Annotated in this window: 54 protein-coding genes and 3 pseudogenes; 25 read left to right on the plus strand and 32 right to left on the minus strand. The window is 68.6% G+C overall.

Features of this window, described 5'->3' with window-relative positions; translation table 11 throughout:
- Window positions 1-486: 486 nt before the first annotated feature.
- Window positions 487-684, plus strand: coding sequence for a hypothetical protein (locus K1T34_RS54045; RefSeq protein ID WP_255637976.1), 198 nt, complete (start codon window positions 487-489; stop codon window positions 682-684).
- A gap of 1,544 nt (window positions 685-2,228) precedes the next feature.
- Here K1T34_RS54045 and K1T34_RS42415 read toward each other — a convergent pair.
- Complete coding sequence (locus K1T34_RS42415; RefSeq protein WP_220240278.1) at window positions 2,229-2,576, minus strand: hypothetical protein; 348 nt, start codon at window positions 2,574-2,576, stop codon at window positions 2,229-2,231.
- A 1,047-nt stretch (window positions 2,577-3,623) separates the two neighbouring features.
- Between K1T34_RS42415 and K1T34_RS42420 the strand changes: the two genes are divergently transcribed.
- Window positions 3,624-4,139: a hypothetical protein gene (locus K1T34_RS42420; protein WP_220240279.1), complete on the plus strand. Its 516-nt coding sequence runs from the start codon at window positions 3,624-3,626 to the stop codon at window positions 4,137-4,139.
- Window positions 4,140-4,149: 10 nt separating this feature from the next.
- On the opposite strand, the gene K1T34_RS42425 is transcribed toward K1T34_RS42420, so the two are convergent.
- From K1T34_RS42425 to pxpA, 5 genes are read right to left on the minus strand one after another with little or no spacing between them, the layout of a single operon-like run.
- The gene (locus K1T34_RS42425; RefSeq protein ID WP_220240280.1) at window positions 4,150-5,130 is read right to left on the minus strand and encodes a biotin-dependent carboxyltransferase family protein; all 981 of its coding nucleotides are present in this window, start codon (window positions 5,128-5,130) and stop codon (window positions 4,150-4,152) included.
- Window positions 5,120-6,025 carry an allophanate hydrolase subunit 1 gene (locus tag K1T34_RS42430; RefSeq protein ID WP_255637978.1) on the minus strand — a complete coding sequence of 302 codons (906 nt, stop codon included), beginning with the start codon at window positions 6,023-6,025 and terminating at the stop codon, window positions 5,120-5,122. The genes K1T34_RS42425 and K1T34_RS42430 overlap by 11 nt, the downstream gene beginning before the upstream one ends.
- The gene (locus K1T34_RS42435; RefSeq protein ID WP_220240281.1) at window positions 6,022-7,371 is read right to left on the minus strand and encodes an acetyl/propionyl/methylcrotonyl-CoA carboxylase subunit alpha; all 1,350 of its coding nucleotides are present in this window, start codon (window positions 7,369-7,371) and stop codon (window positions 6,022-6,024) included. The genes K1T34_RS42430 and K1T34_RS42435 overlap by 4 nt, the downstream gene beginning before the upstream one ends.
- Before the next feature lie 3 nt (window positions 7,372-7,374).
- Window positions 7,375-7,611, minus strand: a complete 237-nt coding sequence (locus K1T34_RS42440) for an acetyl-CoA carboxylase (protein ID WP_220240282.1) — start codon at window positions 7,609-7,611, stop codon at window positions 7,375-7,377.
- Between the two features lie 11 nt (window positions 7,612-7,622).
- On the minus strand, window positions 7,623-8,345 hold the full coding sequence (pxpA, locus tag K1T34_RS42445; protein WP_220240283.1) for a 5-oxoprolinase subunit PxpA: 723 nt from the start codon (window positions 8,343-8,345) through the stop codon (window positions 7,623-7,625).
- 96 nt (window positions 8,346-8,441) lie between these two features.
- Here pxpA and K1T34_RS42450 point away from each other — a divergent pair, with 96 nt between their 5' ends.
- On the plus strand, window positions 8,442-9,872 hold the full coding sequence (locus K1T34_RS42450) for a PucR family transcriptional regulator (RefSeq protein WP_220240284.1): 1,431 nt from the start codon (window positions 8,442-8,444) through the stop codon (window positions 9,870-9,872).
- A gap of 42 nt (window positions 9,873-9,914) precedes the next feature.
- Here K1T34_RS42450 and K1T34_RS42455 read toward each other — a convergent pair whose 3' ends face one another.
- Entirely contained in the window at window positions 9,915-10,082 is a 168-nt protein-coding gene (locus K1T34_RS42455; RefSeq protein ID WP_220240285.1) for a hypothetical protein, read from the minus strand.
- Between the two features lie 46 nt (window positions 10,083-10,128).
- On the opposite strand from K1T34_RS42455, the gene K1T34_RS42460 reads away from it, so the two are divergent.
- The gene (locus tag K1T34_RS42460) at window positions 10,129-10,557 is read left to right on the plus strand and encodes a hypothetical protein (protein WP_220240286.1); all 429 of its coding nucleotides are present in this window, start codon (window positions 10,129-10,131) and stop codon (window positions 10,555-10,557) included.
- Between the two features lie 96 nt (window positions 10,558-10,653).
- Here the strand turns inward: K1T34_RS42460 and K1T34_RS42465 are convergent, their stop codons facing one another.
- The 3 genes from K1T34_RS42465 to K1T34_RS42475 form a co-directional block, all read right to left on the minus strand.
- Window positions 10,654-11,142, minus strand: coding sequence for a hypothetical protein (locus K1T34_RS42465; protein WP_220240287.1), 489 nt, complete (start codon window positions 11,140-11,142; stop codon window positions 10,654-10,656).
- A gap of 71 nt (window positions 11,143-11,213) precedes the next feature.
- Window positions 11,214-11,891: a hypothetical protein gene (locus K1T34_RS42470; protein ID WP_220240288.1), complete on the minus strand. Its 678-nt coding sequence runs from the start codon at window positions 11,889-11,891 to the stop codon at window positions 11,214-11,216.
- 168 nt (window positions 11,892-12,059) lie between these two features.
- Window positions 12,060-12,920 (minus strand): SDR family oxidoreductase, encoded by an 861-nt coding sequence (locus K1T34_RS42475; protein ID WP_220240289.1) that lies wholly within the window; start codon window positions 12,918-12,920, stop codon window positions 12,060-12,062.
- A gap of 88 nt (window positions 12,921-13,008) precedes the next feature.
- Here K1T34_RS42475 and K1T34_RS42480 point away from each other — a divergent pair, with 88 nt between their 5' ends.
- Entirely contained in the window at window positions 13,009-13,737 is a 729-nt protein-coding gene (locus K1T34_RS42480; protein WP_220240290.1) for a TetR/AcrR family transcriptional regulator, read from the plus strand.
- Between the two features lie 149 nt (window positions 13,738-13,886).
- Here K1T34_RS42480 and K1T34_RS54055 read toward each other — a convergent pair whose 3' ends face one another.
- On the minus strand, window positions 13,887-14,087 hold the full coding sequence (locus K1T34_RS54055; RefSeq protein ID WP_255637979.1) for an ANTAR domain-containing protein: 201 nt from the start codon (window positions 14,085-14,087) through the stop codon (window positions 13,887-13,889).
- Window positions 14,088-14,289: 202 nt separating this feature from the next.
- On the opposite strand from K1T34_RS54055, the gene K1T34_RS42490 reads away from it, so the two are divergent.
- Window positions 14,290-14,655, plus strand: coding sequence for a hypothetical protein (locus K1T34_RS42490; RefSeq protein WP_220247887.1), 366 nt, complete (start codon window positions 14,290-14,292; stop codon window positions 14,653-14,655).
- Between the two features lie 99 nt (window positions 14,656-14,754).
- Here the strand turns inward: K1T34_RS42490 and ligD are convergent, their stop codons facing one another.
- Window positions 14,755-16,749, minus strand: a complete 1,995-nt coding sequence (gene ligD, locus K1T34_RS42495; protein ID WP_220240291.1) for a DNA ligase D — start codon at window positions 16,747-16,749, stop codon at window positions 14,755-14,757.
- 210 nt (window positions 16,750-16,959) lie between these two features.
- Here ligD and K1T34_RS42500 point away from each other — a divergent pair, with 210 nt between their 5' ends.
- From K1T34_RS42500 to K1T34_RS42520, 5 genes are all read left to right on the plus strand, one after another.
- Window positions 16,960-17,763 carry an alpha/beta fold hydrolase gene (locus tag K1T34_RS42500; RefSeq protein ID WP_220240292.1) on the plus strand — a complete coding sequence of 268 codons (804 nt, stop codon included), beginning with the start codon at window positions 16,960-16,962 and terminating at the stop codon, window positions 17,761-17,763.
- Window positions 17,763-19,010 carry a SpoIIE family protein phosphatase gene (locus tag K1T34_RS42505; RefSeq protein WP_255637980.1) on the plus strand — a complete coding sequence of 416 codons (1,248 nt, stop codon included), beginning with the start codon at window positions 17,763-17,765 and terminating at the stop codon, window positions 19,008-19,010. Before K1T34_RS42500 ends, K1T34_RS42505 begins: the two co-directional genes overlap by 1 nt.
- Window positions 19,007-19,372 carry an STAS domain-containing protein gene (locus K1T34_RS42510; protein ID WP_220240293.1) on the plus strand — a complete coding sequence of 122 codons (366 nt, stop codon included), beginning with the start codon at window positions 19,007-19,009 and terminating at the stop codon, window positions 19,370-19,372. The genes K1T34_RS42505 and K1T34_RS42510 overlap by 4 nt, the downstream gene beginning before the upstream one ends.
- 82 nt (window positions 19,373-19,454) lie before the next feature.
- A complete protein-coding gene (locus tag K1T34_RS42515) occupies window positions 19,455-19,841 on the plus strand; it encodes an STAS domain-containing protein (RefSeq protein WP_220240294.1) in 387 nt (128 codons plus the stop codon).
- A gap of 11 nt (window positions 19,842-19,852) precedes the next feature.
- The gene (locus tag K1T34_RS42520) at window positions 19,853-20,359 is read left to right on the plus strand and encodes an ATP-binding protein (protein ID WP_255637981.1); all 507 of its coding nucleotides are present in this window, start codon (window positions 19,853-19,855) and stop codon (window positions 20,357-20,359) included.
- Between the two features lie 330 nt (window positions 20,360-20,689).
- Here K1T34_RS42520 and K1T34_RS54060 read toward each other — a convergent pair.
- The 3 genes and pseudogenes from K1T34_RS54060 to K1T34_RS42535 all read right to left on the minus strand — a co-directional run.
- Window positions 20,690-20,954 (minus strand): annotated as a pseudogene (locus tag K1T34_RS54060) (cation-transporting P-type ATPase); the annotation flags it as partial.
- A gap of 32 nt (window positions 20,955-20,986) precedes the next feature.
- A complete protein-coding gene (locus K1T34_RS42530; protein WP_220240296.1) occupies window positions 20,987-21,745 on the minus strand; it encodes an SDR family NAD(P)-dependent oxidoreductase in 759 nt (252 codons plus the stop codon).
- Between the two features lie 234 nt (window positions 21,746-21,979).
- Window positions 21,980-22,387, minus strand: coding sequence for a helix-turn-helix domain-containing protein (locus tag K1T34_RS42535; protein WP_220240297.1), 408 nt, complete (start codon window positions 22,385-22,387; stop codon window positions 21,980-21,982).
- Window positions 22,388-22,502: 115 nt separating this feature from the next.
- Here K1T34_RS42535 and K1T34_RS42540 point away from each other — a divergent pair, with 115 nt between their 5' ends.
- Window positions 22,503-23,534: an LLM class flavin-dependent oxidoreductase gene (locus tag K1T34_RS42540; RefSeq protein ID WP_220240298.1), complete on the plus strand. Its 1,032-nt coding sequence runs from the start codon at window positions 22,503-22,505 to the stop codon at window positions 23,532-23,534.
- 121 nt (window positions 23,535-23,655) lie between these two features.
- Here the strand turns inward: K1T34_RS42540 and K1T34_RS42545 are convergent, their stop codons facing one another.
- Window positions 23,656-24,342, minus strand: a complete 687-nt coding sequence (locus K1T34_RS42545) for a hypothetical protein (protein ID WP_220240299.1) — start codon at window positions 24,340-24,342, stop codon at window positions 23,656-23,658.
- Window positions 24,343-24,367: 25 nt separating this feature from the next.
- Between K1T34_RS42545 and K1T34_RS42550 the strand changes: the two genes are divergently transcribed.
- Both K1T34_RS42550 and K1T34_RS42555 read left to right on the plus strand, forming a co-directional pair.
- Window positions 24,368-24,604, plus strand: a complete 237-nt coding sequence (locus K1T34_RS42550; protein ID WP_220240300.1) for a hypothetical protein — start codon at window positions 24,368-24,370, stop codon at window positions 24,602-24,604.
- 117 nt (window positions 24,605-24,721) lie between these two features.
- A complete protein-coding gene (locus tag K1T34_RS42555) occupies window positions 24,722-25,039 on the plus strand; it encodes a hypothetical protein (protein ID WP_220240301.1) in 318 nt (105 codons plus the stop codon).
- Here the strand turns inward: K1T34_RS42555 and K1T34_RS42560 are convergent.
- On the minus strand, window positions 25,018-25,623 hold the full coding sequence (locus K1T34_RS42560) for an SAVMC3_10250 family protein (protein WP_255638840.1): 606 nt from the start codon (window positions 25,621-25,623) through the stop codon (window positions 25,018-25,020). The genes K1T34_RS42555 and K1T34_RS42560 overlap by 22 nt on opposite strands.
- Window positions 25,624-25,773: 150 nt before the next feature.
- Here K1T34_RS42560 and K1T34_RS42565 point away from each other — a divergent pair, with 150 nt between their 5' ends.
- Both K1T34_RS42565 and K1T34_RS42570 read left to right on the plus strand, forming a co-directional pair.
- The gene (locus K1T34_RS42565) at window positions 25,774-29,259 is read left to right on the plus strand and encodes a WD40 repeat domain-containing serine/threonine protein kinase (protein ID WP_255638841.1); all 3,486 of its coding nucleotides are present in this window, start codon (window positions 25,774-25,776) and stop codon (window positions 29,257-29,259) included.
- Window positions 29,260-29,684: 425 nt separating this feature from the next.
- Window positions 29,685-30,488 (plus strand): hydrolase, encoded by an 804-nt coding sequence (locus K1T34_RS42570; RefSeq protein WP_220247687.1) that lies wholly within the window; start codon window positions 29,685-29,687, stop codon window positions 30,486-30,488.
- A 433-nt stretch (window positions 30,489-30,921) separates the two neighbouring features.
- Here K1T34_RS42570 and K1T34_RS42575 read toward each other — a convergent pair whose 3' ends face one another.
- The 3 genes from K1T34_RS42575 to K1T34_RS42585 all read right to left on the minus strand — a co-directional run bounded on the left by K1T34_RS42575 (window position 30,922) and on the right by K1T34_RS42585 (window position 32,513).
- Window positions 30,922-31,389 (minus strand): peroxiredoxin, encoded by a 468-nt coding sequence (locus K1T34_RS42575; protein ID WP_220240304.1) that lies wholly within the window; start codon window positions 31,387-31,389, stop codon window positions 30,922-30,924.
- Between the two features lie 47 nt (window positions 31,390-31,436).
- Complete coding sequence (locus K1T34_RS42580) at window positions 31,437-32,039, minus strand: RNA polymerase sigma factor (protein ID WP_220240305.1); 603 nt, start codon at window positions 32,037-32,039, stop codon at window positions 31,437-31,439.
- Window positions 32,040-32,231: 192 nt separating this feature from the next.
- Window positions 32,232-32,513 carry a helix-turn-helix transcriptional regulator gene (locus tag K1T34_RS42585; protein ID WP_220240306.1) on the minus strand — a complete coding sequence of 94 codons (282 nt, stop codon included), beginning with the start codon at window positions 32,511-32,513 and terminating at the stop codon, window positions 32,232-32,234.
- 344 nt (window positions 32,514-32,857) lie between these two features.
- Between K1T34_RS42585 and K1T34_RS54065 the strand changes: the two are divergent.
- A pseudogene (locus tag K1T34_RS54065) lies at window positions 32,858-33,217 on the plus strand (twin-arginine translocase TatA/TatE family subunit); the annotation flags it as partial.
- A 290-nt stretch (window positions 33,218-33,507) separates the two neighbouring features.
- Here K1T34_RS54065 and K1T34_RS42595 read toward each other — a convergent pair.
- From K1T34_RS42595 to K1T34_RS42620, 6 genes are read right to left on the minus strand one after another with little or no spacing between them, the layout of a single operon-like run.
- On the minus strand, window positions 33,508-34,056 hold the full coding sequence (locus K1T34_RS42595) for a DUF2231 domain-containing protein (RefSeq protein WP_220240308.1): 549 nt from the start codon (window positions 34,054-34,056) through the stop codon (window positions 33,508-33,510).
- A gap of 25 nt (window positions 34,057-34,081) precedes the next feature.
- Complete coding sequence (locus tag K1T34_RS42600; RefSeq protein WP_255637983.1) at window positions 34,082-34,816, minus strand: FAD:protein FMN transferase; 735 nt, start codon at window positions 34,814-34,816, stop codon at window positions 34,082-34,084.
- A complete protein-coding gene (locus K1T34_RS42605) occupies window positions 34,813-35,259 on the minus strand; it encodes an FMN-binding protein (protein ID WP_220240309.1) in 447 nt (148 codons plus the stop codon). The genes K1T34_RS42600 and K1T34_RS42605 overlap by 4 nt, the downstream gene beginning before the upstream one ends.
- An 11-nt stretch (window positions 35,260-35,270) precedes the next feature.
- Window positions 35,271-36,680 carry a ferric reductase-like transmembrane domain-containing protein gene (locus tag K1T34_RS42610; RefSeq protein ID WP_220240310.1) on the minus strand — a complete coding sequence of 470 codons (1,410 nt, stop codon included), beginning with the start codon at window positions 36,678-36,680 and terminating at the stop codon, window positions 35,271-35,273.
- Window positions 36,681-36,729: 49 nt separating this feature from the next.
- Complete coding sequence (locus K1T34_RS42615) at window positions 36,730-38,118, minus strand: HAMP domain-containing sensor histidine kinase (protein ID WP_220240311.1); 1,389 nt, start codon at window positions 38,116-38,118, stop codon at window positions 36,730-36,732.
- Window positions 38,115-38,798 carry a response regulator transcription factor gene (locus tag K1T34_RS42620; protein ID WP_220240312.1) on the minus strand — a complete coding sequence of 228 codons (684 nt, stop codon included), beginning with the start codon at window positions 38,796-38,798 and terminating at the stop codon, window positions 38,115-38,117. The genes K1T34_RS42615 and K1T34_RS42620 overlap by 4 nt, the downstream gene beginning before the upstream one ends.
- A gap of 505 nt (window positions 38,799-39,303) precedes the next feature.
- On the opposite strand from K1T34_RS42620, the pseudogene K1T34_RS54940 reads away from it, so the two are divergent.
- Window positions 39,304-39,441 (plus strand): annotated as a pseudogene (locus K1T34_RS54940) (hypothetical protein); the annotation flags it as partial.
- A gap of 31 nt (window positions 39,442-39,472) precedes the next feature.
- Here K1T34_RS54940 and K1T34_RS54070 read toward each other — a convergent pair.
- The 4 genes from K1T34_RS54070 to K1T34_RS42635 all read right to left on the minus strand — a co-directional run bounded on the left by K1T34_RS54070 (window position 39,473) and on the right by K1T34_RS42635 (window position 43,665).
- Complete coding sequence (locus K1T34_RS54070; protein WP_255637984.1) at window positions 39,473-39,889, minus strand: N,N-dimethylformamidase beta subunit family domain-containing protein; 417 nt, start codon at window positions 39,887-39,889, stop codon at window positions 39,473-39,475.
- The gene (locus K1T34_RS42625; protein WP_255637985.1) at window positions 39,886-40,776 is read right to left on the minus strand and encodes a N,N-dimethylformamidase beta subunit family domain-containing protein; all 891 of its coding nucleotides are present in this window, start codon (window positions 40,774-40,776) and stop codon (window positions 39,886-39,888) included. Before K1T34_RS42625 ends, K1T34_RS54070 begins: the two co-directional genes overlap by 4 nt.
- A gap of 53 nt (window positions 40,777-40,829) precedes the next feature.
- Window positions 40,830-41,009: a hypothetical protein gene (locus K1T34_RS42630; RefSeq protein ID WP_220240313.1), complete on the minus strand. Its 180-nt coding sequence runs from the start codon at window positions 41,007-41,009 to the stop codon at window positions 40,830-40,832.
- Window positions 41,010-41,634: 625 nt separating this feature from the next.
- Entirely contained in the window at window positions 41,635-43,665 is a 2,031-nt protein-coding gene (locus K1T34_RS42635) for an APC family permease (RefSeq protein ID WP_220240314.1), read from the minus strand.
- Between the two features lie 683 nt (window positions 43,666-44,348).
- Between K1T34_RS42635 and K1T34_RS42640 the strand changes: the two genes are divergently transcribed.
- The 3 genes from K1T34_RS42640 to K1T34_RS42645 are packed head-to-tail and all read left to right on the plus strand — an operon-like array spanning window position 44,349 to window position 51,136.
- Window positions 44,349-45,527 (plus strand): hypothetical protein, encoded by a 1,179-nt coding sequence (locus K1T34_RS42640; protein WP_255637986.1) that lies wholly within the window; start codon window positions 44,349-44,351, stop codon window positions 45,525-45,527.
- Window positions 45,458-46,015 carry a hypothetical protein gene (locus K1T34_RS54075; RefSeq protein ID WP_255637987.1) on the plus strand — a complete coding sequence of 186 codons (558 nt, stop codon included), beginning with the start codon at window positions 45,458-45,460 and terminating at the stop codon, window positions 46,013-46,015. The genes K1T34_RS42640 and K1T34_RS54075 overlap by 70 nt, the downstream gene beginning before the upstream one ends.
- Window positions 46,016-46,075: 60 nt before the next feature.
- Window positions 46,076-51,136: an AAA family ATPase gene (locus tag K1T34_RS42645; protein WP_220240315.1), complete on the plus strand. Its 5,061-nt coding sequence runs from the start codon at window positions 46,076-46,078 to the stop codon at window positions 51,134-51,136.
- A 353-nt stretch (window positions 51,137-51,489) separates the two neighbouring features.
- On the opposite strand, the gene K1T34_RS42650 is transcribed toward K1T34_RS42645, so the two are convergent.
- Window positions 51,490-51,708 (minus strand): hypothetical protein, encoded by a 219-nt coding sequence (locus tag K1T34_RS42650; protein WP_220240316.1) that lies wholly within the window; start codon window positions 51,706-51,708, stop codon window positions 51,490-51,492.
- A 167-nt stretch (window positions 51,709-51,875) separates the two neighbouring features.
- The gene (locus tag K1T34_RS42655; protein ID WP_220240317.1) at window positions 51,876-52,928 is read right to left on the minus strand and encodes a hypothetical protein; all 1,053 of its coding nucleotides are present in this window, start codon (window positions 52,926-52,928) and stop codon (window positions 51,876-51,878) included.
- A 710-nt stretch (window positions 52,929-53,638) separates the two neighbouring features.
- On the opposite strand from K1T34_RS42655, the gene K1T34_RS42660 reads away from it, so the two are divergent.
- The 4 genes from K1T34_RS42660 to K1T34_RS42675 all read left to right on the plus strand — a co-directional run bounded on the left by K1T34_RS42660 (window position 53,639) and on the right by K1T34_RS42675 (window position 55,979).
- The gene (locus K1T34_RS42660; protein ID WP_220240318.1) at window positions 53,639-54,421 is read left to right on the plus strand and encodes a hypothetical protein; all 783 of its coding nucleotides are present in this window, start codon (window positions 53,639-53,641) and stop codon (window positions 54,419-54,421) included.
- Between the two features lie 140 nt (window positions 54,422-54,561).
- On the plus strand, window positions 54,562-54,822 hold the full coding sequence (locus tag K1T34_RS42665; RefSeq protein WP_220240319.1) for a hypothetical protein: 261 nt from the start codon (window positions 54,562-54,564) through the stop codon (window positions 54,820-54,822).
- A 10-nt stretch (window positions 54,823-54,832) separates the two neighbouring features.
- On the plus strand, window positions 54,833-55,099 hold the full coding sequence (locus tag K1T34_RS42670) for a hypothetical protein (protein WP_220240320.1): 267 nt from the start codon (window positions 54,833-54,835) through the stop codon (window positions 55,097-55,099).
- Between the two features lie 136 nt (window positions 55,100-55,235).
- Window positions 55,236-55,979 carry a hypothetical protein gene (locus tag K1T34_RS42675; RefSeq protein WP_220240321.1) on the plus strand — a complete coding sequence of 248 codons (744 nt, stop codon included), beginning with the start codon at window positions 55,236-55,238 and terminating at the stop codon, window positions 55,977-55,979.
- The last annotated feature ends 488 nt before the right edge of the window (window positions 55,980-56,467 follow it).

Below are 56,467 nucleotides of genomic sequence, written 5' to 3' on the forward strand. Positions count from 1 at the left end.
TGACGGGGCAAGCTAACTGGCCATGGGAGTATGCGCACGGATATTAACTTGGAGCCGGGAATGCGGGCATTGAGGATTTCTGGAGTTCGAGGTCCGGCCGGCCGCGGACGATCTGGACGACGATCTCACCGTCCGGGATGCCGGCCTGGCCGCCGAGGGGCGGTGGCGAACACGTCGGCCAACTCACTGAACTCGCCGGTTATATCGAGGTCGTTGCGGCTGGTCAGCGCTGTGATCCCGTTCGGTGCGACGCGCGGGCGGTGAGGCATGGAATCGGTTGAACTGCTGGCTGTAGGGCGAGGATCCTCAGCCATTCCAGTCTCATTCGAGATCCTTGATAGGGAAGGGTTGGGCTTGAGAATGAAGCTCTCAGGTCGAGACTGGCAGTCCTTCACTGAGTCGAATCTGTTCAAGTGTCTCCTGAGCGCTCGAACCGCCCTAGGGAAGGAAGATCTCCTGCTTTGCTGCCAGGGAGCGCGACCGGACGTGTTTCCCTCCGGAATGCAGCAACAGATGGATAGTGGCCGCTTTGCCGCAGTCCTCTCCCGGTCTTACGAAGAGAAAGAGATTGTCGACATCTTCGCTGCGGCTGAACCATCGCAGGTGACTTCTGTGGAAGCCCAGCGAGTAGCCGTATATCAGTTCTTCAACCTGCCGATTTCTGATGCAGGCGGAGACGCGTAGAAGGACCTGGATCGGCGTGTGACGGCAACGCTGACGGCAACAGGGCCGAACGTCGGTGCCCCCCACGAGGTCTCGTGGGGGGCACCGACGTTCATAGAGGGCTTGGCGCTGGAGGCGGAGCCTCACGTGGGCGTAGACGTCGGCGGCTACGCCGATGTGGGCGTGGCCGAGGAGCTCCTTGATCACGACGAGGTCGACGCCCTGTTCCAGGAGGTGGGTGGCGGTCGAGTGGCGTTCAGCTGAGGCACAACCGCCGCGATCTCGTCCACCCGCGCCTGGACTCGCTGCTGCTCGGCGTCGGTCACATCCCTGGCGCGAACATCTGCACCAATGCGCTTGTCCCGTCTTCCCGCGCGGGCGTGAATCCGGCTAAATGCGCGCTCTGCCTGGGTTCTTGTTAAAACGTCCGTACTTCAATGGTGCTTAGGTCAATTCCGTAGTGGCTGTAGACCTTGGTTGTATTTTCGCTTGTCAGTTGGTCCTCGGGGTAGCCGAGAATGCCGGCCGTCCGGACGACGTCCGTTGCCGGGCCGGCCTCGATCTCCAGATACGGCGGGATCTGTGGCCACTCGTCGATTTCGAGCTGTACGCCGTCGAGGTTCGGAAAACGGACGGCCCTACTTGCCGGTACGCACCGGCAGCAGATCCTCGATCAACGCCCACTGCTCATCCGACAGCAACTGAAACCGCGACACGACCGGCAGCATCCCAGCCACTACCCACAACGTTTGTCAGACACGCCCTAGCCGGCCCTGGTCTCCGGTTGGGCTCCGTTGCTCACGGAGCGCCCGATACGGTGCGACACCGGCCGACACAAACGCTCATGAAAAATGCGCCTTGACCTGCGCTAATCAACCCTGGGCGCACTATGTAACACTCGTTGACATCACTAACCGGGGGATTAAAAGCCCGCGGGTTCGACCGTGGTGATTTTGAAACGGTCGTCGATTACATGGCCTCTACCTGCGGTTATGTCAGCATAGCAATCGTGTTGCTGTTGCGAACGGCCGTTCTGGGCTCCGTTAGGTCTCCGTTCTTCCTGCTGTGCTCAAGGGGTCAAATCATAGGTCCTGACCTGGTGTTTTGCCTCTTGGTGGCGAGCATCGTCCGGCGGCTGTCCGGGCTGCACGAGATTCGACGTCTCGTGTAGGGCCATTCGGGTGACGGCTAGGGTCGCCGAGCTAGTCTGCTCGAAACCTGTCCTGCGATTGCTAGCGCCAGAGGGATTTCCGAATCCTGTAGCGCCCTCCTCGCATGGTGGGTGTTTGGCTTTGGTGGTCCTTTGGCTCGACCGGTGCCAGATGCGGAGCCCGTGACGGCGGTGACTGTCTAGGCTGGTGGGGATGGCGCCAACGGGATCGGACGCGATCCGCCTGGCGACTGTGCGCGGCACCTCGGGCTCGGGTAAGAGTCCCGTTGCGCCGGTGGTCCGTTCATACCTGGGGCGGGCTTGTGCGGTGGCGGCTTTTTCCGGCCGCAGTCGGAACTTTCACGGTCCCGACCTGTGCCGTCACATGGCATGGATGCGCGGGGTGCTGAGCGGATCAAGTCCGAGTGCGCGTGGCCGCTGAGGCTTCCGGATCCGGGAAGAACTTGCCAGGGTGTTGAATCCGCCCGCCGGCGCACGCCCGTTCTTCAAAAGGCGGGGTTCTGGTCAGTTTGCCGAAGTCGCTGGGCGAACCGGCGAGCGTCCTGTTCTGCTGCGCTGCGGGTGTCCGATGTTCGCCCAGCGAGTCCCTTCGCGTGCCTGGGTCGCAAGCCGAGCCTTCCCAGTCACCGATGTCCAGCCGCTGCACGCCTTCGCCGGTCCGGATCATCGTGTCGCCGTAGACGGTCAGGTGCACTGTGGACCCGCGGATCTGGCTGGCGTCGCCCGGCGCGAGCGGTTCCATGTTGTTGACGCTGCGATGTCGGTCTGGGTTGGGACAGTGCGTTCGGCGAGCTGTGCAAAACTCCGACCAACGCCGAATTCGGTTCTGAACGTCGCCTTGGATACGGTAATGCTGGCTGCCCGCCCGAGTACCCCAACGCCGCCGGTGCTTGGTCTACGTTGCGCAACATGATCGCAGGGCAGGACCGGTCGTTCGAGATTGGTTCCGAAGGGGGCGGTGCGGCAGCACCGCCCCCTTCGGGAGCGTCAGGGAGTTGTGACCACGGTCGAGACCGTGTTGGTTACCGGTGGTACTGGATGGAGATCGCTATCGCGTTTGCACGCGGCAGTGCTGAGCGCGATGACGGTGACGAGGGCCGCCGCCATCGACCGGACACGTGATCTTACTGGTGCCGACACTTTTCGACGCGGGCTCATGGGTCAAGTGTAGGCGGCTTAGCAAACATTGATCTGGCAGACAAACTGGGCATCAGAGAAGACGACATGGTTGCCCGGTTCGGGATTGTTTCGTCTCCGACGTTGCCCGCACTGATCACGCCGAGAACGACGAGTCCACCCGTGGTGTCGTGCACCTCGACAGGGCCGCCACTGTCACCATGCTGAACCATCCGGCTTCCATCGGACGAATAGCCGGTATCTACTCCGCACACCGTTTTGCACGGACGGATCCTTTACCGGCGAAAACTGTCGCGGCATTGTCGACCTCGTCCAAGGCTGCGCGCCCGTTGACAACTTCACAGACTTCCGGTGCGACGTAACCGCGAGGAGTTGAAGCGCTCGGATCTATGAACCTCGGCATCTGTTTCATTGTTTCCCTCAGGAGCGCGCGGTCACTGCGCCCATATTTCCCGTGGTATAGAACGTGCTGCCACTGACGTATCCTTGCATCACTGTGAAGTTTTGTTCGAAACAACTGAGCTGACCGATGATGCACGCGCGTTCGCGCTCACGTGGCTGGCGACCGAACCCGGCGACCCGTGGCACAGGGACAGCGAGTCGGCTAAGTTCCGGAGAGACGTGCGGGTCGCGGAACCACTCGCGCAGGTCGATGACGAGGCCGGCTTCGGGCGGTAGTCCGTGCCCGAAGCCGAACGAAACGACGCGCAACTGCGGGTGGTCGGCGTGGTCGTGGGTGCTGGTCGTCGTCTCCTCGATGAACCGCGGCGGCCTGGCCGGATCCGTGTTCGAAATGGACGACCGCATGACCGGCTACGACGTGCGCGGCACCATCGACGCCGGGTTCGAAGCCGCGAAGATGCTGGCGCGCGTCGACGTCGGCGACCCCGCGACCGTCGCCACGCTCGAGACCTGCGGCCGTGCCGTCACCGAGCTCAACCGCGCCGGGGTCGTCGCGATACTGGAGCCAATCCTCACCCGCCGAGTCGAGGGCCGCGCGGTCAACGACCTCTCGCCCTACGAATCCTGGCGCGCCGCTCTCGCGCAGCCCGGCGTCCGCGGCCTGATCGTCGGCCGGTCCCTGCTCTACCCGCCGGATGACGACGTGGCCGCAGCGGTCGACACGGCCGTGTCGCTGGTCCGCCCAGAACGGCGGGTCCGCTCGTGACCCGAGGCGCTCAGCCGAGCGAGCTGATCGCCGCCGCGAGGCGCTGCGCGCGGTCCTTGCGGGCGACCAGCGCGGTGTCGAGGTCGACGGGGACGAAGCGGGTTTTCGTGCCCGGCGCGGCGCGGGCCACGACGTCCATGTCGGCGCTGATCACCGTGGCCACCATCGCGTAGCCGCCACCGGAGACGGCGTCGCGGTGCAGGATGATGGGTTGCGTGCCGCCGGGGATCTGGATGGAGCCCACAGCGTAACCGGCGTCGACGATGTTCGACGGGTCGGAGCCGGCGCCGAAGGGCTGCACGCGTTCGCGCCACTCGACGCCGGGGCCGTCGTAGCGCAGGCCGGCGCGGTCGGCGACCGGGGTGAGCGTCCACTCCTGCTCGGTCAGGTTGGCGAGGCCGCGTTCGGTGAGGCGGTGGTCGTAGAGCCCCAACATCACGCGGACCTGTTGCTGCGGGCCGAAAACCGGCCGGTGTTCCTCGGCGACGGTGTCGCCGGGCGGCGGGTTCGCCGGCGCGCCGATCGGCACCACGTCCCCCGGCTCTAGCTTCCGCCCTCGGAACCCGCCGAGGGCGCCGAGCAGGTACGTCGAGCGGCTGCCCAGCACCGCGGGCACGTCGATGCCACCGGAGAACGCGAGGAAGTAGCGGGAGCCGCCGCCGATGTAACCGAAGGACAGCTCGTCGCCGTCGGCCAGTGCCAGGCGGGTCCACTGAGGACGTTCCTCGCCGTTGACCTTCACCGGCACCGGCGCGCCGGTCACCGCGACCTCCAGCGAGCCGTGGGCGCGCAGGACCGGGCCGAGGTAGGTGCACTCGAGCAGCGCTTCGCCGTCGCGGTTGCCCACCAACGCGTTGGCCAGCTCGGCCGAGTACTGGTCGAGCGCCCCGCCCTGCGGGATGCCCAGGTCGTAGTAGCGGATGCGGCCGCGGTCCTGGACGGTCGTCGCCAGTCCGGGCTGGCTGATCTCGATCGCGCGCTCACTTGCCACGGAGCACCTCCAGCAGGGTGGCGTTGTAGGCCTCTGGGTCGGCGACGGCCCGCTCGGTGTCGAACTCGACGGGCACGATCCGGTAGCGGAACGTGCCTGCTGCCACTTCGGCTTCGATCGCGCGGTACTCCTCTTCGGACACCGGCGTGAACTTCACGACGTCGCCGGGCCGGAAGAACACCATGGAATCGGCGAAGTCGGCCAGCTTCTGCGCCGGGTCGAAGATCGGCGCCGCCGCGATGCCGAACATCTGGTAACCGCCCGCGCCGCGCACGGAGTAGATGCAGGCGAAGCACCCGCCGTGACCCACGGTCAGCTTCGGGGTGTCCGTGCGCGGGCTTAGGTACTTTGGCACCTCCAGCTGTTTGTCGCGGCCGACCAGCTGGAACAGGAACGGCAGGCCGGCGACGAACCCGACCATCGAGACGATCCACGGGTTCGTGTGGTGGCGCTGGATGAACTCGGCCGCGCCGTCGAGGTCGTTGATCCGCGCCGCGTAGTCGAGGTCATTGCCACTCGGGTCCTGGTGGTACCCCTCGCGAAACCGCGCGCCGACCTCGCGGGTGTACGGATCGTCGTACCACACGGGGACTTCGATGATCCGGGTCGACAGCACGGTGCTGCTTTGCCGCTGCGTCGCGGTTTCCAGCTCCCGGACGGTGGTCTCGAGGTCGGCCGGCGCCACCACGTCGGGGTCGAAGCGGATGAGCAGCGACGCGTTGGCCGGGCAGATGTCGACCACGCCGTCGAGGGACTTCGCGGCCAGCGCGCGTGCGATGCCCATGGCCCGCAGGTTCCCCGGCAGGCTCATCTCCTCCGCGATCTCGACGAACAGGAACTCGTCGCCGCCCCACGTGTAGCGGGCCTGGGCGGGCAGGGTCTGCGGTGCGCTCACGCCGTCTCCTTCAGCAGTCCGGGAGCCGTTTCGATGAACTTCGTGTGGTGCTCGACCGCGGCGAACTCGGGCCGCGCGAACAGGGTCAGGTGCAGGCCGATCGTCGTCGCGATCCCGGTGATCTCGACGCCGCGCAGCGCCTCGGTCATCTGCGCCATCGCTGCGGCGCGGTCGGGGCCGTGCACGATCAGCTTGGCGATCATCGAGTCGTAGTACGGCGCCACCGCGTCACCCGCCTCGACCCCGCTGTCCACCCGCGCGCCGGACGGCCACGTCAGGGTTTCGACCGTGCCGGGGCTCGGCATGAACCCGCGGTCGGGGTCTTCGGCGTTGATGCGCGATTCGAAGGCGTGCCCGGTGAACGTGACGTCGTCCTGGGCCAGGCCGAGCGGTTCGCCGCGGGCGATCCGCAGCTGCTGCTCGACGAGGTCGATGCCCGTCACGAGCTCGGTCACGGGGTGCTCGACCTGCAGGCGCGTGTTCATCTCGATGAATGCCGCTTCACGGCGCACCGGGTCGTACAGGAACTCGACCGTGCCGACCCCGCGGTATTGGCAGGCCTGCGCGAGATCGATCGACGAGTGGCGGATCCGTTCGCGGACCTCGTCGGGCAGGTCGGGCGCGGGGGCCTCCTCGAGCACCTTCTGCGAGCGGCGCTGCATCGAGCAATCGCGGTCGCCGAGGTGGATCACGCGTTCGCCGTCGCCGAGCACCTGCACCTCGACGTGGCGCGCGCGTTCGACGAACCGCTCCAGGTACATCGTGTCGTCGCCGAAGCTCGCCCGCGCCTCGGACCGCGTGAGGTCGAGCGCGGAGAGGAAGTCGGTCGGATCGGTGACGAGCCGGATGCCCCGGCCGCCGCCACCCGCGGACGCCTTGAGCACCAACGGGAAACCGACCTCGCGGGCGACCGCGAGCGGGTCGGCGTCGGGGTCGAGCGGTCCGCCGGAACCGGCCAGCACCGGCACCCCCGCCTTGCGAGCGGCTTCGCGGGCGGCGACCTTGTCGCCCATGAGCCGGATCGCGTCGGGCGCTGGGCCGACCCACGTGAACCCGGCGTCGAGCACGGCCTGCGCGAAAGCGGCGTTCTCGGACAGGAAACCGAAACCGGGGTGCACGGCGTCGGCGCCGGTGTCGCGCGCCGCCTTCAGAACGGCGTCCTGGTCGAGGTAGCTGTCGCGGGCCGGCGGCGGGCCGATCACCACGGCTTCGTCGGCGGTCCGCGCCGCAAGCGAATCGCGATCCGCTTCACTGCACACGGCGACGGTGGTGAGGCCCAGCTCGCGGGCGGTGCGCATGATCCGGACGGCGATCTCGCCGCGGTTGGCGATGAGGAGCTTGCGCACGCGTCAGTCCTCCACCACGACGAGGACCTCGCCGGGTGTCACCGTGCCCCCGTCCACGACGTTGATCGACTTGACCGTGCCCGCCGTCTCCGCGCGGATCTCGGTGAACTGCTTCATCACCTCGACGATGCCGACGGCGGCGCCGGCCTCGATGCGGTCGCCGGGCTGCACGAACGGCTCCTTGTCGGGCCCGGGACGCGTGTAGAAGATGCCGGGAAGCGGAGAGAGGATGTCGGACACGGACCTGCCTTTCACTGGTTCTCGTCGAGCACGGCGCGCACGGCCGCGGCGACCTCGGGGGAGTTGGGGGCGTCGGAGTGCACGCAGACGCTGTCGAAGCGGATGTCCAGCTCCGCGCCGCCGACCGACAGCACGGGCCGGCCCTTCAGCGCGCGGCCGACGCGCTCGGCCGCAGCGGCCGGGTCGGTGCGCCCGGGACGGCGGAGGATGATCAGGTTGCCCTCGTCGTCGTAGTTCAGGTCGACGTAGAGCTCGGCCACGAACGGCACGCCGAGCTCGGCGCACACCGTCTCGTGCGCGGTGCCGGCGATGCCGAAGAACGGTACGCCGAAGACCTTCGCCGCGCGGGCCGCACCGGCCATGAGCTCGGGATCGCTGGCGAGCATGCCGTAGAGCGCGCCGTGGGGTTTGACGTGGTTGAGCGGGGCGCCGTGCTTGGTCAGGAACGCCGTGAGCGCCCCCACCTGGTACAGCACGATCGACTCGACCTCTTCGGAAGTCAGGACCATGCGGCGCCGGCCGAAGCCGGTCAGGTCGGGCAGCCCGGGGTGCGCGCCGATGCGGACGTCGTGCGCGACGGCGGCGGCGACGGTCGCGTTCATGACGTCGGGATCGCCCGCGTGGAAGCCGCAGGCCAGGTTGATCACGTCGACGAGGTCGAGGAGCGCTTCGTCGTTGCCGAAGCTGTGCAGGCCGAGTCCTTCGCCCATGTCGGAATTCAGGGTCGCGGTCATGGTGGGTAACAGTAGGCAGGATGTGGTGGCGGGCACATTGGTCAGAGTGACCTAATCGTCTGGGCTGGGTTGTGCTGAGTGCTCTACGCTGCCCGGGTGCGTGTTGCCGATATGCTCGAAGATCCCGAGCGCCGCATCGACATCCGCGTCGAAGGCCCGCCCGGCGCCCTGGCGAGGCCGATCACGTGGTGCGCGCCGACGGAGTCGATCGACCCGTCGCCGTTCCTCACCCCGGGCGCGCTGATGCTGACGTCCGGGATGGCCTTGAACGTCACGGACGTCCGGATCTGGGACGCCTACGTGGAACGGCTCGCGAACGTGCCCATCGCGGCGCTTGCGTTCGGGCTCGGGCCGGCGCACGCGGCGCTGCCGGAAGGGCTCGTGGTCGCGTGCGAGAACCGCGGGGTGCCACTGCTGGTGATCCCGGACCAGGTGCCGTTCGTGCTCGTCCAGCGCGACGTGCAGGACCGCCTTTCGGCCGAGCGCTACGAAGCCCTGCGCCGTGGTTCGGAGCTGGCCGACGACTGCACGCGCATCGCGGCGGATCAGGGCACGATGCAGGACGTGTTGCACCGCATCAGCGAGGTCGTCGGCGCTCGGGTGTCCATTCAGGACTCGACCGGCGCGACATTACTCGCGGCGGGTGGCGAGGGCGCGCTCGCGGCGCGTACGGAGTTCACGCTGCCGGGCAGCAACCGCGACCGCTTCCGGCTGGTCGTCGAGGAAACCGATGCGCAGACCACGATCCGGACGCTGCTCGCGCCCGTCGCCGCCGTCGTGTCGATGCAGCTCAGCACCACACTCGGTTCCGCGGGCGTCGCGCACTCGCGCAACGCGGGCCGGCTGACCGAAGCCGTCTACGGCAACGATGCCGTGCCGACGGCCGATCTGATCGCGCTGGCCCGCGACGCCGAGCTGGAGCCGTACCAGCGCACGGGCGTTGTCGTGCTGCAAGCCGAAGCGGGGATGTCCACGACGTACCTGCGGTCGGTGTCGTGGCGTGCCCGCGTGATCCTGGCGGGGGAGTTCTCGGCGATGCGGTTCGTCGAGGAGCCGGACCTCTCGACGATCCTGCTGCAGAGCGAGTCGCTGGAGCCCGCCCAGTTGCTGTCGGCGGCGCGCGCGGCGCTCGGGCAGGCGCGGTCGGTGTCTGCGGTGGTCGCGACCGCGGAGAACGCCGCGGAACTCGGCCTCGTGCTGCGGATGTGCCGGCGCGCGCTGGGTCCGTCCGGCGTGCGCGCCGCGCCGCAGCTGGACTTCGACGCGGTGGTCGACACGCTGCGCCACCCCGGCGCGATCAGCCTGGCCCAGCGGCTCGTCGCGCCGCTCGCGCGATCGGAGGAGCTGCTGACCACGCTCGAGGCGTACCTGCGCCACAGCGGCGCGACACCGGCGATCTGCGCCGAGCTGTTCATCCACCGCAACACGCTCGCGTACCGGCTGAAGCGGATCCGGGAGCTGCTCGTGCTCGACCTGCAGGACGGGCACGTCCGTGCGACGCTGTTGATGGCCCTGCGGCTGGCGTGAGCTTGTGCTGAGTGCACAGCCGCGCTTGTCCGGTTTAGGCACTCAGCTGCGCGCGGCCACTTCCCGCGCGGCTTCGATGAACGCGTGGCAGACCGGGTCGGTCTCGTCGGCGTGCCACGCCAGCGCGGCGCGACTCGGCGGAAGCCCGGTGAGGGACACGTACGCGACGCCGGACCGCGGGAAGTGGCTCGGCGCCGCCGCGGTGGTCAAGGTGCCCGCCCTGGCAGCTCTTCGTCCACGTCCCCGACCTCCACGAGTGCGGCGCCGGGTGGTCCTCGCGCAGGTCGCCACCAGAACTCGGCCCACACCGGGTCGGCGGTGCGTCGATCGCGAGGGGTTCGTCGAGCAGTCCCGTGACGTCCACGCTCTCGCGGTCGGCCGGCGGGTGACCGGCCGCGCGCTGCTCGGTGCGGAGTACGAGCCGCCGCAGCTTGTCCGACCGGAACGGCGGCCCCACGAACGCCAGCGGCACCGCCCGCTCGGGCAACCCCGACTGCAAGACGACAACGTCAGGCTGCTGCTGGTGTTCGCACCGTCGATGGCGCTGTCCCTCGGCTGGGAAGCGCCGCTGAGCGCCTCCGTCTTCGCTGCGGCCGCCGCCCTGCTGATGGCAGTCTCGCCCAAGGCTCCGTCCGCTTCTACGACGACGACCACCTGGCGTTCACGCACACCGTTGCGAACCTAGGGCACGACTCGCTCGTCGAGGTGAACTCCACCGACGTCTTGCGCCGCGGCTGCCGATTTCCCGGTCGCGGTGCAGGCAGGCGCTCGGATGGCGGCGTCACGGACCCGGCTGCACCGGCGGGGTGAACGTCGGCGGAGTGGCCGCTGGATTGGGCAACGGCGTCGGCGTCGTCACCGGTTCGTCGGACGGGCCGGTGTCTTTGGTCTTCGTGCCGTTCTGCGGAACGATGCCCGGGCCTGTCACCTGTCCCTGCGGCCGCGCGTTGAGCGGCTGCTGGTAGACGCGATCCCGGACCCGATCCGACGGCGCCTCGTCGCTCGCGGGCGCCTGGGCCACCGCGTGCGACTTGGTCACCGGCGCGGCGGCGACGTGGACGGCGGGCGCGGCGCTCGACGAACTCGCGCCGGGCTGCACCGCCGGCACCACCGGACTCGGCACCACGACCGGCGGCGTCGGCTTCGCCACCACAACGGGCGCGACCGGCTGCGGCGCCACCGATCCGCCGCTGAATCCCATTACCACCGCGACAACCGCTCCACCCGCCACGGCCGCGACCCCCGCGATGACCGGCTCTCTTCGACGCATGATCGGGAATCAAACAGGCCGACTCAGTGCTGGGTCAACGGTTGTGCGCAACCGTGACCACGCCCCGTCCGCTATGCCCCGATTTCGACCGCTAGGCCTGCGGCAGCGCCGCTCCGAAGATCAGGCGGCGGCACAACGGCGAAATTCCAGGCCTGTCGGAAGGCGCTGACCGTCAGCCAGGCCAGCCGGGCGTTGACGGGAAACAGCTGCCGCACCGAGGTGAGAGTGTCGAACGACGCGTCGCCTTCGGTTTTCCCTCGTTCGAGGTCGGCCGGGGAGAAGTCGGGCCCGAACACCTCCAGCACGGTGCCCAGGAAGTAGAGGTGACCGAGCGTTTCCACTTGCGGCCGATGCAACGGCGCGGTGTCGGCTGTCGCGACGGTCGTGATCGGAGGGTGCGCCGCGGCGTGCACCAGTGCCGACTGGTCGGCGATCGCGTGTGCGTCGATGTGGCGAACGAGGTCGCTCACGAGGACGTCGTCGTACGTCCGGCGGGCCACCACCGTGCGCAGGGCTCCGCGCTTGTCGCGCACCTCCTCGTCGAGCAGTCGGCGCGCGATGTCCGCGAGCGAGCCCGAAGCGGTGACCATCTGGCGCGCCACGCGGACGAGTTCTCGGGGCAGGCCGACGAACAGGTAGTGGCACAGGCACCCGAACGCGTCGGGGAGCTGCAGCACGCGGCCTTGCAGTACTCGCCGCGAGTCCGGCAGTTTCAAGTACTCCAGCCGGAAGATAGTTGTCAGGTTCAATCGAGCCGAATCCGGTATTCACGGGGCGGAACGCGTTGTAGCGACGCGGCGTGTGTTCCAACGGGTGATCGGCGATGCCGTTGATCTGCGCCCGGTCGAGCAGGCGGGATGTGCGGGGTAGAGGCCCCGAGGGGGGCGCGCAGGGCAGCGGGTGCGCGCCCACCGGCTCTATTCGGCCCAGGCGCGCTCCAGCAGTGTGCGAAAGGTGGCGGGCTGTCGGCCGATCAGTTCGGCCAGAGTCGCGTTGACGGCGGCGAACTCGTCGTTCCGTGCCGCTGCGAAGATGCTCAGCATGAGGTCGGCGATCGGGGCGGGGGCGCCGTGGGCCAAGGCCTGCTCACGAAAGGCGTCGTCGGGGACGACGGTGCGGGTGAAGGCTCGTCCGGTCGCCTGGGCCGCGATCTCGGCGCTGGCGTCGAAATCGAGCGCAGCCGGGCCGGTGAGCGGTGGGGTGGGCCCCTCGAAGCGGCCATCGTCGGTGAGGATCGCTGCCGTGGCCTCGGCGAGGTCGTCGTGGCCGGTCCAGGCGACGGGGCCGTCGGCGGGGAGGGCGACGTCGCCGGTGTGGCGGGCAGACTCCAGGAACTGCAGGGCGCTGGCCGCGTAGAAGCCGTTTCGCAGCGCGGTCCAGGGCAGGCCGGTGGCGTGCAACAGGTCCTCGGTTTCGGCGTGGTCGCGACATGCCTGGAAGAGAGATTTGTGGGCGGCGCCCATCTGGCTGGTGTAGACGATGCGGCCGACGCCGGCCTGCACGGCGGCGTCGATGGCGGTGCGGTGGCCGGTGACGCACTCCTCGCCTGTGCGGTCGAGGGACACGAGGAGCAGTTGCTCGGCGCCCTCAAAGGCGTGCGCGAGGGACGCGGGGTCGTCGAAGCTGCCCTGCCGGACGCGGACGCCACGGTCGGCGAGATCTTGGGCCTTGAGGGGGTCGCGGACGCTGACGCCGACCCGCTCGGCGGGAACGCGCTTCAGGAGGTGTTCGACGGTCAGACGGCCGAGCTTTCCGTTGGCTCCGGTGACGATGATCATGGGTTCTCCCAATGCTGTTTCCAGTGGAATCACTGTAACAGTAACATCGAAACTAACAGTGGAAGCAAGTATCCGATATCATCGATTCATGACTGCCCGAGACGCCACCGACAGCCCTCGCCATCGCATCGTTGGGGCGGCCATCGAGCTGCTGGAGAGTGGCGGGCCGGACGCGGTGAGTACCCGCGCAGTCGCTGCCGCGGCCGGGATGCAGCCACCGGCGATCTACCGCCACTTCGGCGACAAGGAGGGGCTGTTGGAAGCAGTCGCCGAGCAGGGCTACGCGCAGTTCCTGGAGAGCAAGCGCGTACCGCTCGACCCTGCGCCAGAGGACCCGGTGGAGGAGCTGCGTCGCGGCTGGGACATGGTGGTGGAGTTCGGAGTCTCGCGCCCCGAGTTGTTCGCCGTGATGAACAGGGCCACTGGCCGCATGTCGGACGTGGCGCACCGTGCTGGCCTCGAGATCCTCCGTGACCGGGTGCGCAGACTGGCGGCCGGGGGATGGCTCCGGGTTGACGAGGACCTGGCCGCTCAGATCATCCAGGCCACCGGCCAAGGCGCGGTCATCACCTGGAACTCGACTCCAGCAGAGCGCCGCAATCCGACATTGCTGACCGTGCTCCGCGAGTCCATGGTCGCGGCCGTCACCCGCGCCGAACCGACGATCTCCGCCGGTGAGCCCGGCCCCGCCCCGGCGGCTCGCGCGCTGCGCGCCGCCCTTCCCGACGACGCCGACGTCCTGAGTGACGCCGAGCAGCGTCTGCTGCTCGAGTGGCTTGCCCGTCTAGCGGTGGACCGCAGCGCGCCGCAGGCGTGAGCTCGCCTCCGTCGCTCTTGAAGGTGGCCGCCTGCGGCCGCGCGAGCAGCTGGTCACAGCGAGCGCCGACGGAGGGGCTTCACCGCCGGCATGCTCGCGATCGTTGGTTCGGCGGCGTCGATCTACAGCTCGGGGCGGTGCTCGACGAGCTATGCGGCGATCTGGTGGAGCTTCATGTTGGTCTGCGACGTCTCGACGAGAAGGCGGAAAGCCTCGGTGGCTCCGATGTCGTGGCGCTGCGTCAGGATGCCCTTGGCCATGCCGATGACGTCGCGGTTTTCGAGGGTTGCGTGCAGATTGGCCTCGGTGTGCGCGCCGGCCGGCGCGATCGCGGCGTGCGTGGCGAACACACGCCCGTCCTCCTGCGTCGAATGCGTCGATCTGCGAGGAGTAGAGGTTAAGCGCCGTGCTGGGCGATCGCGTCCAGACACGGACCCTGGCCTGTGCGGTGCTGGAACCCGTCGACCATGGCCGCGATCTCTGCGGTGGCGGCCACGGGCGAACCCTGCCACCCTCCACGAGGAAGATCCCGGCGTTCTCGGTGCCGGTCACATGCTCCACAGCGGCATCCACGATGGCCCTGAGCGTCGCATCGACACACGAGAGGTCTGGGTCCAAGCCGTCGACCTCGACAACGGCGGCAGCTTCAACGACTTCCCGCCCGAACTGCTCGATGCACTCCTCGATGACGTCCTCGCGGGCTGGGATCGCCGGTGGAAGGCCGGCGAGTCCATCGCCGGCTTCGTGCTCGTCCCGTCCGACCGGACGAGAACGTTCACCGTCGGGCCGCAGGAGGCGCCGCTCATCACCCTCCAGGGAACCGCGGCCCAACTGGCAGCGTGGGCGATGGGGCGGCCGCACCGCAGCGTATCGACGATCGAGCGGGGGAACGTGCCGCTTCCACGGACGTGGATCTGAGCTGCCTGTGAGCTAAACGGAGTTCGGCAAGGCTCGTCCCGTTTGCCGGTGGTCGGCCTCGGCCGACGTGTGTCCGAGCTTCGCGGCCCACACCCGTGCCTAGCGCTTGGGCACTGGCGCGGTGGTGTTGGGTAGAGGTTGCAGGAGATCGCCGACCTCGTTGACTCGATCCAGCACGTCATCAGCGGTGAACACGAGCTGGTGGGCCTGACGGCAAGCGGAAACTTCGTCCCACGTGATCGGAGTTGAGACAGTCGGCTGGTCGCGACCTCGCAGCGAGTATGCGGTGATCGTGGTTTTGGTAGGGCTATTTTGGCTCCAGTCAATGAAAACCTTTCCGTTTCGCTGAGCTTTGGCCATCACGGCGGTGACGGTCTCAGGTGTCTCCTCAACGAGTTGCTGCGCCAGCTCTTTCGCATATGCGGCCGGAGCGACTGCGTGATCGGTAAAGATTCCGCAGTACAGCTGCATTCCCTTCGAGCCTGACGTTTTGGCGAAGGGGGTGAGTCCGTCCGCGGTCAGGATGGCGCGCAGTCGCTCGGCGACCCGGCAGCATTCGACGATGGTGGTGCCGGGTCCGGGGTCGAGGTCGAACACGAGCCGGTCCGGCAGTTGCCGTTGTCCGTCGGCATCGACGGTCCATTGTGGAGTGTGGAGTTCCAGGGCGGCCATGGTGGCTGCCCACACCAGGCCCGGCAGATCGTCGATCAGCGGGTAGCTGATCGTGCCGGGGCCGCGGCCGCTGCGCGAACCGGTGCTCGGCAGCTGGACAGTGTGCAGCCATGATGGAGCCCCGCGGGGGAGGTTCTTCTCGAACCAGCTTTCGCCCTCGACGCCGTCGGGGTAGCGGATGAAGGTGACCGGACGTCCGGCAAGCTGCGGGAGCAATAGCGGTGCGATCCGGGCGTAGTAGTTGATCACCTCGCCTTTGGTGAAGCCGTCGTGCGGGTAGAGGACCTTGTCCAAGTTGGACAGCTTGAGCCGCCGATCGCCCACTTGTACCAGCTGCTCGGTGGCGGAAGGGGACGGTGCCGGCGATGGCTCGTCGTGGTGGCTCGGTCTGGGCGCGAGGACGTCGGCGGGCTTCTTGTCCTGGCGCAGGCCGCGCCAGGCGGTGTGGCGCACACGGCCGCCGCGGGTGAACTGGCGGTAGACGATCTCGCCGACCAGGCGGGGTTCGACCCACCGGGCACGCGTGGTGTCCTCCCGCGGTGGTGTCGCGGCGAACGGGTGGGTGCGGCGTTCGAGGGGCTGCAACTGGGCCATGAGGTCGGTGCGGGCGGCTTGGGAGAAGCCGGTGCCGACGTCGCCGAGGTAGACGAGGTCGCCGGTGTCGGGGTCGTGGGCGCCGAGTAGCAGGCCGCCGAGGGTGCCGGAGAAGCTGCGTTGGCCGGGGCGCCAGCCGCAGATGATGACTTCCTGGGTCTGGATGAATGGGTGCTTGAGCCACGAGTCCGGACGGCGCCCAGGGATGTAGGTGGAGTTGCGCAGCTTCGCGACGAGGCCTTCGTAGCCGGCGTGCGCGGCGTCGGCGAGGAAGTGGGCGGGGGTGCGGTGGTCGGCGTCGAGCTCGTCGAACGTGACCGCGGGCACGACAGCGACCCGGCGTCGGTCGGGCATCGGCAAGCCGGTCAGGAGCCGGCGGCGTTCGTCATAGGGCTCGGTCAATAGACTGCGCCCGTCGAGGTGGAGCAGGTCGAAGGCGAGGAACCGGACGGGCAGGTCGTCGAACGGTTCGTCGTGGCGGAGGGATCCGGCGTGTTTGGTGTAGCGGCCGCGGCGTTCCTGCATGAGCTCGAAGTCGATCCGGCCGTCCTCGTCGTAGACGACCACCTCGCCGTCCAGTACGGCGGAGCGTCCGTCCAAGGCGGAGCCGAGCACGGTCGCGAGGTCGGCGAACTCGGCGGTGAAGTCGATGTTGTTGCGGCTGGTCAGCACGGTGGTGCTATCCGGCGCGATCCGCATCGCCGCGCGGTAGCCGTCCAGCTTGTACTCGTAGGTCCATTCCGGACCGCTGCGGAGCCGGCCACCATCCGTTTTGGCCAGCATCGGCTCGACCCAGGCCGGGACGCGAGACCGATCGCGAGCAGCCATGCCGACCCTCCATCCGCACGCAGCGATCTCCTGACGGTAACCCGTTCGACCCGGCTTTACTGTGTTTGTGCTGGTCAACGGCTGGGTTGGCGAAGGCTGGCCAAGAAGAAGGCGGCGCTCCTCGCGGAACTCGCCGACGTGCTGTGACTCCCGCGCGGCTTGCCGTGGCCGGACGAGCCGCGCGGGGGGATCTGGTGACAGGATGAGGCGGTGGACGTGCGCAGCAGGAACCACGTGACCGTGACCGGCCGGGACGACGGGCCCACGGTGCTGCTTGCGCACGGGTTCGGGTGTGACCAGAACCTCTGGCGCCTGGTGGTGCCGGCTCTGGCGGAGCGGTTCCGGGTGGTCTTGTTCGACTACGTCGGTTCCGGCGGGTCGGATCTCTCGGCGTGGTCGGAGCCGCGCTATTCCCGGCTGGAGGGGTACGCGCAGGACGTGCTGGACGTCTGCGCGGAGCTGGAGCTGCGGGACGTGGCGCTGGTCGGGCACTCGGTGAGCGCGATGGTCGCGGTGCTGGCCGCCAACCGCGAGCCGGCGCGGTTCGCGAAGCTGGTGCTGCTGACGCCGTCGCCGTGTTATCTCGACGACGGTGACTACCGCGGCGGGTTCAGCCGCGCCGACATCGACGAGCTGCTCGACTCGCTGGACGCGAACTACCTCGGCTGGTCGGGCGCGATGGCGCCGGTGATCATGGGCAACCCGGAGCGACCGGAGCTCGGGGAAGAGCTCAAGGACAGCTTCTGCCGCACCGACCCGGCGATCGCGCGGGTCTTCGCGCAGGCCACGTTCCTGTCCGACAATCGCGCGGACCTGCCGAAGGTCGCCGTGCCCACGGCGGTTCTGCAGTGCACCCAGGACGCCATCGCGCCGCCCGAGGTCGGGCGCTACGTCCAAGAACACATCGAGGGCAGCGTGCTGGTGACCCTCGACGCCACGGGGCACTGCCCGCAGCTGAGCGCGCCCGAGGCGACCGCCGCCGCGATCACGGCCTTCGTCGGTGAAGCCGGTTGATGATGTGCGAGACCGGCGACGTCGCCGGTGGGGCAGAGGGGGAGCACGTCGGCGGTGTGAGCGCGTCGTTCTCCGCCCTGCTGGAGGACAGTGCCGAGGACCTCTACGAGCACGCGCCGTGCGGCTACCTGTCGACGCTGATGGACGGCACGATCGCCAAGATCAACACCACGCTGCTGGGCTGGCTGGGCTACCGGCGCGAGGAGCTGGTGGGGCGGCGCCGGTTCGCCGACCTGCTGACCGTCGGTGGGCGGCTGTACCACGAGACGCACTTCGCGCCGCTGCTGAGCATGCACGGCGAGGTCGGCGGGATCGCCCTGGAACTCAAGGGCGCCGACGGGACCCGGTTGCCGGTGTTGGTCACCTCGGTGGTGAAATTCGGCTCCGACGGGCAAGCCCAGCTCATCCGCACGACCGTGTTCGACGCGAGCGACCGCCGCGCCTACGAGCAGGAGCTGCTGCGGGCCCGCCAGCAGGCCGAGCGCGAACGTGACCGCGTGCAGCGCCTGGCCACGACGTTGCAGCGCACCCTGCTGCCGCCGGTGCTGCCGGTCGTGCCGGGCCTCGACGTCGCCGCGTACTACCACCCCGCGTCGGCCGATGAGGTCGGCGGCGACTTCTACGACCTGTTCCCGCTGACCGGCGGCACCTGGGGATTTTTCCTGGGTGATGTGTCCGGCAAAGGCGCCGAGGCCGCCGCAGTGACCTCGCTGGCCCGCTACACCCTGCGCGCGGCAGCGGTCTACGACCCGGATCCCGTCACGGTGCTGGGCAACCTCAACACCGTGCTCAACCACGAGTACCACGGCACCGACCCGCGGTACTGCACCGTCATCCACGGACTGCTCGTGCCCGACGCCGGCGGCGCGACCGTCATCCTCGCCGGGGGCGGGCACCCGCCCGCACTGCTGATCCGCCACGACGGCGCCGCCGAGCTGCTCGACACGCCCGGTGGTCAGCTGGTCGGCGCGCTGCCCGACGCGCGGTTCGCCGCCGTCGAGCGCCACCTCGGGCCCGGGGACACCCTCCTGCTCTACTCCGACGGCCTGACCGAAGCCCGCACCCGCGCTCGCGTCCGCTATAGCGAGGAGCAGCTGCGCGACTTTGCCGCGACCCTCGCCCCGGCCACCGCGACGACGGTGGTGGCCGCGATCACCGACCTGCTCGCCGGGTTCGCCGACGGCGTTGACGACGACACCGCCCTACTCGCCCTGAGCATCCCGCGCACCGGAGACGAGGAGCCGTGACCATCGAGTTCGCCGTCACCACCCGCGACACCGCGTCGGGCCCCGTGCTCGAGCTCAGCGGAGAGCTCGACGCCGCCACCGCTCCCGACGCCCTCGAAGCCGTCCGGCTCCTCGCCCCGTCGGCCGCTCAGCAACTGCTCATCGACCTGAGCGGCCTGCAGTTCTGCGATTCCAGCGGGATCTCGGTGCTGATCGCGGCTCGCAATGTGGCTGTCGCTGCGGGCGCGGAGATCGCGTTGGCCGCGGTGCCCGGCTACCTCGCCCGCACGCTCGGAATGATCGGGCTGGCCGAGCTTTTCACGACCTATCCCACCACCGAGGACGCTCGGAAGGCGTGGGCCACAAGCGCTTCCGGCCAGTGACCGAGCAGTGGCCGCTTCCCCGGTCGTCGGCCACGCCCGTCGTGGCTGTGCGCGCTGCCGCCGGCCGGACGAGGATCAGGAGATGCAGGCATCAGATTCGAACCCAGGACAAGACCCCGCCTCACTCGCGGGCGCGACGAACATCAGCCTGGGCCGCTCCGGTCCCGCCGTGGTGCTGACCGCACAGGGCGAATTCGACACGGTGACCACCCCGCAGCTGCGGACCACGATCCGCCAAGCGGTCGACGACGCACCCGAGGTGCTGGTGATCGACCTCACCGCCGTGGAGTTCTTCGGCTCGGGCGCGATCGCAGCCTTGGTCGACGCGCACCTGAGAGCCGCGGACCAGACCAGCCTGCGCATCGCCGTCGAGCCCTACCTCGACCGCATGCTGAAACTGGTCGGCCTCGACCAGCAGCTCGCGACGTACTCGTCGCTGGAGGCCGCCCTGGCTGCCCGAGGAAGGTGACAATCCGGCGCTTGAGCACGCCGTGCGCGGGTATCCCGACCCATGACCTGCAGGCCAACCCTCGACCAGGAAAACGCGAGGTGGCACTCATGGCTCCGGCCGATAATCTCGGCGCGACCGTAACCCCCGAGCTCAGGATGACGTCGCCCGCCCGAACCGGCGACGTCACCAAGCTGCGGCACAAGCTCACCGCCTGGATCGCGGCGCACCACCCGCCGACCGACCTGGTCGGCGACATCGCGCTGGCCGCCTACGAGGCGCTGATCAACTCCGCCGAGCATGCCTACCCCGCCGGTGCGGCCGGCGACGTTCGGCTGCACGCCCAGCACCAGGCAGGCCTGATTCGCGTCACAGTCACCGACTTCGGCCTCTGGAAGCGCCCGCCGGCCGTGTCCGATCCGTTGCACGGCCGTGGTTTGACCCTCATCCGGGTCCTGACCGACGACGCCACCATCGTCTCCACCGACGCGGGCACCACCGTGACCATGACTTGGCACCTGCCCGCCGACGGCAGGTAGGTCGCGCAGGCCACCGGTGGTGGTCTGCACGGTAACGAGCCCGGTGTGGCCTGTGGGCAAGCATGCCGGGCTCGTCGTCCGGAGGGGCCGCGTGGGACCTCGGGGTCAGTTCTTGTTGGTGCCCGGGGTGTGGACCTTGTCGAGAGCTCTATCTCGACGACGCCACGCCGGCGGAATGGCGTGCGGTGATCACCGACGACTTCGGATAGCGGATCCAGATGAGCGTCGAACAGCTGGACGTGCTGGTCGCCGACGTCAAGTCCGGTGCCCTGGACGCCGTCCTCGCCGGTTGACCGAAGCCGTGGGGTCGGACCGTTTCGTGGTCCGGTCCTACCGATTCAGCATCGATGTTCGAAGTAGGCGCAGGCTTTTCGACACGACCAGCGCCGACGACAGCGACATGGCCGCACCCGCGATCACCGGGTTGAGCAAGCCGAGCGCGGCCAGCGGCAGTGCCGCGATGTTGTAGCCGAACGCCCACAGCCGGTTTCCGCGGGATGACCCGCAGCGTGCCGGTGGAGAGCCGCATGGCATCCGGGATCACGCGCAGGTCCTCGCGCGCGATGTCGGCCGAGCGCAGCGCGATGTCATTGCCGTCCCGGCGGAGCCGGAAACCCACCGCCTGCCTCAGCGTCCCTGGCCGCCGGATGCTTCGATGATCTGTCCAGTGACCCACGCGACCGAGTCATCCAGCAGCGCTGCGATCACCTTGCCGAGGTCAGCGGACTCACCGATGCGCCCGAACGGCACACCAGCGGCCACCTGCGGGACGAGCTCCGGCATACGCTCGAAGATGTCGTCCACGATCCGAGTGCGGGTCGATCCCGGCGCCACCGCGTTGACGCGGATCTTCCGCGGCGCGAGCTCCTTCGCCCAGCAGCGCGTCAGCGCGTGCATCGCGCCCTTCTGGCTGGCGTAGCTGGAGTACCCGGCCTCGATGCCGGTCACCAGCGCGGAGGTGCTGCCAGTGTTCACGATCGCGCCACCATTCTCGATCAGAGGCAGCAGTCGCTGGGTGAGGAAGTACGGGCCGCGGAAGAGCACCCGATGGAAGTTGTCGAACATCTCCTCGGTGACGTCTTCGAACGGCACGCCCCCGCCGATGCCGGCGTTGCTGACCAGGTACTGAAATTGCCGCGTGCCCCACTTGGCCTGCAATATGTCCTCGAAGGCCTGCCGGAAGGCCGGGAAAGAACTCGTGTCGGCGACGTCGAGCGGCAACTCTCCGGCGCTGCCGCCATCGGCCTCGATCTCCGCCACCGTCTCCTTGGCCTCGCCCTCGTGGCGGTGATAAGTGATGACCACTCCGATGCCGCGCCGGGCGGCTTCGATCGCTGCGGCCTGGCCGATGCCCGCGCTGCCGCCTGTAATCAGAGCGACCTGCATATTCTGCTCTCACTTTCTAGAAGTCGATTTAGGCTTCACTAGTAAAGTGGCCGCAGCTGGCCCTTCTTAGATCATTCATGTCGTCCGATTGCACAATACTCGCAAGGTCGGCAGCCAGGGACTCTTGCTGGGCCCGGGGCGCAGCCCACCCGAACCCGCGTCGCCGGTGGCCGGGGTGACGCGACAGAGTTTCGTCCTTCCAAGAGCTGTCTGCGATGGTGACCGTAAACGAAGCTATGGGCCCGGGCGAACCCTGCTGTCGAACTCTGCTCGTGCTTTGTCGATCGTTACGATGTTCTCCAGGCTCCAGCGGACGACAGGCCGTGTCGCTATGAGGAGAGTTCGCCCCATGTCCGTGAGTTCGTAGGTGACGTTCGGTGGCATCACGGCGCAGACCGTGCGCGTGAGGATCCCGTCGCGCTCGAGTTCGCGCAACGTTGTGGTGAGCATCTTCTGGCTGATGCCAGCGATGGTGCGTTTCAGCTCACTGAACCTCTTGGGGCCTGAGCCGAGGGTGTCGACGACCCCGAGTGACCATTTGTTGGCTACGAGGTCGAGGATTTCGCGTGCGCGACAATTCCGCCCGGCGGCGAGCTCGAGGGACGGTTCGGTTGGGTGCGAATCCGAGGTGCTGCCGGCCATGGTTACCTCCGGGAAACCCGGTCACGGGAAGGTGCCTGATTGACCCGGGTCACCGGGTAATTGCAAGGTACCAGTGATCGGGTACTGGTTGCCCGGATGGCGGAAGGGGCTCTGGGTGAAGTTCGAATTGGGTGTGTACAGCTTCGGTGTCGCGGGGCGTGATTCGGAAGGCCGCGACGTGACCACGGCGCAGGCGGTACGCAACGTGCTCGAGCAGATCCGACTTGCCGAAGACGTCGGCCTCGACTTCTTCGGTGTCGGCGAACACCACCACGAGCAGGTCCCGGTGTCCTCGCCGATCTCGGTGCTGAGCGCCGCCTCCGCGGTGACGTCGTCGATCACTTTGTCGACAGCGGTGAGCGTGCTGTCCACTGACGACCCCATCCGGCTCTACCAGCAGGCAGCTACCGCGGCGATCGTGAGTGGAGACCGGGTTGAACTTGTCGTCGGCCGTGGCTCATCGACCGACTCGTTTCCCTTGTTCGGCTATGATTTGGACGATTACGATCGGCTCTACGCCGACAAGCTCGGCCTTCTCATGGCGGTCAATGAACAGGAGCGAGTCAGTTGGCACAGTCCGCTCCGGCCACCGCTGGAGAACGCGCTCGTCGTGCCCCGGCCTGACAAGCCCCTGAAGATTTGGCTCGGAAGTGGCGGTAGCCCCGGTTCGTCGATCCGGGCGGGAATTGCGGGGCTTCCCATTTCCTACGGCATCCTCAGCGGCACGCCCGAGTATTGGGGCGAAGTGGGCGAACTGTACCGTCGGAGCGCGCGAGAGAATGGTGTCGATCCGTCACGCCTGGAGATCTCTGTGGCCAGTCATGGGTTCGTCGGCCGAGGTGGCCTCGCGACGAAAAAGCACTTCCACCAGCACGAGGTCGCATCGTTCGCCCTCGCCGGCAGGGCACTTCCCACGCGGTGGGAGCAGGTCGAGGCGAACTACGCACCCGGCGGCATGGTGTTCGCCGGCGAGCCCAGCGAAATCGCCGAACGCATCATCGACTTGCACCGGCACCTCGGCCACAAGCGGCAGTTCCTCCAGATGGACATCGGTGGTATGCCTCATCGCGACGTGCTCAGTTCCATTGAGCTACTCGGCACCGACGTCGCGCCGCTGGTGCGCGCCGAGCTCAACGCGGACAACTGAGCGCGGCTCCATGCGTTTGTCCGGCGGAAACTGCGACTTTGCACGTGTTCCCACCACTTCTCTTCCACCGGGTGCGGCCGTGTCCTGGGCCATGACCGATTGGCTTGGTGCCGCTCGCGGCCTATTTCTTCAGAATGAAACTCAAGATCCCGATGATCAGCGTGACGAAGATGGCCGCCAGGCCGATCATCGTCGAGCGCCATGCGTGGCTTGCCTGAGTCCGGTGCTTTCGGTAGTCCTCGTTGCTCGAGGGGTGTATTGCGGCGTAGGACTTGGGGAGTCGCTCGAGCGACCAGGTGCCGGCTACTACGAAGAAGAGTGCCACTCCGCCGCCGAGAAGCCAGCCGGAGAGACCCAGGTCAGGGACAATTCTCAGAGGTGTGACCACCGCCAGCACCGCTGCGAGCAGGTAGGGCCACGCTGCCGCCCGGTAGCGGGCAGCCGGCCGGCGACCAGGTCTTTCTTTCGTCTGCCGTGCTCGTGCCCACCGGGTGTAGACGGCTTCGCTCAGGTGTCGCGGTCCGATCGCAACGGCTTGGGTCGTGCTGAGGATGACTTCGACCTCCGCTGTTTTCGCGACGATGCGGCGAAGCTCCGTATCCGACAGCTTCGGCAGGTCAGCAGGTTCCTCGAACGAGCCGCCGTTGAACTCGAACTCGGTGCGAGTCGCCCCGCGGGCAAGACCCTCGTCGAGAAGCTCGCGGAGCGCTTGAAGGTCGTCGATCGTGACATGCACACGGCCCAGTTGTCGCCTGTGCCGGGCGAGGTCTTGCTGCTGATCGATGCGCCCGCGTCGCTTGACCGTCATCAGTGAACCTTATCGAGCGGAATAAATGATCTTTGAGTCGCGCAAGAAGGTCGGGCATCAGCTGACTGCCGCGGCGAGAGCCATCTTCGGCCGGGGCGAAGCCGAGTGCGACGGCCTGATGAAGATCGTCAGCGGCGCCGGTGCCGACCTAATCCTGGGACGAGTGTTGCCGGGTGCGGATTCGACGGGTCTGGTCAACTTGGTGACACCCGCGGCACGACCACGGGCGAATTGCGAGTGCTCGAAGGCAGCGCGCATCTGATTGAGAGCGGACTTCTGGTCGCCGAAACGTCGTCGAGTACGGCGTGCAGTCGACGGAGACACGATGCACCGAACTGCCCGCGGTCCGTGGCTACGCCACCGAACTGGGCGCCCCGTCGTGCGCGATCGAGCGCGCCTGCTGACCTCGCCGACGCCGCGCCGCGTCGCCGCCGATGGCGACATCGCCGCGGCCCGGCTCCTCGAAGCCGATCATGTCTTCCGCCTCGCCGGCAGCGACGACCCTGCCCTGCAAATCCTGCTTGATCACACCACACCCGCCGTGACACCGGTCGGCACCCGCGGCAGGTTCCAAGCCTGCGCCCGCGCCCGCGGCGAAGCCGACGGCGCCGCCATCCACCTGCGCCACCGCGACGGCGACTACAACGCCCCTTCGCCCGCGCCCGGAATCGTCGCTCAGTCGATAAGCGCAATGTAGACGGGCGAGCCGAGCAACACCGGCACGCCGTCGAGCGTGCCGTGCAGGAGGCGCTTCGCCACGAACTCGACGTTCTGGGCCGGCCCGGTGAGCCGGTCGACCGCTTGGCGGACGGTCGTCAGCGCGGCCCGGTCGGCCCGGTCGAGGGGGTCGGCACTCGGCTGCTCGGCGGCCTCCACCAGGAGTTCGTCCTCCAGATCGGAGGCCAGCCCGTCGAGCATCGGCGGCAGGTGCGAGTACGCGGGGCCGGGGTCGACGTTCGGCACGGCCCCAAAGATGTGCCGGCCGGAGCCGCCGAGCGCCACCACGGTGTCGTCCAGCCGTCCGCCGGCGAAGACCATCGAGTCGGCACCGGGAAAACGCCCCCACTGCACGGGCAGTAGCCCCCAGAAGAACTGCCCTGGCTCGTCGACGGACCCGATGTCGCCGTGCTCCTCAAGGTGCCGCAGCACCCGCTCAAGCCGTCCGACCCGGTCGTTCCCGCCGTGCTCGGCGGTCTTCTTCAGGGACAGCACCGACAGCTTCACGCCGACCTCGGACTTGCGTTTCGCGGCGAATCCGGGGTCGATCTGCGGGAGCAGCATGTCGACCTTGCAGTCGCTGATGTAGAGATAGTAGTAGAACGACACGGACGCAATGATATGAGGAGTTCTGTGGCGGCGGGGGCGATTTGGCACGTCGGCGATGAGGTGGAGGGCCTCTACCGCGTGACCGCGGTGCACTCACACGGCGGCATGGGCTTGGTCTACCGGGTCCGGCACCTGGGCTGGGATCTGGACCTCGCGGTCAAGAGCCCACGGGCGGTGCTGTTCCGTCACCAAGCCGGCCGAGACCAATTCGTGGCCGAGGCCCAGACGTGGATCTCCCTCGGCCTGCACCCGCACCTGTGCAGCTGCTACTACGTGCGCACGATCGACGGGATGCCGCGGATCTTTGCGGAGTACGCCCCCGACGGCAGCGTGCGTGACCTGCTCGACAGCGGCCGGCCTTGGGCCCCCGGCTTCAGGCTCGACCTGGCGATCCAGATGGCGTGGGGCCTCGACCACGCGCACCGGCTCGGCGTCGTGCACCAGGATGTGAAGCCTGCGAATGTGCTGCTCGGCGCGGACGGCGTGGCCAAGGTGACCGACTTCGGCCTGTCGAAGTCCCGGGCGATCCTGGCCGTCGAGTCACGCGCTGGTGAGGTCACGGACGCCAGCGTGGCGGTGACCGCCGGCGGATACACACCGGCGTACGCGTCGCCGGAGCAGGTGGCGGGTCGCCCGCTCGGCCGACGCACCGACGTGTGGAGCTACGCGGTCACGGTGCTGGAGACGTTCACCGGCGCGCCGACCTGGGGCGCCGGCCCGAACGCGCTGGCGGCGCTCGTCGAGCACCGGGCGGCCATGCCAGCGGGACTCGCGCGGCTGCTGGACCGGTGCCTGCGGCACGACCCGGCGGAACGCCCCGCCAGCATGACCGAGATCGCCGACGAGCTGTGCGACGTCTACGGGACGGAGGTCGGTCCGTACCCGAGGACCGCGCCGGCCGAGGCGGCGCTGCGTGCGGACGAGTTGAACAACCGCGCCCTGTCGCAGCTCGACCTTGGCGAGGAAGCCCAGGCCCGGGCGACGTTGACGGAGGCGTTGGCGGTCGATCCGAACCACCTGGAGGCCACGTTCAACTCGGTCACCCTGAGCTGGCGGCGGGCCGAGATCAGCGACGACGCGGCCGTGACGGCGATGGCCGTGTCCCGTGACGCGGCGCCGAGCCGTTGGGAGGGCGCCTATCTTCTCGGCCAGCTCCATCTGGAACGCGGGGACCTCGACGCGGCGCTCCCCTTGCTGCGGCAAGCCGCCGCGCACGACGACCCCGAGGTGACCACGACGCTCCAGCGCGCGGAGGCGGGCGAGCTTGCAGGGCCGTTCGAGGAGCACGTCCTGTCCGGCGAGGCCCAGCTGTCCCAAGAGGAACGCCGCGACCGGAGGATGACCGCCTGCGCGATCGGTGCCGACGGTCGGGTCGTCGCGACTGGTCGCTACGTCCGCCCGCCCGTTCAACAAACCCTCAAGACCTACCTGTTCGGCTACGACCGACCGCCGGACGAGTACACCCTGCGCATCTTCGCCCTGCCGGACGCGGAGGCCAGGGTCCTCGAAGCCGACAGCATCATCCACGAGTTCGACTTCAGCGCTGATGGGCGGCTCCTCGCCTCTGCCACGGAGAACGCCGTGCACGTGTTGGACGCCCGCAGTGGCCGTAGTGTGCTGCACTTCGCCGAGCGGCAGGGCCGTGTCGGCGCCCTGCGGTTCAGTCCGGACAACAAAATGCTGGCCGCCGGGTTCCGGTCGAACCGGCAGGTCATCGTGGTGCGAGACGTCGGCACGGGCGACCTCGTGCACCTGCTCGACGGGCATACCAGCGACGTCCGTGACCTCGAATTCGCCGCCGACGCACCCATTCTCGCGTCGGTGGAGGACCGCGCGCTGCGGTTGTGGAACCTGATCGACGGGCGGTGCCAACTGACGTTGCCCCACCCCGTCAACCTGAAGGCGGTCGCACTCAGCGGCGCCGCGCACGTGGTCGTCACCGGCGCGCAGGACGGACTGCATATCCGGGGTGTGCACACCGGCGAAACCCGCCGGCTGTTCGCCGGCGCGATCGAGGACGTCTGGCTGCACGACAAACTTGTCGCGGCCGTCGGCTCCGACGGCGAGATCCGGTTGTGGGACACCGTCGACGGGCGCTGCCTGCGGACCTTCGGAGGTCACCGCGACGAGGTCGCTACACAGCTGTCCCGCAACGAGGCGCTGCACATCCGGGTCAGCGTCGACACGACCGGGCGGCGTCTGCACTCGATCAGCAACAACGACACTGTCCGGTCCTGGGGGCTGCCCACGGGATACCAGGCGCCGCTTCGGGTCTGCCGCCCGAGAACCCACGCCCGGATGCGCGAACTCGACGACCGGCTGGCGAGCTTGCTCGAATCGACCGAGTCCGCCCTCGCCGACGGAGATGTCGGTCGGGCGCTGAGCGGCCTGACCCATGCCCGTGGCGTGGCGGGATACGAACGGGATGCCTCCGTGGTCGCCGCTTGGCGACGGCTTTCCCTTGCGACCGAGCGCGTCGGCCTGCGGACCGCTTGGCTCGCGCGGACCATCGTCCTCCCGGGCGAGGCGAATGCCTTCTGGCATCCACAGGTCGCGGTCTCCGGCGACGGACGGCGGGCGCTCACGACGACCCGCGAGCACACGATGGTCCTCTGGGACGTCGACACCGGCGACGTCGTCCGGACGTATGCGCTGGACGACGATCGGAACTACATCAGCGTGCTCGACATGACGGTCGATGCGGTCCACGCGGTCGCCGGCGACGCATATCGCCGGATCCACCTGTGGGACCTGCGGACCGGCGTCAGGGGCCCCGAGGTGGGCGAGGACGTGTCGAGCCAGATGTCGGTCGCGATCGACCGCACCGGCCGCAAGGCCCTGCTCGAACGAGGCGACGGTTTGCTGCGGTTATGGGATCTCGCGCGCGACCGCGAGCTGCGTACCTTCCGTTCGCCGAGCCGCACGGCGCACTTCACCGACGGACGGTCCAGGCGTGAGCCGGAACAGGTGAACGGGGTGGCGCTGAGCCCAGACGGCCAGGTAGTCGTGTCGGCGATGCAGTACTCGGGACTCACCAGCTGGCGGGGCAACTGGTGGCGCCGGCGGGACTTCAACGGCTACGCCGACCGCGTCGACACGGTTCGGGTCAGCGCCGATGGTCGGCACGCCCTCTCCGGCGGCTGGGACGCCTCGCTTCGGCACTGGGATCTGGCGACCGGGCGATGTCTCCGTCTCATGAAGGGGCACACACATCCCGTGATCGGCGTCGACCTCACCGCCGACGGGCGATTCGCGTTCTCCGCGGGCATGGACGAGACCGTCCGGATTTGGGACGTCACCACCGGTTCGTGCGTCCAAGTGCTAGAAGCGATCAGCCGCCTGAAGGTCGTGCGCGTCAGCGAGGACGGCTCGCGCGCGGTGTCCTTCGGCCACGACGGGACGCTCCGCGTCTGGGAACTGGACTGGGAGTTGGCCGCGCGGGAGCCGGCGGACTGGGACGACCGCGCGCAGCCCTATCTCGACCAGCACCACGCCGACGAGAGCTTCGACGAGCTGCTGACGCGGTTGCAGCGAGCCGGTCTGGGCTGGCTGCGGCCGGACGGCGTGCGGCAGCGGCTGAACCAGTCATAGGGCGACACCGCGCGACGGCGACCAAACCGGCCAGCAACTCGGCCAGATCGTGGGCCTGCGCCGGCTCGGCCACCGCGCGAACTGTGTATCAGCGCCAGCGTGATCCTCGATTTTACTCTTGAACACCAGGTGGCTGCGATCTCGAGGCGGGTTTCGGGTCCGGCTCCGGATCCTGCCTCGGACCGTTCTGTGTCTCCTATTCGTGGGGGCCTTCAGACGACGGCTTCGTCAACGCGCTCGGCCTCACTTTTATCCCGCAGCGGGTGGATTTCCCCGGCAACCCACGTTTGAGCGGCGGTGGCCGTGCCACCCGTTGCACGACGCAGTGGCCCCCGTTCGTGCCCTCGCCGCACATAGGACCCGAAACCTACCCACCACGCATCGTGCCCCCTGTCGTCAGCTTGCAGCCGGGGCACGACGCCCAGCTGTACGGCGCCTTACCTTCTAGGTCTGACACCACCCAACCCCCGGCAGGTGCGTGCGCGATCTGCTCAGACGACCGGCAGTGGGTACCGAGCTCAGGCCAGACGTGGACGAAGCTGGCCGCTGACGGGCACGAGTTGGTGCACCAGGAACTCGAGCCCGGCATCCACCGGCTCAACCGGGAACCGACGTTCGGTATCGGCCAATGGGCGCATCTGGTACAGACCGCGCAGGGCAACCTGCTGTGGGACCCGCCGAACCACCTCGACCAGTCGCTGGCCGGCAAGGTCGACGAACTCGGCGGAGCAGCGATGATCGTGGCCAGCCATCCACATATGTACGGCTCGCAGGTCAGCTGGAGTCACCGGCTCGGGCACATCCCCGTGTTGGTGCACTCCGCCGATCGGCAGTGGGTGCAGCGGGAGGACCCGGTGATCCGGGAGTGGTCCGGCACCGAGCGGATCCTGCCCGGGGTGACCCTCATCGAGGCGGGCGGGCACTTCCCCGGTGCGTCGGTGGCCCACGTCGCCAGCGGCTCCGACGGCAACGGCACCCTGCTTGCCGGAGACACCATCGTGCCGGTCGCCGCCGCTGGCTGGGTGACGTTCATGCGCAGCTACCCGAACAAGATCCCGCTCTCCGCAGGGCTGGTGCGGCGGATCGTGGACCGGCTTGAACCCTACGAGTTCGACCGCCTCTACGGACTGCTGGGCGCCACGGTGCTCGGCGACGCCAAGGGCGCGGTACGCCGTTCCGCGCAGCGCTACATCGCCTGGGTAAGCGGAGCGAACGACCACCTGGGCTAACGCGATCAACACCCGCACCTCGCCGCGGCGGCCTTGCCCATAAGCAGTCTTCACCGGTAGCCGGGACCTTCCGTGGTGCTAGCGCGGATGCTCAAGCGGTGCTCATCCGCACGCGGAAATGCTCGAATCGACGCGGAAACTACACATCTGTTCGCCCGAATCGCTGGAGATCCAAGGCTGCGGCAAGCGACTGCTCGGTGAGGGCCTGGAGGGCTCGGCCTGACATGACGAAGGCGGGTCGTGTCCGCGAAAGGCGCGGACATGACCCGCCCGAGACATACCGGGTAGTGGATTCGAACCACTGTTGGTGTGCCTTATTGTCGATTGCGGAGCTTGTCGGCCACCAGGCTGATGACCAGCCTCACCCGAAGTGGCGACTGGGCGGAGGCTTCGTGGTCGGACGAGGCTTGGCGTGCGGCGAGGGTCGGCCCGGTCAGGCCGGGGTGCGCAGGGATGCGATGGCTGCGGTGATTCCCTTCCTGTCGTAGCTGCTCGTGGGCATGGCGGCGCCGTGAGCGTGGCGGATGATGCCCTGGCGGTCGATGAGGATGCTGCCGGACTGCTGCATCGAACCGAAGACCTTCCTGCCCAGACCGATCATCTCGTGTGGGCTCTCGTGGCGGCCGGTGAGAACGGGGAAAGGGATCTGCTGTTTCGCCTTCCACGTGGTTGCCTTCTCCTGATCCTCCGGGACCGCGAGAAGGACACGGACGTTGTCGGCCGCCAGTTCGTCACCGCGGTTGACGAGATCTCGGACATGCCTGTTGCAGACCGGACACGACGTTGATCGCATGAAGAAGAGCAGTACCGCGTGCTTGCCCTGGTAGTCGGACAGGCGGACGGTCTGTCCCGTGGTGTCTTCCAGCACCATCCGTGGTGCAGATGATCCGGCTTTGAGCATGGTGAGATTCCCTTCGAACCGGGGTTTGTGAAAGGCGTCAGTTCGGGTCAGATGCTGGTGGGGTCGAGGGGACCTTGGGTGCCCTCGACCCCACCACGCAGGCTGAGACGGAGCGCGGTTCTGGCTCGATGCAGGTGGGACTTCATCGCCGGGGTGCTCAGCCCGAGCGCCTCGGCGACTGTTCGTCCTGGGTGACCCAGCACGTCACGCATGATCAGCACGCGGCGTTGGATGTCGGGCAACGCCCGGATCGCCTCTGCGACACGCTCGGCGTCCAGACGCTTGAGGACTTCGTCTTCGGCCGATGCCACTGGGCCGATGCCGGCCCCGTCGTGGTGGTCGAACACTCGCTGGGCGCGGCGCGCGCACTCTTGCCGGACGATCCGGAACATCCAGGAAGCAAGCGCCGCCGTGGCGCGCAAGGAACCGATCTTGCGATAGAGGATGATCAACGCTTCCTGCGCCGCGTCCTCGGCGTCCTGCGGAGATGCGCACAGATGTCCGGCGAAGCGCCGCACGTGCGGATGAGCCCCGTGCACCACTGCGGCCAGCGACTCCAGGTCACCACCCTGTGCGGCCTTGATGAGCTGCTCACTTGCCCAACCACGGTCAACCACGTCCACCCCCGCCGCCGCACGTAGCGAACCCATCGCACGTGTCCCTCCTGATGTAACCATCGCCCATAAGAGACCCCGGTACCGCGAAAGGATTCACCCCGTCCCCGAAATGACCCCTTCGGCTACGGAGAGGACAGAAGCGATCACCCTGGAGAACCGGCTTGACGCTCTTTCCGCAGTTCCTGATCAAAAGATCGGACACCTGTCATCTACACGCGGAGACTGTCATTCTTGCGCGGAAGCTACACATCGATCAGTGTGTCGGAGAAATCCCAGCTCGGTGATGGCGACGTCGAAGAAGTCGGAGAGTAGCTGGAGGAAGAAGCCCTTCGGCTTCTCGGTGTCGCCGCGTTCCCAGCGCCAGACGGACTTCTTCGTGAGGTTGGTTTCGCGGTGGTACTTCGTGGTGGCGAGGCGGTTGAGTTCTCCGGCGAGCTCGTGCTGCGACAGCCCCCTTTGCTCCCGGAGCGCGATCAAGACGATGTTGGGACGCCGCTCGCCTGCCATGCCTCGTACGTTACTGGAGCTGCAGGGCACTGCGGATCTTCAACGTCCACGGTCCGTCCACTCCTCGCGGCTCACCCCGACAACTGGGGGCGCAAACCATGCCAGGCACGGTGAACGGAGCTCCTTGATCAGGAACTACGAGAGTAACCGGGGATTGGGATAAGTCGGGCACGTCTGGTGTTGGGCGCATCCTAGGTCTGTCTTCACCGCGTCGTGCGCATGCTGCTTTCGGCCGGTGAGCAGAGTGGGCGGGGGTAATCGATGAAGCCCCCGGGCAGCCCGAATCCTGCTTACCATGGCGGACAAGGGCGCCGCGACGGGTCGCGGGTGTGAGGGAGGGTGGCATGTTCGGTCTCAGCCTGGAGCACCTGTTGGTCCTACTAGTCGCTGCGCTGTTCATCCTTGGCCCCGAACGGCTGCCCGAGACAGCCCGCTGGCTCGCCCGGACCATCCACAAGATCCGCGGTTTCGCCGCGGGGGCCCAAGACCAGCTCCGCGCTGAACTGGGCCCGGAGCTCCAGCAGCTGCGTAAACCGCTACAGGAGCTGCAAGCGCTGCGCACGTTTGACCCGAAGACCGCGCTCAGGGGCTACCTGCTCGACGACGTGTTCACCGAGCTACCGTCAGGGGCTGTCACCAACACCGCGCCCGCGACCCAGGCCACCACCATCAGATTGCCGCTGAAGCCGGGTGAACGGCCCCCGGGACGCCACCTGATATCGCACCCCAGACCCGAGGCGGCGCCGCTCGCTCGCGCTCTCCGTCCAGCACGCCACTGCGTGTGGCTCACCAGGCAACGAGCCGTTTTGCTGACGCGCGGGCGAACGATTGGCTCCATGTCGTCGGCTTTCTGGGCTGCATCGTCCTTGTGAGCACCCTGCCGTGGCCCTCAATCGTCGCGGGATTTCGGTTTCCGCAGTCCCGCCTCGCCGGCCGGTTCGTCGTGCTGGCTAGGAGGCGCTGGAGCCGCGAAGAGAGTGCGTGACGGCGGTGGTCACCGGTGGCCGCTGCGCGGTGCGGGTGCGGCGGAGAATTGACCTTGCCAGCTGGCTTGCGCGCCGGAGTCGCCGATGCGGTAGATGTCGTAGGCGGCGGCGCCGGCGATCAGGATCGCCGCGACCGCGATGACGGCGGTGACCGGCGTCGAGCGGGGAGCGAGGAAGGTCCGGCGGGGGACCGGCAGTCGCAGCACGCGCTTGGGGCCGTTGTCTTCCGGGTAGGTGCTTTCGCGGTGGCGCCACCAGATCACGAGGGCGAGCGCGGCGACGGCGATGGCCGCGTAGGCGGCGGTGTCGCCGAGTTCGGTGTGTGCGCGCACGAGTGGCGTGGTGGGCACGCGTCGCTCAAGCCATTCGCCGGCGTCGGTGGTGATCGGGACGAGGATCAGCACGAGGACGGCGAGCACTGCGTTGGGGCCGGCCAGCTTGCGCCGCGCGGCGGGCCACAGCGCGCAAAGGACGAGGAGCAGCGCGGCGAGGGGGAGCAGCACGACGATCGCGTGCACGAGCAGGACGTGAGCGGGCAGACCGTTGAGTGTGGTCATCGGTTCCTTCGAGCGGTGACGGGGTTCAGGGACAGCGGACGACGGCGCAGGCTTCGTAGTCGGGAGCTCGGGCGCGCACCCAGCGTTCGACGTTCCCGCCGCGGGCGACGGCGGCGGTGGCGTAGACGTCGGCCCACAGCAGACTCGGGCCGACGACCGTCGCGGACATCAGGGCCCGCGTAGGGGTGCCGGTGCGGGGATCGACGATGTGGTGTCCGCGGGCCGCCGTGCCGGACGTGGCCACGCCGCCCGCGCGCACGGTTCGCACGGCCAGCAGGCGGCCGCGGTCGCGGGGGTCCTCGACGCCGACCCGCCACGCCGCCGATTCCGGGACGCGCACTGCGACCACGACGTCGCCGCCCGCGTTGAGGCAGTAGTCGTGGTCCGGCATCCGGTCGAGCAGCGCGGTGGCGGTCTGGGCGGCCCAGCCCTTGACCAGTCCGGACGGGTCGTACCCGCCGGGGAGGTCGGCGTCGAACCAGCCGTCGGTGCGCTCACGGGCTTCGACGCACAGCCGGGCGACTTCGCGAACCCACGGATGCCGATCGCCGGGTGGAAGTTCGCCTCGGCGGAGGCGGTTCACCTCGCTCCCGGGCCGGTGCAGGCTGAACAGCAGGTCGATCGTGCGCAGGTACGAGAACACTTCCGCGACAACGGATTCCGCCGCTGCGTTGGTTCGGACGCCGGGGCCTCGCAGGTGCAGGCTGATCGGCATCCCCATGATCACCCGCGTCCACGCGCGCCGGTCTGGCAAGGTCATCGGTGCGCGGCGTCGATCGCGGACTGCAGGGACTGGATGTAGCCCTCCGACGTGTAGGTGGCGCCGCTGACGGTGTCGATCTCTGCGTTCTGCGCCTGGAGCGTCTCCTGGTTGAGCACGGGCACGGCGGCGGAGTTGATGCGCACGTCGCGGCCGGACTCCTGTGGCACCTGCACGACGCGTGCGGCCGTGATCCGTCCGCCGGACACGGTGATCTCGACCTGGACCGGTCCGTACGGGGTGTCGGCGGCTTGGCCGGTGAACGGGCCACCACCCGAACCGGTTCCGGAGGCGGTCGGCGGTGCCGACGGCGACGGCGACCGGACGACGCCGGGCACCTGTGCGGGTGCGGCGACCGGGTCCTGATTCGTGCTCGTGCGGTAGCTGAAGAGCAGTACGACGATCGAGACGGCGGCCGCGATGGCGATGGCGATTCTTCGCATGTCCGGAGCTCCTACCAGGCGAAGTGTTCGAAGTGGATCCGCTGCCGTGGAACTCCGCACTGCGAGGCGCACTCGATTGCGGCGCTTGCCCACGCAGTGGGGCCGCAGACGTACACGTCGTGCTCGGCGATGTCAGGGACGAAGTGCTGCAGCACGGTGCGGTCGGGCACGGGCGCGTAGCCCGCGGGCAGCCACGAGACGCGGTCGCGGGCGCGGCGGCCCGGCAGATAGTGGATCCGCACGCCTCGGGTCCGCGCGAGGTGCTCGAGCTCGTGGTGGAACAGTGGCTGCGCGGGGGAGGAGAACCGGTAAAAGAGGACGGCTTCGCCGGGTTCGTAGGGCAGTTCTTCGAGCAAGGCGCGCAATGGCGTGATGCCGATCCCGGACGCGAGCATGGTGATCTTGCCGCTGGTTCGGACCGCGCCGGTGAGGGTGCCGTAGGGGCCTTCGAACCACACCCGCGTCCCGACCGGGAGGTTCGCGAGTCGCGCGCTGCCGGGGCCGAGGTCGCGAGCGGTGATCCGGAGGCGGCGGCCGTCCGGGGCGGCGGACAGGGAGAACGGCTTGCCGCGCGTCCAGCCGGTGCCGTGCCGGAACCGCCACACAAAGAACTGCCCGGCCACCACTGGCAGCCGGTCTAGCCAGCGGCCGCGCAGGTGGACGGAGACGACCCCGTTCCCTTCCCGCACCACGCGATCGACCACGAGCCTGTGCCGCAGGCTGCACGTCAGCGGCAGCGCCACCCGGAACACCAGCACCGCGGTGGCCGCGGTGGCGTAGGCGGTCCACCAGAACATCGTCGCCGCGGCCGAGGCGGTGAAGTCCGCGCCCGTCCACAGCTGGTGCGGCAGGACGAGGCCGACACCGAGGTAGGCGTAGAGGTGCAGCAGGTGCCAAGACTCGTACCGCAACCGGCGCCGCGCGGCCCGGACCGACGTGACGACGACCAAGACAAGCGCGGCCGTGCCCGCGGTCGCCAGCAGCATGCCCGGGTACGTCGTCACGAGGTCCCACACTTCGGCGATCAGTCCGGTGTGGTCGGTCGCGGCGTAGCCGAGGGAGATCAGGACGATGTGCAGGCACAGCAGCACGAACGAGGTGAACCCGGTGAGCCGGTGCCGGCGTGCCAGCGCGTCCTGGCCGTAGCTGCGCTCGACCCACGGGATCCGCGCCATGAGCAGCACTTGCAGCAGCAACAGGGCGGCCGACAGCAGGCCGGTCAGGCGCCCGGCCGACGTGAGTCCGGACGCGACGGAGTTCAGCTGTTGCACGCCGCGGCCGGCGACCCATCGCGCCGTCACGAACAGCACTATCGTCCAGGCCGCCAAACCGGCGGCGTCGCGCCACCACCGGCGGACCGGGCGGGCGCGGCGCTGGGCGCGAGCCTCGCCGGGCCGGATCGAGAGGGGAACGGTGGACATCGGGTGCTCCTGGTGGTGTTCGTGGTGTCACCACCCTTGCGGAGCCCGGTTAGTCCCCGGCGTGATCCGGGTGAGAAGACGGTAAGAGCCGATCACCGCCGACGGTGAACCCCACGACGGCCCCGCCACCCGGGCGCGGACGGGCGAGGACTTCGCCTTGGTGGGCAAGGGCCGTTTCGCGCACGATCGCCAGTCCGAGCCCGGAACCCGGCAACGCCCGGGCGGCGTCCGCGCGGTGGAAGCGGTCGAAAACGTGCGGCAGGTCCTGCTCGGGAATCCCCGGGCCGCGGTCGAGGACTTCGATCTGTCCGCTTCGGACGGTCAGCTTGATCGGCTCGGTTCCGCCGGCGTCGAACTTGACCGCGTTCTCCAGCAGGTTCGTCACCGCGCGTTCCAGCCGCCTCTCCTGACCCGACGCGACGGTGTCATCGGCGTCGACCACGACCGTTCGGCCGGACCGGCGCCGCACCCGTTCGGCGGCGCGTTCGGAGACCACGGCCAGCTCGACCGGTCCGGCGTCTTCGCTGTCATACCGTCGGGTCGCGAGGTCGACGATCTCGGTGATGAGGTGCGTCAGCTCGCGCGTTTCGCCGTCGACGTCGTCGAGCAGCCGGGCGCGGGAGTCGGGGGACAGCTCGTCGAAGCGCCGCATCACCTGCGCGTTGGTCCGCAGGCTCGTCAACGGTGTCCGTAGCTCGTGCGCGGCGTCTTGAACGAGCCGTTCCTGGTCGGCGCGGGCGTCGGCGAGCCGGCCGAGCATGCGGTCGAAGGACGTCGCCAGGCGGCCGACCTCATCACGTCCGTCGGCGGGGACGTCTGCCTGCACGAGGCCGCCGTCGCTCACCTGCTCGGTGACGGCCGTGAGCCGCACGAGCCGGCGGGTTATCTGGCGGGCCAGCAGCCAGCCGGCCAGCGCGGCGGCGGCGAGGACCACCGCGCTGACCAGCGTGATCCGCGTGGCGAGGGAGGTCAGGACGTGACGGGACTCGTCGACGTCGACGCCGAGCTGGATCGCCCCGCGGCCCTGACCGAGTGCGACGGTGATCACGCGATAGTCGTCGGGGCCGACGGTCAGGTCGCGGTAGGCGTGGTCACCCGGGTGGCCGTTCGCCGCCAGTGCCCGGTCAGTGCCATCGACGGTGTAGGAGACCGCCGGGCGGCCGCCTATCCGCCGCATTTCGCCGTCGGGAGCGATGGACTGCGCGACCATGGGCTGCGCCTCGTCGTGGTCGTTGTCGTGGGGGCCGCGGGTGAACGGGCTGGGCGCGAGCACCTGCGTCGCGCCGGCCTGGATCTCGGCCGAGGTCGTGAGCAGCGAGCGGTCGAGCTCGTCACTGATCCGCTGCGACGCCGTCTGGTAGCTGAACACGCCGACCAGCACGCTCGCGGCGGCGCCGACCCCGGCGAACGCGATGACCAGCTTGCTGCGCAGGTTCACGACACCCGCACCGAATACCCGACGCCGCGCACGGTCCGGATCAGGTCGGTCGCCCCGGCCTTCTCGAGCTTGCGGCGCAGGTATCCGATGTAGACGGCCAGGTTCTTCGAGTCCGAGCCGAACTCGTAGCCCCAGATGCGCTGGTAGATCGTGGTGCGGTCGAGCACGATCCCGGCGTTGCGGACCAGCAGTTCCAGCAGGTCGAACTCGGTCTTCGACAGGTCGACCTCCACGTCCTGCCACCGCACCCGTCGTGCTGCCGGATCCACGGTCAGCGCGCCGAGTCGCAGGACCCGCGGCGCGGTGGCGTCGGGCGAGGTTCGCCGCAGCAGCGCCCGCAGGCGAGCGAGCAGCTCGTCGAGATCGAACGGTTTGACCAGGTAGTCGTCCGCGCCCGCGTCGAGCCCGGCGACGCGGTCGGGCGGTTCGACGCGGGCGGTGAGCATCAGGATCGGTGTCGGGTCACCGTCGGCGCGCAGCACGCGACACACGCCGAGCCCGTCGACGCCGGGCATCATCACATCGAGGATCAGCACGTCGAAGCGATCACGCCGCGCCAGGGCGAGCGCGGCGACCCCGTCGGTCACCTCCGTGACCTCGTAGCTCTCCAGCTCCAGCGCGCGTAGCAGTGACTCGCGGATGGCGCGGTCGTCGTCGGCGAGCAGGACGCGGGGCTGCATGCCGCCATCATGCCGGGTGCTTCGTGGGGTACCGGAGCTGACGGTCCGCGCGGGCGAATGAAAGGTAAGAAGACGGTAAATTTCAGTCCATTGACACCTGCGCGCCGGCGCCAGTTAGGTGACGTTGGTCCTTCGCTCCGATGCCTCGTGGCCGGCGGTTGGGCTGAGTGAAGTCAGGTCCGCACAGATCTCTGCTGAGACGGCTACGTGGGATGTGAACTGGTGAACCTGCAGGGTGATCTCGGGGAGGTCGGACAGATGGCAGCGGTGAGACTGTGACGAGGCAGCGGCATGCCGATATGTCCCGTGACGTGATCGATTCCATGCGCTCAACTCATCGCCGGCGACTACGCGGACGGCGCCGAGTTTCGAGTCACGGGATCGCACAGTTCCATTTCGGCGGCGAGGCTGCTGCGGACGTACTCGGGGACACCCCGGGCGCCGGGCGGATACGGGGTGATCATCTCGGCGGCGATCCGGCTCAGCGTTCCCGCGCCCGGAAAGCGTGCTGTTGGGCGACTTCTACTCGGCGAAGGCCGGCCTACGAGTGGCCGACGGCACAAACTGGCTGCTGACCGGGATCGTCCACAGCGGACAGACGCTGCCAGGGCTCGTCGGCAACGAGTACGAACGAGTGGACCTCGCAGCTTCGGATTGCTGTGCCCGCCCGCTGGTCACGGTGTTGTGGAGTTGTCCGGTGGAAGCGTGGGAAGCAGGTTGGGTGCGCCGCCGGGGACGGCGAGGGCCGCGAGGTTGTCGTGAGCGGGGTGGGTGCGTCCGGCGGGGCCCGCGGCGTACGCGCGAAGCAGCCGCAGCGAGATGGCGGTGATCGCTCGATGTGCCGTCGTGTCGTCCCTGTCAGCGGCGCAGCCGAGGCCCAGCGCGCAGATCCAGTACTGCGTGCCCGCGGCGAACACGGCGGCTCCGCTGGGCGTGGTGTAGTAGCTGGTGTCGGCGAAGTCTGAGCGGCCGCCGCAGGTCAGCGGCGAGTGGAAGAGCACTTCGATCGGGCGCGGGGTCGGTACCAGTGTCGTGGGTTCGAACCGGATGTGGCGGTAGATCTCGTTGCCACCAAGGAACGCCAGGTTCACTCCGCGGTGCGGGCGGCGGTCACGTTTCGGCGCATCGCGGTGGACCAGTACTCGTCGTGCCCAAGCGTCACGATCGCGGCGGCGCCGTCCGCCAGATGCGGATCGGCGTGCAGGTCGACGTCGGTCGCGTAGCCCAGTGGCAGCCCGGCCTGCTCGGCGAACCTCAGCAGCGGCAGTTCGAAGAACAGGAAATCCCCGGCGCCCTGCATGTCCACGGCCTGGTAGGGCCGGTCGAACGAGACAGCGCGCGAGCGGTCGGCCTTACGCCCGGACGGCGCGTCGTAGAGGCTATAGCCACCCCACCGGTTGTAGGCCTGCCAAATGGTGATGGCGTTGACGATGACGATATTTCCGCGGTTGACCGGTGTTCTTTCCGTGAGTGGAACGAACTGCTGTGCCCCGTTGTCGCCGTCCAGCCGGAGCAGGTAATCCCCTGGAGCCCAGCCGGCGGTCGCCACCGTCAGCGACGGCTGCCAGGGCGCCACGACGGTGTTGGTCGGCCGTTGCACCACGGGGGCGGATTGCCCATGCCCCTGCTGAGGGGTGGACTGCCAGATCCGTCTGGCGGCGGAGTCGCGATAGCCGCCCATGCGGTACGCAGTCACGGTGTAGTGGCCGGCCGTGGTGCTGACGAAGAGGCGCACCGGCTGACCGGGCACCGCCGACGTGCGGTCGGCGAACCCCTCGATCGCGTGGTCCGGCCCCGGATGGGTCAGCTGCCAGCCGCCGGTACCGGTGGCGTTCGCCGAGGCCGGGGCCGGGGCCGGGGCAGCGGCCGGGGGCGCGGAGCCGGCGGGGCGGGCAGTGCTCCCGGTGCAGGCGGTCAGTGCGGCCACGCCCAACGTGACGACTCCCAGCAGTGCACCGCGGCGCACGTCCCGGAACATAAGTGCCCCTTCCCGGCAGTGCCGTGCCGTGGCCGGCAATTCCAGCAGCGGCCCTACTCGGTGTCTCCGAAGAATTCGATCTCCTCGGGCTCCTGCCGCTTGAGCTGGCGCGGCACGTCGCCGTGGTCGAGCTTCGAATGTTGGATGCGATGCCGGATGTCGTCCACGACCTCCGGGTTCGCCAGCGTCGAGACGTTGCCGACGTCGGAGAAGTTCGAGATCACGGCGATCACCCGTCGCATGATCTTGCCCGAACGCGTCTTCAGGATAACCCGCCGGGGGTACAAGATCGGTCGGTCGCGTGCACCGGAAAGTTCGGGGCATCCGGCCCTAGCCATCCGAATGAATCGCGGGTTGTTCACGGATGTAGCGGACTTCCCGCGTCGGTCCGCCCCGGAGGAACCGCCCGTTCGAACTCGGAGCCAACCAGGCCGCCAGCCACCAACGTCGCCGCGCGGATCGCCGCCGACCGTAGGCGGGCTGCTCCTGGCCGCGGCCGATGAATGACCGGAGCGTGCGGCGGTGTGTTCGGCTGTGGCCACAGGCGCCAGACGGCCGACGTGAGGGTCAGTTCCGAATTCACCGTGAGGTGTCTGGAGCTGGAGGGTGAGATCAGCGCTCGCGCGGGGCCGAGCCTGCGGCCCAGAGCCACACCAGCGCCAGTGAGTTGCCCACCACCACCTCGCCGGAATCCATGGCTGTCATCTCGCCAAATGCCCGGCCCGCCACCGCTGGTGGCGCGGCTGATGCGATTCGCCGGGACCTGCCCACGTCGGATCGCTCATGCGACCGTGAGGTGCTTCGGCAGCTGAGTCGCCCGGCTCGCAGACGGATCCTTCGCGCCGACAGCGGAGCCGTTCACCGTGTCTTGACACGCCGGTGCGCTGAGTAGTGGCGCTGCGGGGTGATGCCGCGGCGGGTGTCGCCGGGGAGGGCCCGGACGCGCTGGAGGTCGCGGCGGCTGGTCGAGTGCAGCTGCCAGGGCACGCTGGTGACCATGACTCCGGGTTCGAACAGCAGCCGGCCCTTGAGCCGCAACGAGCTCTGGTTGTGGAGGATGTTCTCCCACCAGCGGCCGACGACGTATTCGGGAATGTAGACGCAGACGACGTCGCGTGGGCTGGCGCGGCGGAGGTTTTCGACGTACGCGACCACCGGGCGAGTGATCTCGCGGTAGGGTGACTCGAGCACCCTGAGCGGGATCTTCATGCCCCGTTGCTCCCATTCCCGTTGCAACGTGCGGGTGTCGGCGTCGTCGACGTTCACCGTGATCGCGGTGACGGTGTCGGGCCGTGTCGCACGGGCGAAGGCGATTGCGCGCTGACTGGGTTTGTGCAAAGTGGACACCAGCACGATCGCCTGGACCCGGCTGGGCAACAGCTCGCTCGCGTCGTCCGCCTGGAGCTCTTTACGGACGTCGCTGTAGTGGCGGTGGATTGCGCGCATCATCACCCACAGCACCGGTATCGCGATGACGACCAGGTAGGCGCCGTGGGTGAACTTCGTGATCATGACGACGACGAGCACGATCGCGGTCAGTGTCGCGCCGACGGCGTTGATCAGCCGCGAACGCTGGATGTTCCGGCGCTGCCGGGTCTCGGTCGCGGTGGCGAGCTCGCGGTTCCAATGCCGGACCATACCCGCCTGGCACAGCGTGAACGACGTGAAGACGCCGAGGATGTAGAGCTGGATCAGCCGGGTCGTCGAGCCGTCGAACGCGAAGATCAGCACCCCGGCGACCAGCGCGAGGGCGATGATGCCGTTGGAGAACGCGAGCCGGTCGCCGCGCGTGTGCAACTGCCGGGGCAGGTACCAGTCCTGGGCGAGGATCGAGGCCAGCGAGGGAAATCCGTTGAACGCGGTGTTGGCCGCGAGGATCAGGATCAGCGCGGTGGCGGCCTGCAGGAAGTAGAACAGAACCGAGTGGTCGCCGCCGAAGACGGCGGCGGCGATCTGGCTGATCACGGTCCGTTGGGGGTCGCTGACGCAGTTCCCCTGGAAGCCGATGAGGTCGCAGGTGTTCTCGGCGATCCGGACGCGTGTGATCATCGCGAGCGCGGTGATGCCGCCGAACATGACGACGGCGATGCCGCCCATCGCGGTCATCGTGCGGGCTGCGTTGGCGCTCTTGGGTTTGCGGAACGCAGGGACGCCGTTGGAGATGGCTTCGACGCCGGTGAGGGCGGTGCAGCCGGAGGAGAAAGCCCGCAGCACCAGGAAGGCCAGCGCCAGGCCGGTCAGGCCCACTTGTTCGGGTCGGATGCCGTAGCCGGCGCTTTCGGCTACCGGGGCGTGTCCGGTGAGCAGCTGCGTGAACCCGAGGACGATCATCAGCACGACCCCGCCGACGAACAGGTAGGTCGGGATGGCGAACGTGCGGCCGGATTCGCGGATTCCACGCAGATTCATCGCCGTCAGCAGCACGATGAAACCGATGTCCAGGCCGATGCGGTAGGCGTTCAGCGCGGGAACGGCGGAGATGATGTTGTCGACGCCGGAGGCCACCGAGACCGCGACGGTCATGATGTAGTCGACGATCAGCGCCGCTGCCACGACAAGCCCGGCGGAGCTGCCCAGGTTCTTCGACGCCACTTCGTAGGACCCGCCGCCGGTGGGGTAGGCGCGCACGACCTGCCGGTAGGATACGACCACGACGGTCAGGAGCACGGCGACGGCCAGGCCGATCCACGGCGCCAGAGTCAGGTAGGCCAGGCCGCCGATGCTGAGGATGAGCAGGATCTGCTGGGTCGCGTAGGCCACCGAGGACAGCGGGTCGCTGGCGAAGATCGGCAGGGCGAGCCACTTGGGCAGCAGGGTCTCGCCGAGGGTGTCGGTCCGGAACGGCCGTCCGAGCACCAACCTTTTGAGCCATGACGCGGGTGCTGGCACGTAACGCAGCGTGCATCGCCATCTTGACAGCAAGTGTTAGGAAAATATCAACATCCGTGGCTTGGCGTAGGGATTTCGTCAAGAAACCTCAACCCTGGTCTTCAGGGGCGCATCAAAGGCTGCCGCGCCGTCGGCTCGACTGCGTCCAGCGTCGTCGCCCCTGTCCAGACGGAAGCCGGAAGGCATGCTCCGCACGCCAGCGGCCGATGGTGCGCTCACGCGGTGCCGCGAGCCCGGCAACTGGGATCTGGCACCGGCACGCGGTGACTCCACCCGGCCACGAACTCGTCGCCGTCATGTTCGATTTTGGATGTCTGGGTCGCGATCTACGAGTCCTCTCTCGACGGTCGGTTCGGCAAGGTCAGATGGTGGCTGCGGCGATTACGGTCCCTTGCGCAGCGAGGAGTTGTGCTCCGCAGTTGAGCCGGGTCGACCAGGGTGGGACCGCCCCAGTGTGCGTATCCGTTGATGAGATCGAAGGTGCCGATATTGATGGTGGTGCCGTCGGGGCGGGTGAGCTGGCAGATGACGGTTGTTGCCGCTGCTGTGCCGGACGATGCGACAAGATCCGGACGTATCCTTACGCCGCCTCGCGATCATGTCGCTGCTGTTCTGGGGCCCAGATTCCCGCTACCTGGCGGACGTGATCCGCGAAGCATAGGACGACCCGGCGGTCGAGGTGCGTGAGGCAGCCGAAGTCCGCGGACGTCGCCATCGACGGCTGGGGTGAGGCCCTGGGCTACCACGTCGGGCTGGGCCGTGAGGTCGCCGGATTCGCCTGGCAGGAGATCGCGCTGATCCACCCGGCGGGCTTCGACGACTCCTCCTGGACCGGCTACCAGCGCCTGTCCGGAGACGGAAGTTCGCAGCCCTGGCGATCCTGCCCTAGCCACGGGCAAGATCGATGCGTCGGTCACCGCGGGCGGTCAGATCACGTCGGCAGTGCCGACCGCGAACTCCATCGTCGGTGTCGCGGGCAACCATCTGGTTTCGGTGCCCGCCAAGGGAAAGCCGTCCGTGCTGGCGACGCTCACCAGTTGCGGCCCGCCGCCGACGGCGGGGTCAGCTTCCTATACACGGAGCCTGGGGGGAAGACGGCCACTGCGGCACACGAGAACGCGGGCAAGCTGACCGTCCTCGGCGAGGGCGATCTCACTCGCGTCCAGCTGTTCCAGGGCAGTGCCGGGCACGCTGTCCTCTCGGGCGCTAACCCCGCGGGGGTCGGCGTTCTGGCCCACGCCGGTGTCACGAGCGTGAACGACAGTGGTCACGTGCGGGGGGCCGCCGCATCGTCGCTGGACGGCGATGCCCTGCTAGGCGCCGATTCCGACGGCCGGAAGTCCGCCCCAGCGGTGTTGGGGACGAAGACCGGCAAGGTCTTCGCGCCCGCCCTGCCCTCCGGTGCGGCGAAGGCCGCCACGGCTGTGCCGACGTACTCCGCCGTGCCCGGCATTACAACGGCCGCGCCGCGTACGAACCGCTTGAGTCCCAAGGCCGATGCAGCTCCGGCTGCCGGTGCCGCACCGAACACGACCCAGGCCCAGTCGCCGAAGTGTGCCGTGCCGCCGTTGAACGCGAACCGGCAGGTCATGCAGCACAACCCCGCCCAGGTCAACTGGGCCGTGCAAATGGCCGAGCAGGGTCTGCTCACCGGGAGCGCCTACACGCGCCCGGCCGGGTTCGGCAACATGGGCTTGGTCGCCTACGCGCCCAACAGCGACTTTCCCCTGATCCCGCTGTCGCACCCGGCGGGCGGTACGAACACCGTGCCGCGTCGATCTTCGAGGGCATCATGGCTCAGGAGTCCAACTGGTCACAGGCCTCTTGGCACGCTCCGGCTGGCACCGCGGGTGACCCGCTGATCGCCAGCTACTACGGCGCCGGTGGCGACATCGTCTCGATCGACTACGCCGCTTCCGACTGCGGCTACGGAATCAGCCAGGTCACCGACGGGATGCACATCGGTGACCACTCGCTGTCCGAGCACGGCCAGTGGAAGGTCGCGGTCGACTACCAGGAGAACATCGCCGCAGGCCTGCAGATCCTCGAAACGACCTGGAACCAGATCTACTCCGCCGGGATCACCGCCAACAACGCCGACCCGCGTTACCTGGAGAACTGGTACTTCGCGGCCTGGGCCTACAACTCGGGCATCCAGCCGAACGCGGCCAACGGCAACACCACCGGCTGCACACCGGGCCCGTCCTGCACCAGCGCGCACGGCACGGCCAAGATCTTGACGCAAGACAAATCAGGTCTGCCGACGCGCTCGTCGGGCCCGATGCTTGTGACGGTGATCTTTATTTGCACTGGTGAGCGGTATCCGTCACCAGCTTGGCTCTTGTCCTGAGGGACGTGCCGCGATGGGCAGGAACTTGTGCAAGCAGGTGGCCAAGCGTAGACACTGTGGATGGGGACAGGCGTGGCCCTGCCGGGCCGGGATCCGCCCGACGCCGTCGTGCTGCAGCAGAGCGCGCGTACTCGGGTGACTCGAGTGTCCCTGCCGGGTGGCGTCGCCGTCGTCTGCAAGGAGCCACTCGGGCCGGACGCGCAGCGCCGGTTGCGGCACGAGGTTGCGATCCTCGAGCGGCTGCGCGGTGTCGACGGGGTTGCGCAGCTGCTGGATGCGCCGCGGTACCCGGGATCGATCGTGCTGGTGGACGCCGGTGACACCACCCTGGCCGGTCTGGCCGAGCCGCTCGCCATCGATGAGCTGATCCGGCTGGCCGGCAAACTGGCCCAGGCGGTCGCAGGAATGCATCGCCGCGGAGTGCTGCACCGTGACATCACTCCGGCCAACATCGTCGTCTCCGGGGACGGGGACCCGTGCCTGGTGGATTTCGCGCTGGCGACGTCGTTCGCCGAGATCCGTCCCGAGTTCACCCACCACAGCGAGATCGTCGGGTCGCTCGCGTACCTCGCTCCCGAGCAGACCGGGCGTACCGGCCGTTCGGTGGACCAGCGCGCGGACCTGTATGCGTTGGGCGCGACGCTCTACGAGCTGGCCACGGGCGGGCCGCCGTTCGGGTCCGGCGACCCGCTGCGCCTGACCCACGATCACCTGGCACGGGTGCCGGTACCCCCGGCCCAGCTGAACCCGGCGGTGCCCGCTGCGCTGTCCGAGGTCGTGATGCGGCTGTTGGAGAAGGAACCCGACCACCGCTACCAGTCCGCGGAGGGCCTGGCCCACGACCTGCACCAGGTCCGCGACGTCCAGGCGCATCCGGCGGCGGCGTGGGTGCGCATCGGCGAGCACGACGTTCCGCAGCGGCTGCTGCCGCCCTCACGGCTGGTGGGACGTGATGCCGAGGTGGCAGCGCTGGAGGTGGCATTCGAGGAGGCGCTGGCCGGCCGCTGTCAGGGTGTGCTGGTCGGCGGGGCGCCGGGGGTGGGCAAGACCGCGTTGGTCGATCAGCTGCGGTCGGTGGTGACGGGCCGGGACGGCTGGTTCGTGGCCGGCAAGTTCGACCAGTACCGGCGGGATATCGAGTTCAACGCGGGATATCAGGCGTTCCGGGCGTTGGGTCGGCTGTTGCTGGCCGAGCCGGAGGATGTGCTCGCCGCGATTCGTGAACGGATCGTCGATTCGGTCGGGGCGACCGCGGGTCTGTTGAGCGCGGTGGTGCCGGAGTTCGCGGTGCTGCTGGGGGTGCCGCCGGATGCGGGGGATCCGCTGACCGCGCAGGCGCGCATGCAGCAAGCAGGTGTGCAGGGGCTGCGGGCGGTCGCGTCGCGGGACCGGCCGGTGGTGGTGTTCCTCGATGACTTGCAGTGGGGTGGGCGCACCCCGCTCGGCTTCGTCGATCTCGTGCTGTCGGAGGAACCGGTCGAAGGCCTGTTGCTGGTCGGCGCCTACCGCGACGTCGAGGTGGACGCGGCGCATCCGCTGACCGCGCTGCTGTCCCGGTGGCGCGAGCAGGCCGGCGTGCGCTGGCTGGGGCTGGACAACTTGGCGGTGCCGAGCCTGGTCGCCATGGTGGCGGAGGTGCTGCGCGCGGATCGGGCCACCGTGGCGGGACTGGCCGAGATGCTCAGCGAGCGCACGTCCGGCAACCCGTACGAGACGGTGGAGCTGCTCAACGCGCTGCAGCGGGAGGGCGTGCTGGCGGCGACCGCCGCCGGGTGGCGGTGGGATGACGCGGCGGTGCGGGCTCGGCTGGGCCAGTCCGAGGTGGCCGGACTGCTGGCGGCGCGGGTCGCGGCGATGCCGCCGCCCTCGCGGGCGCTGGTCGAGGCGATGGCGTGCCTGGGCGGGCGAGCCGAGGTGAGTCTGCTGCAGACCGCCACCGCCGCACAGGCGGGCGTGGTGGACCAGCAGCTGGCGCCCGCCCTCGACGAGGGCGTCCTGGTGATCGAGCCGGGACTGCGGGAGGCCGTGCGGTTTCGCCACGACCGCACCCGCGAGGTCATCCTGAGTGGGCTGGACCCGCCTCGGCGCTGCGCCCTGCAGCTGGCGATCGCGCGGCGGTTGGCCGGGCTACCGGAGCTCTTCGCGGTGGCGGCCGAGCAGTACCTGCGGGTGATCGACGCCGTCGTCGATGCGGCGGAGCGCCGGCAGGTGGTGGGGCTGCTGCGCCGCGCCGCCGACCAAGCGGCGTTGATCGGCGAGTACACGCTGGTGAACGCGCTGCTGGTCGCCGCGCTGCGGCTGATCGGCCCGGGGGAGACTGCCACGCTGATCCAGGTGCACACCGGCCGCCACGCCGCCCTGTACAGCCTCGGGCGACTGGACGAGGCGGACGCGGAGTACCACACGATCGAGCGGCTGTGTCCCAGCACGATCCGACGCGCCGACGCGATCGCGGTGCAGGTGCGCAGCCTGACCCACCGCAAACGCTTCACAGAGGCGATCGATCTGGGCCTGAAGTCGCTGCGCGCGTGCGGAATCACCATCCCGGCCGCCGACCAGCTCGCCGCCGATCTCGACCGCCAGTACGAGTACCTGTACCGGTGGCTGGAAACCGACACCGCCGAGGATCTGGTTCGGCCGGAGATCACCGACCCCACGCTGCTCGCTGCGACCCGCCTGCTCGACGCGACCCTGCCGCCGGTCTCTTTCCTCGCCGACCACACCAGGCTCGAGTGGCTGAGCCTGGAAGCCCTGCGGATCTGGCTCGAGCACGGACCCGGACGTACCCTGGTCTGCCCCGCCTGCTTCGCCTCTTACTACACCGTGGTACAGCGCGGCGACAGCGCCGGATATCGGGCGTTGGGGCGGCTCCTGGCGTGGGGCGAAGCCCGCGGCTATGAGCCCGAGACCTCGTACGCGCACTACTACTTCGCCATCCTCAATTGCTGGTTCGAGCCCCTCGAAAACGGTCTCCACGCCATGCTGCGTGCCCGCGAGGGGCTGATCGCAGGTGGCGACCTGGCGTACACCGGCTACACCTATCACTCGATCGAGTACTTCTTGCTCGACTGCCCGCCAACCCTCGACCACCTCGTCGAGCAACTGGAGGCGGGCGTCGCCTTTGCACGGCGCACCGGCAACGAACAGATCGGCCAGGTGCTCGACGGTCACCGATGGCTGGCCGGTGTGCTGCGTGGCGGAAGCTCGGACGCGATCGGTGCGGCGGATCCCACCGACAGGTACGCCGACAATCCGATGGCGCTTTTGTACGCGCATCTCAGCCGGGCGCTCGCCGCCGCCGTCTTCGGCGATCCATCCGGCTTGGCACAGCACACCGCGGCGGCGATGCCGCTACTACCGGCCATCCTGGGCCACTACTCGACCGCCGTGGCCCGCCTGCTGCGTGGGTTGGCCCTGGCCGGGCAAGCCCGCAACACGGCCGGTGACGAGCGCGCCGCTCTGCTGGCCGAGCTGGACGAGACGACGCGGTGGCTGGCTGCACGTGCCGCAGCCGCGCCGGACAACTTCCTGCATCTGCAGCGCTGGCTGGAGGCCGAGCGGGCGTGGGTGGTGGGGGATTACCGGGCCGCCGAGCTGGCGTTCGACGCCGCCCGACGCGAGGTCGCCGGCCGTGCGCGGCCCTGGCACCGGGCGTTGATCACCGAACGCGCAGCCCGCTTCTACCTGGCCCACGGCCTGGACCGCGTCGGTGGTGAGCTGCTCGCCCAGGCCCGCCAGACCTATGCCGCCTGGGGTGCGAGCGCGAAGGTCGACCAACTCGACTGGGCCTACCCCAGACTGCGGCCACACTCCGACGCGACCACTGGGCTGAGCGGAGACCAGCCCGCTCATCTGTCGCAGCAACCAGGCCCGGTCACCACCGGCACCCTGGACCTGCTGGGCATCCTGGCCGCCTCCCAGGCACTGAGCTCCGAGACCAGCATCGAACGCCTGCGCACCCGCGTCGTCGAGGTCCTCAGCGCGCTGACCGGCGCCACCGGTGTGCAGCTGCTGCTGTGGAACCCCGAACGCGACGACTGGCTGCTCCCCGCTCCCGACAGCGACACCGGCACCACCCAGATCCAAGACATCACTCAGATCGCACGCACCGCCCCGAGCGCCGCCGGGGAACCCATGGTCCCGCTGTCTGTGCTGCGCTATGTCCAACGCCTCGGCGAATCGGTGCTGGTCGCCGACGCCACCGAGGACGACCGCTTCGCCCGTGACCCCTACTTCTCCGACCTCGACCGCTGCGCCCTACTGGCCGTGCCCATCCTCAGCCGCGGCAGCCTGCGGGCGGTGTTGCTGCTGGAGAACCGGCTCATCCGCGCCGCGTTCACTGCCGAGCGGCTCGACGCGGTCAGCCTCATCGCCGGGCAACTGGCTGTGTCGCTGGACAACGCGCAGCTCTACGCCGAGCTGACCACCTCACGCGCCCGCGTCGTCACCACCGCCGACCAGACCCGCCGGCGCATCGAGCGCGATCTTCACGACGGCGCGCAACAACGGCTGGTCTCCCTCGCTCTCCACGCCCGCACGGCACAAGCATCAGCACATCTCGACGCCACTGAGCTCCGAGCTCAGCTGGACAATCTCGCCACCGAAGCGATCACCGCACTCGACGAACTGCGCGAGCTCGCCCGCGGCATTCACCCGGCCGTCCTCGCCGACGGCGGGCTGCACTCCGCGCTCAAAGCCCTGGCCCGCCGCTCGTCGGTCCCGGTCGAGCTGGACGTGACCATGCCGCGGCGGCTACCCGAACAATTCGAGATCGCCGCCTACTACCTGGTCGCCGAAGCCTTGACCAACACCGCCAAACACGCGCACGCCACCATGATCGGCGTCACGGTCGACACCACCGACCAGGAGACCGGCGACGTCCTGCGCGTCTGCATCCGCGACGACGGCCGCGGCGGGGCCGACCTCACCCGCGGCACCGGCCTCGTCGGACTCAAAGACCGGGCCGAAGCACTCGGCGGCCGACTGGTGGTGCACAGCGCCCCCGGCGCAGGCACCACCCTGCATGCCGAACTCCCGTTGTCACACGCACACGGCGCCGAGCGGGCAGTCGCCCTTCGACGTGCGCCCGACCCAGCTGGGAATGCAGACGCGCAGCATTGATGACGCGCCTCGTGGTCATCGGCCGCTGTCGGCGTCGAGCCCGCGGTTGGCGCGCTGGGCGGCGACAGAAACCATGCGCACCAGGTGAAAACTGTCGCCCACACGACGACCAAACCGCGACGTCGGTGACGTCGCATGATGACATGGCGTGTCTCGTCGCAAATGCTCACTCGAGGATGCGCTCGAGCTCGCCGTTCACGGCGACCTCGGACATCGGTGAAGGAGAAGGCGATCTCGAAGTACCTCGGATCCAGCCCGAGCGGTAGTGGAAGTGTCCGCGCCGCTCAACGACTCGGTCCGTACGAACTCGAAAGGCGGAGCAGCATTGGCTGCTGCCCCGCCCCTCAAGATCACTACGCGTTCAGGACGTCATCGCGAAAGCGCCACGCGCGGTCGAGGATGCATGCGCCTGGTGACGCCATCGGCTCTTGTGCCAGGAGTCGCGTCACGTTCTCCTCTGTGAACGGGACGCCTTCGGACACGGATGTCGCCTCAGCTGCCGTGATTGGGACTCCCTCGGCGTTGACCTGCACGGAGTCGCCAAACAAGTCATCGAACACGTCGTCGTCCATCACGAGTACTCCGAGAGCCCGTGAAGCTTCCACAGCAAGATGTCGCGGGCGGCCTGCAGATACCGCGACGGATGTGCATCATCAGCTCGTAGGTGAGCTGTCGGGACGGCTCGTCGATGGGGCGGATGGGGGTGTGGTCCCGGTAGAGCACCGGTGTTACGGCCTGCTCAGGTGAGTCGGACCGTGCCCATGACCGCATGGCCGGGGATGCCGGCGGTGGCGGACTTGCCGGGACGCGGCACCCCGACGATCCACAGCTGCCCGGTCGTGGTCGTCGCGAGGCCGAACGCGACGGTCACGTTCCGCATTCGGAAGCCGACCGTGCGGCCGTCGGGCAGGACGGCCCGGCCTTGGAGGCGGACGAGACCACGGCCGTTGATCGAGACCGGCCGGTCGAGCACCACGGCCAGCTCGGTCCAGGTGTCGGCCGCGAGTGGAGCGCGCAGCCGAAACACGCGGACCACCACAATCAGCGCTAGAACACCGACGAACGCCGCGATGAACACTGCCCCGCTTCTGGCCGTTTGAAGGGCCCGCTCCTCCGGCAGGTTCGCCGACGCCCAGCCCGCGAGGACGGCGACGACGCCGTATACCGCCGCCGGGTACCAACACAGGCGTGCGACGTAGCGCCGATAGGCCGTGAGCACCGGATCGAGCCGCGGCGAGGTCGGCTCCCGGGAGCCGACCGGCAGTACCAGCGCACCGGGCAGCGGGCCGTCGGTGATCCGCGCCGCCCCGAGAACGCCGGACCCCGGCAACGTGACCATCGCCCGCTCACCCACCCGCAGCAGCCACAGCCGGCGCTCGCCGGCCAGCTGCACCCGCAGGGGTGCAGGCATCCTGGTCCGTAGCCACCGGCCGTCGGGCAGGCGGACGCCGACTTCGCGACGCGCGAGGACTACCCCGTCCGGCGCGCAGTCGACTGGTTCGAACCGGGCCCCGAGGAACGGCACCGCCCGGCGGAGTGTGGTGAGAATGGCGATGGCCGCGACCAGGGCGACGCCGAAGAACACGACGAGGAAGAGTGGCGCGGCGACACCCTTACCGGCGAAGAACAGGGCTATCCCGCCGATCACGAACGGCAGCGGGAAAAACAGGCTCGCAGCCGCGCGGCGGCGCGCGCCCGCGTGGAGCTCGCCGAACACCGGTAGCGCACCGGCCGGCACGGCGGGGTCGGGCTCCCAGAGCCGGACGCGATCGGATTCCGGACGAACGGTCATTTCTCTCCCAACATGCGCACAAGGTCACCCGATCTTCGCTACCCGGGCGAGCGGCGTTACGTCACACCACGTCCCCAGCGCACGGAAGCCAGGTTAGACAGCTCGGCGCCGTGGCCGGTCACCTGTCGGCGTGCGCTCGAGCCGTCTGCGGACGCAGACACGCAGCGGTGAATGGCAAACCGGCGCTGCCCGGCGGGTTTGGGACACCCTGGCGGGCATGAAGGGTCCCCCGGCCGATGACATCTTGATCTTCCGTGACCTGCGCCTGTCTGAACTGTCTCACGGCGATGTCACCACGATCAGTCTCAGGTGTCATGTCACTTCCTCAACCGTGGTGCTGACCTGTCGGCTCCGCTCAGCACAACCGTTTAGCACTTTTCGGGGAGGTAGGTCGGTTGCCAACCCCGGTTGGTTCGCAACGGACACCGCGGCGCCGGGTGGCCCGCCGGCGCTGAGCCGGGGCCCGTCGGTCGTCGCTGGGCTATCAGGGTGATCGGGAGCCTCGGCATCTCGCCTGCGCCGGACAATGACGGTGAGCGTCGGTACCGTCTCTCCGGGTGAGCGGTGATGAGGGCAGGGAAACCTGGAGGAAGTTCGTCCGGGGCGGCTACGGGTTCTGGCCGTGGCAGACCGCAGGCGTGTGGGGCAACCCGCGGTTCGGGCGCGGTGACAAAATAGGTCTTCTGTCTTACGTGTCGACCCTTCGCAGTGTGCTGGGATTGCTGACGCTGGTCGTTGTCGGCATCTACACCGGTACCCGGTCGGCGGACCAGGTATTGACGGATGAGGGCTGGGCAAAGACCGCGGTGAACGTGACGATCGCGGTGGGGCTTGTCCCGCTGGGGATGATCGTGACATTCGCGGCGACCAGGCGGGGGTTTCATCGTGACTTCGGCTGGCGCCGCTGGCTGGCCCCGCTGTGGCGGATCGTCATCATGGCGGTTACGACGTACGCGTTGATGATGCCGATCATCTTGGAGAACATGGGCGGCTTGCCAGGGCTGTGGGGGCTTCTCGCAGTCGCGCTGGAGATGGAGATCATCGGCATAGTTTTTGTTGCGAGGTCCACCGACAACGCCGCACTCATCATCTTCGGAGGAGTCTTCCTCGGGTGGCTCGTCGGTCTCGCGTGGATGATCCTCTACATATTGTTTGTGGCGTACTGGGCGAGCCGGACCAGCTGCTGGGCGGGTGAGTTCCACCGATTGCTGGCACCCACGGTGTCGGCGATCCTGGTCGTGGCCACCACCATCGTCGCGCTCGTCGGCCACGACACCCAGGGTGTGTCGATGGGGCTGTGGTTGTTCCTGACGCTGGGCGGAATGATCACCACCCTTGCACTGGCCATCGCCGAACACGAGACACTGCGCCGGCACGGGTACCGCTGGAGGTACGGACCGGTGCCGATACCGCTGGCGCCGCTCGGGCAGCCCACGGCTGAACCCGGAAGCCCGATCCCGGCGCCCGGCCCTGCGCCCCGATCACGACCCTGATTCGATGCGCACGTGCGCCAGATGGACGACCACGCCGACGCCCTCCACCGCCATAACCGCGGCCGCTGAGCACGTCCAGACCACCAAGGAGACGACATGATGAACCTGGTCGAAGGTGCGTGGGCGCTGTTCCTGCCCGGGTGGGACGAGCTGAGCATCTGGGCTACGACTCGGGCACCCGCAGCTTCTTCGCGCGGCTGACGCGCAACGGCAACAGCGACGACGACGGCCCCGACGTCTGGATCACCCCGGGACCGCGGTTCCCGCCGGTCGCCAGCACCGCGCAGCTGCAGGCCGTCATCGCCCAAGCCACCGGCGCCGGCGCCACTGACGTCGCGGCGGCGATGAATCGCGCCGTCGACGCTCAGGGCGCACCCGCCCACTACCGCCTGCAGGTCTGAGGAGATCGCCGTGGCACAACCGTCCGCTTGGTCGCAGTCCGGCCGCCCCTGCTACCGCACTGGTTCGGCCCCGTCGTTCCTGTGGACCGAGAAGCAGCTGCGCGACCACGGGCTGCGGCCCGCCACCGGCGCCGCCGACGCGTTCGTCGAGTCCCAGCACGGGCCCGCCGCGCTCTACCTGATCACCGCCTGCGAGCTCGACGACCCGCACGCGTGGCCACCGATCCGTCCTGCCGAGGGCGGGCCCGGCTCGAACACCCCGACCTGGCGGGTATGACCGCACCGAGCGCCGGCGGGACGACCGCTCCGTCGCCGGGCCGGCGCCCCACCGCGGCGGTCGGCTACACCAGGAGGACGGGCTTGCCGGCCGCGGCCGCACGGAAGACTGAGCTCGATGTCGGAGAGGGGACTACGTGGCGAAGCCGCCTTTGACGGTGCAGAATGCCGCGATCACCACCGCGAGCGTCGAGATCAAGACGCTGACGGTGTCCGGGAAGCAGGTCACGCTCGCGGTGTTCCGGCAGCTGCTGGAGCGACCGCTGGTGCTCGAGGACGGCACCCTGGCCGGCCAGCCCTGGGGCGTCGTCAACTACCACCCCGACAAGTGCGCGGACTCGCCCGAGCACTGGCACGTGGTGTGGCAGGAGGGCTGTGATCTGCGCCGGAGCCGGGTGCAGGTCACCACGAAGTTCGGCGAATTCCGGGCGGACGAGGCCGACCGTTTCATCGCGTCCTGTGCCCACGACGTGCTCGTTTCAGGCACCACCAACTACTTCAGCGGCACATTGCCCCTGGAGCAGTTGGCGTACGGACAAGAGCTACAGGCCGCCACCGACCACGACTTCCCGACGATCATGTCGATGTCGAAGGCGGGGCGCGCAGCCATACAGGCCTCCGTCAGTCTCGAATCCACGAAGGCACGCCTCGACAGCATCTCGGCCAGTGGTTGGGGCGCAAGCCAGGTCGACGAAGCGGAGGAGCGCTTCACCAAGGCCTTGACCGTCTTCACCGACGAGGTCCAAGCCTTTGGCGCGACCACCGGCGACCTCTACGCGCGCTACACCTCGGCGGCGGATGAGGAGAAGCAGCGTCGGGACCGGCACACCGCCGTGCGCAAGGACCTGGCTCAGCTTCCGCAGTTGTTCATCGCCGTGTGACCGAATCACCGGGCCCCTGAGGATTGAGCCGGCGGTGGGCTCGTGTCCGATGGTGCTAGCCCCGTTTCCGCTCCGCAAAGAGGTAGCCGACAACTGCGGCCAGGGCGCCGATCACCGGACCGACGGCCACCTGCAAGATCGACTTTCCGTGCGTCAAGCCAGCTTGACGATCCACTCGTTTGGCGGCGCTGCGGTCACCGAGGCAACCCGGCGTTTCAGCGTGGCCGATCCTGTTCCGTCACGGTCGCGGCGAGGCGCCGTACGCGGTGCCCGCCCGGGTCGTCGGCGCGCGTGCAGCGGACTGAACAAACGCGGGGGAAGGTCGTTCGGTTGCCTCCGGCCCCGGTGTTCTCCATCGCAGGATTTTCCCTGGTGGAGCCGCATTTCTGCGCCGTACGCTCAGGAAATGGAGCTGGGGATGGCGAACGAAGAAGGCGACAGGCCCGAGCGGGCCGCCGACGACGGTGAACCACTGCTACCCGCCACAA

This window comes from Amycolatopsis sp. DSM 110486 (assembly GCF_019468465.1).
GTDB lineage: Bacteria > Actinomycetota > Actinomycetes > Mycobacteriales > Pseudonocardiaceae > Amycolatopsis.

Bases quoted from the DNA above. Each gene is read 5' to 3' on its own strand.
- K1T34_RS42490 (WP_220247887.1), top strand. From the start codon at position 14,290: ATGCTCCACAGCGGCATCCACGATGGCCCTGAGCGTCGCATCGACACA.
- K1T34_RS42475 (WP_220240289.1), bottom strand. From the start codon at position 12,920: ATGATCATCGTCACCGGAGCCAACGGAAAGCTCGGCCGTCTGACCGTC.
- K1T34_RS42550 (WP_220240300.1), top strand. From the start codon at position 24,368: ATGATCTTTGAGTCGCGCAAGAAGGTCGGGCATCAGCTGACTGCCGCG.
- K1T34_RS42505 (WP_255637980.1), top strand. From the start codon at position 17,763: ATGATGTGCGAGACCGGCGACGTCGCCGGTGGGGCAGAGGGGGAGCAC.
- K1T34_RS42620 (WP_220240312.1), bottom strand. From the start codon at position 38,798: ATGCAGCCCCGCGTCCTGCTCGCCGACGACGACCGCGCCATCCGCGAG.
- K1T34_RS42480 (WP_220240290.1), top strand. From the start codon at position 13,009: ATGACTGCCCGAGACGCCACCGACAGCCCTCGCCATCGCATCGTTGGG.
- K1T34_RS42610 (WP_220240310.1), bottom strand. From the start codon at position 36,680: ATGTCCACCGTTCCCCTCTCGATCCGGCCCGGCGAGGCTCGCGCCCAG.
- K1T34_RS42600 (WP_255637983.1), bottom strand. From the start codon at position 34,816: ATGACCTTGCCAGACCGGCGCGCGTGGACGCGGGTGATCATGGGGATG.
- K1T34_RS42535 (WP_220240297.1), bottom strand. From the start codon at position 22,387: ATGGCCGGCAGCACCTCGGATTCGCACCCAACCGAACCGTCCCTCGAG.
- K1T34_RS54075 (WP_255637987.1), top strand. From the start codon at position 45,458: ATGGCTCAGGAGTCCAACTGGTCACAGGCCTCTTGGCACGCTCCGGCT.
- pxpA (WP_220240283.1), bottom strand. From the start codon at position 8,345: ATGACCGCGACCCTGAATTCCGACATGGGCGAAGGACTCGGCCTGCAC.
- K1T34_RS42595 (WP_220240308.1), bottom strand. From the start codon at position 34,056: ATGACCACACTCAACGGTCTGCCCGCTCACGTCCTGCTCGTGCACGCG.
- ligD (WP_220240291.1), bottom strand. From the start codon at position 16,749: ATGGCTGCTCGCGATCGGTCTCGCGTCCCGGCCTGGGTCGAGCCGATG.
- K1T34_RS42545 (WP_220240299.1), bottom strand. From the start codon at position 24,342: ATGACGGTCAAGCGACGCGGGCGCATCGATCAGCAGCAAGACCTCGCC.
- K1T34_RS42655 (WP_220240317.1), bottom strand. From the start codon at position 52,928: ATGACCGTTCGTCCGGAATCCGATCGCGTCCGGCTCTGGGAGCCCGAC.
- K1T34_RS42585 (WP_220240306.1), bottom strand. From the start codon at position 32,513: ATGGCAGGCGAGCGGCGTCCCAACATCGTCTTGATCGCGCTCCGGGAG.
- K1T34_RS42530 (WP_220240296.1), bottom strand. From the start codon at position 21,745: ATGCAGGTCGCTCTGATTACAGGCGGCAGCGCGGGCATCGGCCAGGCC.
- K1T34_RS42580 (WP_220240305.1), bottom strand. From the start codon at position 32,039: ATGGGTTCGCTACGTGCGGCGGCGGGGGTGGACGTGGTTGACCGTGGT.
- K1T34_RS42515 (WP_220240294.1), top strand. From the start codon at position 19,455: ATGCAGGCATCAGATTCGAACCCAGGACAAGACCCCGCCTCACTCGCG.
- K1T34_RS42605 (WP_220240309.1), bottom strand. From the start codon at position 35,259: ATGCGAAGAATCGCCATCGCCATCGCGGCCGCCGTCTCGATCGTCGTA.
- K1T34_RS42415 (WP_220240278.1), bottom strand. From the start codon at position 2,576: ATGGAACCGCTCGCGCCGGGCGACGCCAGCCAGATCCGCGGGTCCACA.
- K1T34_RS42575 (WP_220240304.1), bottom strand. From the start codon at position 31,389: ATGCTCAAAGCCGGATCATCTGCACCACGGATGGTGCTGGAAGACACC.
- K1T34_RS42420 (WP_220240279.1), top strand. From the start codon at position 3,624: ATGACGAGGCCGGCTTCGGGCGGTAGTCCGTGCCCGAAGCCGAACGAA.
- K1T34_RS42565 (WP_255638841.1), top strand. From the start codon at position 25,774: ATGGGCTTGGTCTACCGGGTCCGGCACCTGGGCTGGGATCTGGACCTC.
- K1T34_RS42645 (WP_220240315.1), top strand. From the start codon at position 46,076: ATGGGGACAGGCGTGGCCCTGCCGGGCCGGGATCCGCCCGACGCCGTC.
- K1T34_RS42465 (WP_220240287.1), bottom strand. From the start codon at position 11,142: ATGCGTCGAAGAGAGCCGGTCATCGCGGGGGTCGCGGCCGTGGCGGGT.
- K1T34_RS42650 (WP_220240316.1), bottom strand. From the start codon at position 51,708: ATGGACGACGACGTGTTCGATGACTTGTTTGGCGACTCCGTGCAGGTC.
- K1T34_RS42625 (WP_255637985.1), bottom strand. From the start codon at position 40,776: ATGTTCCGGGACGTGCGCCGCGGTGCACTGCTGGGAGTCGTCACGTTG.
- K1T34_RS42560 (WP_255638840.1), bottom strand. From the start codon at position 25,623: ATGCTGCTCCCGCAGATCGACCCCGGATTCGCCGCGAAACGCAAGTCC.